This is a genomic window from Streptomyces atratus (genome assembly GCF_900119365.1).
Classification (GTDB): Bacteria; Actinomycetota; Actinomycetes; order Streptomycetales; family Streptomycetaceae; genus Streptomyces; species Streptomyces atratus_B.
The window spans coordinates 1-55,608 of record NZ_FPJO01000010.1; the positions used below are offsets into that span (position 1 = coordinate 1).

General features: G+C 69.5%; 53 protein-coding genes, 9 pseudogenes and 1 riboswitch (1 of these 63 only partly in view). Of the genes and pseudogenes, 33 read left to right on the forward strand and 29 right to left on the reverse strand.

Translation table 11 applies throughout. From position 1 onward, the window contains the following. Positions 1–460: 460 nt before the first annotated feature. Together BT364_RS18375 and BT364_RS18380 are read left to right on the forward strand one after the other, a co-directional pair. Positions 461–688, forward strand: coding sequence for an antitoxin (locus tag BT364_RS18375; protein WP_072486274.1), 228 nt, complete (start codon positions 461–463; stop codon positions 686–688). Then, entirely contained in the window at positions 685–1,056 is a 372-nt protein-coding gene (locus BT364_RS18380) for a fic family toxin-antitoxin system, toxin component (RefSeq protein ID WP_072486275.1), read from the forward strand. Before BT364_RS18375 ends, BT364_RS18380 begins: the two co-directional genes overlap by 4 nt. A gap of 31 nt (positions 1,057–1,087) precedes the next feature. On the opposite strand, the gene BT364_RS18385 is transcribed toward BT364_RS18380, so the two are convergent. The 4 genes from BT364_RS18385 to bioB all read right to left on the reverse strand — a co-directional run bounded on the left by BT364_RS18385 (position 1,088) and on the right by bioB (position 5,027). After that, on the reverse strand, positions 1,088–1,765 hold the full coding sequence (locus BT364_RS18385; RefSeq protein ID WP_072486276.1) for a class I SAM-dependent methyltransferase: 678 nt from the start codon (positions 1,763–1,765) through the stop codon (positions 1,088–1,090). 77 nt (positions 1,766–1,842) lie between these two features. After that, positions 1,843–2,532, reverse strand: coding sequence for a dethiobiotin synthase (gene bioD, locus BT364_RS18390; protein WP_072486277.1), 690 nt, complete (start codon positions 2,530–2,532; stop codon positions 1,843–1,845). Position 2,533: 1 nt separating this feature from the next. After that, positions 2,534–3,838 carry an adenosylmethionine--8-amino-7-oxononanoate transaminase gene (locus BT364_RS18395; RefSeq protein ID WP_072486278.1) on the reverse strand — a complete coding sequence of 435 codons (1,305 nt, stop codon included), beginning with the start codon at positions 3,836–3,838 and terminating at the stop codon, positions 2,534–2,536. After that, positions 3,831–5,027 (reverse strand): biotin synthase BioB, encoded by a 1,197-nt coding sequence (gene bioB, locus BT364_RS18400; RefSeq protein ID WP_072486279.1) that lies wholly within the window; start codon positions 5,025–5,027, stop codon positions 3,831–3,833. Before bioB ends, BT364_RS18395 begins: the two co-directional genes overlap by 8 nt. A 142-nt stretch (positions 5,028–5,169) precedes the next feature. Here bioB and BT364_RS18405 point away from each other — a divergent pair, with 142 nt between their 5' ends. Further along, complete coding sequence (locus tag BT364_RS18405) at positions 5,170–6,312, forward strand: 8-amino-7-oxononanoate synthase (protein WP_072486280.1); 1,143 nt, start codon at positions 5,170–5,172, stop codon at positions 6,310–6,312. Here BT364_RS18405 and BT364_RS18410 read toward each other — a convergent pair. Both BT364_RS18410 and BT364_RS18415 read right to left on the reverse strand, forming a co-directional pair. Beyond that, positions 6,305–6,511, reverse strand: coding sequence for a DUF397 domain-containing protein (locus BT364_RS18410; protein WP_072486281.1), 207 nt, complete (start codon positions 6,509–6,511; stop codon positions 6,305–6,307). The two genes, BT364_RS18405 and BT364_RS18410, sit on opposite strands and share 8 nt — an antisense overlap. A 26-nt stretch (positions 6,512–6,537) precedes the next feature. Beyond that, a complete protein-coding gene (locus BT364_RS18415) occupies positions 6,538–7,398 on the reverse strand; it encodes a helix-turn-helix domain-containing protein (RefSeq protein WP_072486282.1) in 861 nt (286 codons plus the stop codon). A 204-nt stretch (positions 7,399–7,602) separates the two neighbouring features. Here BT364_RS18415 and BT364_RS18420 point away from each other — a divergent pair, with 204 nt between their 5' ends. Next, positions 7,603–8,034: an ATP-binding protein gene (locus tag BT364_RS18420; RefSeq protein WP_072486283.1), complete on the forward strand. Its 432-nt coding sequence runs from the start codon at positions 7,603–7,605 to the stop codon at positions 8,032–8,034. 143 nt (positions 8,035–8,177) lie between these two features. On the opposite strand, the gene BT364_RS18425 is transcribed toward BT364_RS18420, so the two are convergent. The 5 genes and pseudogenes from BT364_RS18425 to BT364_RS43080 all read right to left on the reverse strand — a co-directional run. Further along, the gene (locus BT364_RS18425; RefSeq protein ID WP_072486284.1) at positions 8,178–8,651 is read right to left on the reverse strand and encodes a C40 family peptidase; all 474 of its coding nucleotides are present in this window, start codon (positions 8,649–8,651) and stop codon (positions 8,178–8,180) included. A 3-nt stretch (positions 8,652–8,654) separates the two neighbouring features. Next, positions 8,655–8,819: riboswitch (cyclic di-AMP (ydaO/yuaA leader) on the reverse strand. 414 nt (positions 8,820–9,233) lie between these two features. Next, complete coding sequence (locus tag BT364_RS18430) at positions 9,234–9,542, reverse strand: hypothetical protein (RefSeq protein ID WP_072486285.1); 309 nt, start codon at positions 9,540–9,542, stop codon at positions 9,234–9,236. Between the two features lie 7 nt (positions 9,543–9,549). After that, positions 9,550–10,185, reverse strand: coding sequence for an ATP-dependent Clp protease proteolytic subunit (locus BT364_RS18435; RefSeq protein ID WP_072486471.1), 636 nt, complete (start codon positions 10,183–10,185; stop codon positions 9,550–9,552). 244 nt (positions 10,186–10,429) lie between these two features. Then, positions 10,430–10,708: a hypothetical protein gene (locus tag BT364_RS40965; protein WP_143166507.1), complete on the reverse strand. Its 279-nt coding sequence runs from the start codon at positions 10,706–10,708 to the stop codon at positions 10,430–10,432. A gap of 361 nt (positions 10,709–11,069) precedes the next feature. Then, positions 11,070–11,194, reverse strand: a pseudogene (locus BT364_RS43080) (universal stress protein); the annotation flags it as partial. 196 nt (positions 11,195–11,390) lie between these two features. On the opposite strand from BT364_RS43080, the pseudogene BT364_RS18440 reads away from it, so the two are divergent. Then, positions 11,391–11,723: pseudogene (locus BT364_RS18440) on the forward strand (GNAT family N-acetyltransferase); the annotation flags it as partial. 305 nt (positions 11,724–12,028) lie between these two features. Here the strand turns inward: BT364_RS18440 and BT364_RS41585 are convergent. Further along, entirely contained in the window at positions 12,029–12,490 is a 462-nt protein-coding gene (locus tag BT364_RS41585) for a universal stress protein (protein ID WP_072486286.1), read from the reverse strand. Positions 12,491–12,809: 319 nt separating this feature from the next. Between BT364_RS41585 and BT364_RS18450 the strand changes: the two genes are divergently transcribed. The 7 genes from BT364_RS18450 (at position 12,810) to BT364_RS18475 (ending at position 19,603) form a co-directional block, all read left to right on the forward strand. Continuing rightward, positions 12,810–13,271: a cyclic nucleotide-binding domain-containing protein gene (locus BT364_RS18450; protein ID WP_072486287.1), complete on the forward strand. Its 462-nt coding sequence runs from the start codon at positions 12,810–12,812 to the stop codon at positions 13,269–13,271. Between the two features lie 428 nt (positions 13,272–13,699). Continuing rightward, positions 13,700–14,344 carry a CBS domain-containing protein gene (locus BT364_RS18455; protein WP_072486288.1) on the forward strand — a complete coding sequence of 215 codons (645 nt, stop codon included), beginning with the start codon at positions 13,700–13,702 and terminating at the stop codon, positions 14,342–14,344. A gap of 109 nt (positions 14,345–14,453) precedes the next feature. Beyond that, entirely contained in the window at positions 14,454–14,639 is a 186-nt protein-coding gene (locus BT364_RS40975; protein WP_143166509.1) for a DUF2797 domain-containing protein, read from the forward strand. Positions 14,640–14,717: 78 nt separating this feature from the next. After that, entirely contained in the window at positions 14,718–15,179 is a 462-nt protein-coding gene (locus BT364_RS44585; RefSeq protein ID WP_107408256.1) for a transposase, read from the forward strand. Between the two features lie 314 nt (positions 15,180–15,493). Continuing rightward, positions 15,494–17,434, forward strand: coding sequence for a multicopper oxidase family protein (locus BT364_RS18465; protein WP_218172442.1), 1,941 nt, complete (start codon positions 15,494–15,496; stop codon positions 17,432–17,434). Between the two features lie 334 nt (positions 17,435–17,768). After that, positions 17,769–19,046 (forward strand): acyltransferase family protein, encoded by a 1,278-nt coding sequence (locus BT364_RS18470; RefSeq protein WP_072486289.1) that lies wholly within the window; start codon positions 17,769–17,771, stop codon positions 19,044–19,046. A gap of 308 nt (positions 19,047–19,354) precedes the next feature. Next, positions 19,355–19,603: a BON domain-containing protein gene (locus BT364_RS18475; protein ID WP_072486290.1), complete on the forward strand. Its 249-nt coding sequence runs from the start codon at positions 19,355–19,357 to the stop codon at positions 19,601–19,603. 246 nt (positions 19,604–19,849) lie between these two features. On the opposite strand, the gene BT364_RS18480 is transcribed toward BT364_RS18475, so the two are convergent. Continuing rightward, positions 19,850–20,353 carry a hydrogenase maturation protease gene (locus BT364_RS18480; protein WP_072486291.1) on the reverse strand — a complete coding sequence of 168 codons (504 nt, stop codon included), beginning with the start codon at positions 20,351–20,353 and terminating at the stop codon, positions 19,850–19,852. A 177-nt stretch (positions 20,354–20,530) separates the two neighbouring features. Between BT364_RS18480 and BT364_RS18485 the strand changes: the two genes are divergently transcribed. From BT364_RS18485 to BT364_RS18505, 5 genes are read left to right on the forward strand one after another with little or no spacing between them, the layout of a single operon-like run. Beyond that, positions 20,531–21,691, forward strand: a complete 1,161-nt coding sequence (locus BT364_RS18485) for a 4Fe-4S dicluster domain-containing protein (protein ID WP_072486292.1) — start codon at positions 20,531–20,533, stop codon at positions 21,689–21,691. After that, positions 21,688–22,146, forward strand: coding sequence for a Crp/Fnr family transcriptional regulator (locus tag BT364_RS18490; protein ID WP_072486293.1), 459 nt, complete (start codon positions 21,688–21,690; stop codon positions 22,144–22,146). Before BT364_RS18485 ends, BT364_RS18490 begins: the two co-directional genes overlap by 4 nt. Beyond that, complete coding sequence (locus BT364_RS18495) at positions 22,146–22,982, forward strand: FAD/NAD(P)-binding protein (protein WP_072486294.1); 837 nt, start codon at positions 22,146–22,148, stop codon at positions 22,980–22,982. Before BT364_RS18490 ends, BT364_RS18495 begins: the two co-directional genes overlap by 1 nt. Before the next feature lies 1 nt (position 22,983). Continuing rightward, positions 22,984–23,766, forward strand: coding sequence for an NADH-quinone oxidoreductase subunit B family protein (locus BT364_RS18500; RefSeq protein ID WP_072486295.1), 783 nt, complete (start codon positions 22,984–22,986; stop codon positions 23,764–23,766). Beyond that, positions 23,763–25,130, forward strand: a complete 1,368-nt coding sequence (locus BT364_RS18505; protein ID WP_072486296.1) for a Ni/Fe hydrogenase subunit alpha — start codon at positions 23,763–23,765, stop codon at positions 25,128–25,130. Before BT364_RS18500 ends, BT364_RS18505 begins: the two co-directional genes overlap by 4 nt. Before the next feature lie 151 nt (positions 25,131–25,281). On the opposite strand, the gene BT364_RS18510 is transcribed toward BT364_RS18505, so the two are convergent. After that, a complete protein-coding gene (locus BT364_RS18510) occupies positions 25,282–25,563 on the reverse strand; it encodes a dsRBD fold-containing protein (protein WP_072486297.1) in 282 nt (93 codons plus the stop codon). Between the two features lie 433 nt (positions 25,564–25,996). On the opposite strand from BT364_RS18510, the pseudogene BT364_RS18515 reads away from it, so the two are divergent. From BT364_RS18515 to BT364_RS44590, 3 genes and pseudogenes are all read left to right on the forward strand, one after another. Next, positions 25,997–26,392 (forward strand): annotated as a pseudogene (locus BT364_RS18515) (helix-turn-helix domain-containing protein); the annotation flags it as partial. A 207-nt stretch (positions 26,393–26,599) separates the two neighbouring features. After that, complete coding sequence (locus BT364_RS18520; RefSeq protein WP_072486298.1) at positions 26,600–28,330, forward strand: sensor histidine kinase; 1,731 nt, start codon at positions 26,600–26,602, stop codon at positions 28,328–28,330. Positions 28,331–28,593: 263 nt separating this feature from the next. Beyond that, positions 28,594–29,199 (forward strand): Rv1733c family protein, encoded by a 606-nt coding sequence (locus BT364_RS44590; RefSeq protein WP_442759021.1) that lies wholly within the window; start codon positions 28,594–28,596, stop codon positions 29,197–29,199. A gap of 120 nt (positions 29,200–29,319) precedes the next feature. Here BT364_RS44590 and BT364_RS44595 read toward each other — a convergent pair. After that, positions 29,320–29,889 (reverse strand): annotated as a pseudogene (locus tag BT364_RS44595) (MBL fold metallo-hydrolase); the annotation flags it as partial. Between the two features lie 173 nt (positions 29,890–30,062). Here BT364_RS44595 and BT364_RS18530 point away from each other — a divergent pair. From BT364_RS18530 to ppsA, 4 genes and pseudogenes are all read left to right on the forward strand, one after another. After that, the gene (locus BT364_RS18530; RefSeq protein ID WP_072486299.1) at positions 30,063–31,136 is read left to right on the forward strand and encodes an alcohol dehydrogenase catalytic domain-containing protein; all 1,074 of its coding nucleotides are present in this window, start codon (positions 30,063–30,065) and stop codon (positions 31,134–31,136) included. Beyond that, a pseudogene (locus BT364_RS18535) lies at positions 31,133–33,333 on the forward strand (glycoside hydrolase family 65 protein). The gene BT364_RS18530 and the pseudogene BT364_RS18535 overlap by 4 nt, the downstream one beginning before the upstream one ends. 151 nt (positions 33,334–33,484) lie before the next feature. Beyond that, a complete protein-coding gene (locus BT364_RS18540) occupies positions 33,485–34,960 on the forward strand; it encodes an AAA family ATPase (protein ID WP_072486300.1) in 1,476 nt (491 codons plus the stop codon). A 317-nt stretch (positions 34,961–35,277) separates the two neighbouring features. Then, on the forward strand, positions 35,278–37,719 hold the full coding sequence (ppsA, locus tag BT364_RS18545) for a phosphoenolpyruvate synthase (RefSeq protein WP_256260031.1): 2,442 nt from the start codon (positions 35,278–35,280) through the stop codon (positions 37,717–37,719). 158 nt (positions 37,720–37,877) lie between these two features. Here the strand turns inward: ppsA and BT364_RS41600 are convergent. The 4 genes and pseudogenes from BT364_RS41600 to BT364_RS18560 all read right to left on the reverse strand — a co-directional run. Further along, positions 37,878–38,122, reverse strand: a pseudogene (locus BT364_RS41600) (IS3-like element ISRhosp1 family transposase); the annotation flags it as partial. Positions 38,123–38,479: 357 nt separating this feature from the next. Beyond that, positions 38,480–39,610 carry a CapA family protein gene (locus tag BT364_RS18555; protein ID WP_072486302.1) on the reverse strand — a complete coding sequence of 377 codons (1,131 nt, stop codon included), beginning with the start codon at positions 39,608–39,610 and terminating at the stop codon, positions 38,480–38,482. A gap of 150 nt (positions 39,611–39,760) precedes the next feature. Then, a complete protein-coding gene (locus BT364_RS40980) occupies positions 39,761–40,309 on the reverse strand; it encodes a hypothetical protein (protein WP_143166510.1) in 549 nt (182 codons plus the stop codon). Then, entirely contained in the window at positions 40,260–40,724 is a 465-nt protein-coding gene (locus BT364_RS18560; protein ID WP_072486474.1) for a universal stress protein, read from the reverse strand. Before BT364_RS18560 ends, BT364_RS40980 begins: the two co-directional genes overlap by 50 nt. A 555-nt stretch (positions 40,725–41,279) precedes the next feature. Here BT364_RS18560 and BT364_RS18565 point away from each other — a divergent pair. Next, the gene (locus BT364_RS18565) at positions 41,280–41,528 is read left to right on the forward strand and encodes a hypothetical protein (protein WP_072486303.1); all 249 of its coding nucleotides are present in this window, start codon (positions 41,280–41,282) and stop codon (positions 41,526–41,528) included. Positions 41,529–41,618: 90 nt separating this feature from the next. Here BT364_RS18565 and vph read toward each other — a convergent pair whose 3' ends face one another. Then, positions 41,619–42,494 (reverse strand): viomycin phosphotransferase, encoded by an 876-nt coding sequence (gene vph, locus BT364_RS18570; protein WP_371268613.1) that lies wholly within the window; start codon positions 42,492–42,494, stop codon positions 41,619–41,621. Between the two features lie 104 nt (positions 42,495–42,598). Here vph and BT364_RS44250 point away from each other — a divergent pair, with 104 nt between their 5' ends. Continuing rightward, positions 42,599–43,207 (forward strand): Rieske 2Fe-2S domain-containing protein, encoded by a 609-nt coding sequence (locus tag BT364_RS44250; RefSeq protein ID WP_371268618.1) that lies wholly within the window; start codon positions 42,599–42,601, stop codon positions 43,205–43,207. A gap of 100 nt (positions 43,208–43,307) precedes the next feature. Here the strand turns inward: BT364_RS44250 and BT364_RS39210 are convergent. Then, positions 43,308–44,000: pseudogene (locus tag BT364_RS39210) on the reverse strand (transposase); the annotation flags it as partial. Here BT364_RS39210 and BT364_RS42275 point away from each other — a divergent pair. From BT364_RS42275 to BT364_RS18615, 7 genes and pseudogenes are all read left to right on the forward strand, one after another. Next, the gene (locus tag BT364_RS42275) at positions 43,915–44,157 is read left to right on the forward strand and encodes a hypothetical protein (RefSeq protein WP_072486307.1); all 243 of its coding nucleotides are present in this window, start codon (positions 43,915–43,917) and stop codon (positions 44,155–44,157) included. The pseudogene BT364_RS39210 and the gene BT364_RS42275 overlap by 86 nt on opposite strands. 397 nt (positions 44,158–44,554) lie before the next feature. Beyond that, positions 44,555–44,839, forward strand: a complete 285-nt coding sequence (locus tag BT364_RS18595) for a type II toxin-antitoxin system Phd/YefM family antitoxin (protein WP_072486308.1) — start codon at positions 44,555–44,557, stop codon at positions 44,837–44,839. Between the two features lie 279 nt (positions 44,840–45,118). Then, the gene (locus tag BT364_RS18600; protein ID WP_072486309.1) at positions 45,119–45,421 is read left to right on the forward strand and encodes an urease subunit gamma; all 303 of its coding nucleotides are present in this window, start codon (positions 45,119–45,121) and stop codon (positions 45,419–45,421) included. A 15-nt stretch (positions 45,422–45,436) separates the two neighbouring features. After that, positions 45,437–45,748, forward strand: coding sequence for an urease subunit beta (locus tag BT364_RS18605; protein ID WP_072486310.1), 312 nt, complete (start codon positions 45,437–45,439; stop codon positions 45,746–45,748). Then, positions 45,741–46,376, forward strand: a pseudogene (locus tag BT364_RS40200) (amidohydrolase family protein); the annotation flags it as partial. The gene BT364_RS18605 and the pseudogene BT364_RS40200, both read left to right, overlap by 8 nt. Beyond that, the gene (gene ureG, locus BT364_RS40205; RefSeq protein ID WP_107408257.1) at positions 46,283–46,990 is read left to right on the forward strand and encodes an urease accessory protein UreG; all 708 of its coding nucleotides are present in this window, start codon (positions 46,283–46,285) and stop codon (positions 46,988–46,990) included. The pseudogene BT364_RS40200 and the gene ureG, both read left to right, overlap by 94 nt. Then, on the forward strand, positions 46,987–47,766 hold the full coding sequence (locus BT364_RS18615; RefSeq protein ID WP_072486311.1) for an urease accessory protein UreD: 780 nt from the start codon (positions 46,987–46,989) through the stop codon (positions 47,764–47,766). The genes ureG and BT364_RS18615 overlap by 4 nt, the downstream gene beginning before the upstream one ends. 18 nt (positions 47,767–47,784) lie before the next feature. Here BT364_RS18615 and BT364_RS18620 read toward each other — a convergent pair whose 3' ends face one another. The 8 genes and pseudogenes from BT364_RS18620 to gcvPA all read right to left on the reverse strand — a co-directional run. After that, on the reverse strand, positions 47,785–48,834 hold the full coding sequence (locus BT364_RS18620; RefSeq protein ID WP_072486312.1) for an NAD-dependent epimerase/dehydratase family protein: 1,050 nt from the start codon (positions 48,832–48,834) through the stop codon (positions 47,785–47,787). A 43-nt stretch (positions 48,835–48,877) separates the two neighbouring features. Continuing rightward, entirely contained in the window at positions 48,878–49,618 is a 741-nt protein-coding gene (locus BT364_RS18625; RefSeq protein ID WP_072486313.1) for a lysophospholipid acyltransferase family protein, read from the reverse strand. A gap of 69 nt (positions 49,619–49,687) precedes the next feature. Beyond that, a pseudogene (locus BT364_RS18630) lies at positions 49,688–50,346 on the reverse strand (DUF4032 domain-containing protein). Positions 50,347–50,450: 104 nt separating this feature from the next. Then, positions 50,451–51,092: a GntR family transcriptional regulator gene (locus BT364_RS18635; RefSeq protein ID WP_072486314.1), complete on the reverse strand. Its 642-nt coding sequence runs from the start codon at positions 51,090–51,092 to the stop codon at positions 50,451–50,453. Between the two features lie 49 nt (positions 51,093–51,141). Beyond that, positions 51,142–51,888, reverse strand: a complete 747-nt coding sequence (locus BT364_RS18640) for an SDR family NAD(P)-dependent oxidoreductase (protein ID WP_072486315.1) — start codon at positions 51,886–51,888, stop codon at positions 51,142–51,144. Between the two features lie 38 nt (positions 51,889–51,926). Next, positions 51,927–53,072 carry an ATP-NAD kinase family protein gene (locus tag BT364_RS18645; protein ID WP_072486316.1) on the reverse strand — a complete coding sequence of 382 codons (1,146 nt, stop codon included), beginning with the start codon at positions 53,070–53,072 and terminating at the stop codon, positions 51,927–51,929. Continuing rightward, positions 53,069–54,667 (reverse strand): aminomethyl-transferring glycine dehydrogenase subunit GcvPB, encoded by a 1,599-nt coding sequence (gcvPB, locus tag BT364_RS18650; protein ID WP_072486317.1) that lies wholly within the window; start codon positions 54,665–54,667, stop codon positions 53,069–53,071. Before gcvPB ends, BT364_RS18645 begins: the two co-directional genes overlap by 4 nt. Next, positions 54,664–55,608, reverse strand: partial view of an aminomethyl-transferring glycine dehydrogenase subunit GcvPA gene (gcvPA, locus tag BT364_RS18655; protein ID WP_072486318.1) — the 3' portion only. The gene runs 447 nt beyond the window's last position; only the last 945 of its 1,392 coding nucleotides appear in the window; its start codon lies beyond the right edge, outside the window; the stop codon is at positions 54,664–54,666. Before gcvPA ends, gcvPB begins: the two co-directional genes overlap by 4 nt.

Sequence of the window (55,608 nt, forward strand, 5' to 3'; positions counted from 1 at the left end):
TCATGCGGGAGTGACTCCTGGGGGTGTGGTGGTGCCGTCCGGTGTCGGCGGCGGCGGGGCGGGGCGGGGGCCCCTGTGTGGTGCGGGACGGGGGTGAGCGGGTCCGGTGGTGTGTCCGGGCCGGTCGTGGTTCCCCGTGATGACAGCCATGGTTAGCGGCGGCCGTGGCGGGGGTCAATGATGTGACGTACTACCCCAATACGGAGTAATGTCCGAAATGAGACGCTCTGGACTGGTTCTGCACCGTTCGGGCGGGGGTCGTGTCTACTACCCGCCCTAGGATGTGACGTGGCCCCTATGGGTGGCATCACACCCACGGGGTCATTTCGGCGCCCTTCCGAGCCCTTTGCGGGGCCGCCGCCGGGGGTCCGCGTGCGGCGATCCGCGGGCCGGGACCTGTGTACTGGGCACCGGTGGCCTTCTCTTGCCGGTGCTAGCACGCGCGCGCTAGCGTGTTGCTGTGCCCAAGACACAGCTGAACGTGAGAGTGGACGAGTCCACCGCCGAGGCCGCGCGGCAGCGCGCGCTGCAAAGGGGGATGAGCGTGAACCGGTACATAGAAGAGCTCGTGCGGCAGGATGCGGGCGAGGTCGGACACACCTTCGTCGAGGCCGCGGCCGACTTCATGAAGCAGTACGAGGCGGTGTTCGCCGAAGAGTTCGGCCCGGAGTGCAAAGGCACGCGTTGAACCTGCAGATCGACCTTTCCTGGCTGCTCATGGTGGCCGAGCACAAGACCCCCGGCGATCCGCAGGTCGTCGACTGGGGCGCGCTCGTGGCCGCGGTGGCCCGTCATGAGGCCGAGATCTTCGGCAGCCCCGTCTACAGCGACCCCCACTCCCGGGCCGCTGCCCTCCTGCAGTTGCTGCTCCACGTCCCCGCGCTCGAACACTCCAACGCGATGTTCTCCTCGGCCGTCGCGTACGGATATCTCGTCGCCTCCGGGCTCAAGGTCATCACCTCGCCCGAGCAGGTGCGTGACCTCGCCAGGATGGTGAAGGAAGGCAAGGCGGACGTGCGGGCCATCGCCGACGAACTCCGCCAGTGGAGCCTGTGACGGCCCCGGCGCGCGACGGCGGGCCGATGCCTCAGTCCAGCACGGCCGGGCGGCGCGCCACCCCCAGCACGCAGGCCGAGGTGGGCAGCCGGATTCCCCACTCCGGCATCCGTACCCTGCGGTAGGTCTCCACCACCAACCCGGCCCGCTCGATGGCGGCCAGGGTGTCGCGCGACGTATGACACCCGCCCGTCACCAGCGGCCAGACCGTACGGTCCAGCGCCCGCTGCGTCGCCGCCATGGCCCGGTCGTCGGCCCGTACATGCTCGAAGAAGCGCAGCTCACCGCCGGGCCGAAGCACCCGCACGAGCTCCGCGAGCGAACGCTCCACATTCCGTACGGTGCACAGCACCAGTGAGGCGACGGCCCCGTCGAACGCCTCGCTCTTCACCGGCAGCGCCTCTGCCGCGCCCGGCACCACATCCACCGGGATTCCCGCCCGCAGCGCCGACCGCACCGCCAACTGCCGAAGGCTGCGTTCGGGTTCGATGGCCACCACCTCCGACACCGCGGGCGGGTAGTGCGCGAAATTCAGGCCATTGCCCGCACCGATCTCGATGACCCGGCCGGACAGGCCGGCCAGCAGCTCCGAGCGCACCGCGCCCAGCCCCGCCTTGGTCTCCGCGGCCACGCTCATCCGGGCGTAGAACCGGGCGAAGACGGGGTGGTGCACGGCATCCTCGGGGATTCTCGTGCTGCGCAGACGCATGACGGACCTCCTCGACCGGGCGCTCGGGCAGAAAGCACGCTACTTGGATTCTCCCCCGTCCCGAGCGGCTCAGACGCTCAGCCGGCGGGCCGATTCCCGCCCAGCTCCTCCGCTAGCCAACTCCGGGAACGCGCACGGAAGTCGGCGGGCTCCAAGGCCCCCGCACCGGCCGGCACCGCCCCCAGCAGCGGGGCGCCCGCCACCACGGGAAGGTCCGCCAGATTGCAGCGCACCGCGAGGTCCGGTTCGCCGGGCATGCTGCCCACCACCACACCGAGGCACTCCAGCCCCCGGTTCCGCAGCGCCTCAGAGGTCAGCGCGGTGGTGTTGAGCGTGCCCAGACCGGCGGGCGTCACCACCAGCACCGGGGCGGCCAGCAGCCGGGCGGCGTCGGCAAGGGTCGAGCCCTCGTCGTCGAACCTGACGAGCAGCCCGCCCGCACCCTCGACCAGCACCAGATCGTGCTCGGTCGCCAGCTTCTGGGCCGCTTCGGCGATCTCGTACGGCCGCACCGGCGGGAGACCGGACCTGCGGGCCGCGGTGGCGGGTGCCAACGGTTCGGGGAACCGCGCCAGTTCGACCGCGGTGACATGGCCGCCCGCCAGCCGTGCCACTTCGGCGGCATCACCCGGTTCGCCGGGGGCCAGCCCCGTCTGCGCGGGCTTCAGCACCGCGACACGGCGGTCCGGGCACGCCGCCGCCACCGCCGCCGTCACGACGGTCTTGCCGATCTCCGTGCCCGTCCCCGTCACTACCAGAACCGTCATCTCATCCCTCTCGCGCAGCCGCGCACACGGCGCGGCAGATCCGTGCCACGTCCTCGTCACCCGTCACATAGGGCGGCATCGTGTAGACGAGATCGCGGAACGGCCGCAGCCACACCCCTTCCCGTACCGCGGCCCGGGTCGCGGCCGCCATGTCCACCTCGTGATCGAGCTGTACGACGCCGATCGCACCCAGTACCCGTACATCCCGCACCCCGGGCAGCTCCGACGCCGGGGCGAGCCCTTCCCGCAGTCCGGTGCCGATCCGCTTCACCTCCTGCTCCCAGTCCTGGCCGAGCAGCAGATCGACGGAGGCGCACGCCACCGCGGCGGCGAGCGGATTGCCCATGAACGTCGGCCCGTGCGCGAGCACCGGCACCTCGCCGCGCGAGATGCCCTCCGCCACCCGGGAGGTGCACAGCGTCGCCGCCATCGTCAGGTAGCCGCCGGTCAGTGCCTTGCCCACGCACATGACATCGGGCGAGACCCCGGCGTGCCCGGCGGCGAACAGCTTCCCCGTACGGCCGAAACCTGTGGCGATCTCGTCGAAGACCAGCAGCACGTCGTGCTCGTCGCACGCCTCGCGCAGCACCCGCAGGTATGCGGGGGAGTGGAACCGCATCCCGCCCGCGCCCTGTACCACCGGCTCCACGATCACCGCGGCCAGCCGGTCGGCGTGCTCCGCGATCAGTTCCCGCAGGTGCCGGACATACGCGGCATCCGGTTCGGCGTCGAAACCGGCCGGGGGCTCGTCCGCGAAGACCTGGCGGGGCAGGACACCCGACCAGAGCTCATGCATGCCGCCCTCGGGGTCGCACACCGACATCGGCTGCCAGGTGTCGCCGTGGTAGCCGCCGCGCCAGGTCAGCAGCCGCTGCTTGGCGGGCCGCCCGGCCGAGCGCCAGTACTGCAGACACATCTTCACGGCGACCTCGACGGAGACCGACCCCGAGTCGGAGAGGAAGACATGCCGCAGCGGCTCGGGGGTGATCTCGACCAGCCGGGCGGCCAGCCGCACGGCGGGCTCATGGGTGAGCCCGCCGAACATCACATGGCTCATCCGGCCCAGCTGACCACGGGCCGCCTCGTTGAGCACCGGATGGTTGTAGCCGTGCACCGCCGACCACCAGGACGACATGCCGTCGACCAACTCCAGCTGCCCATGGGCCGGTTCCGCCAGCCTCAGCCGCACCCCGGACGCGGACTCCACGATCAGCGGCTCCTGACGCCCCGGCATCGGGCCGTACGGATGCCAGACGTGGGCCCGGTCCAGGGACCGCAGCTCGGCGGGGGAGAGGGCCTCAGGCATTGGGGGCGAGATCCGTTCCCGCGCCGCGACGGCGGACCGCCACCAGATCCGTACGGGCCGCCGGGACCCCGGAGGCGGTCGCCTCCTCGGACGCCTCGGAAGCCGTCGCCTCCCCGGCTTCCCCATGCGCGTCACCACAGGGGGCGCATCCGCCGTCGTGCGAACCGCATCCGCCGCCCGGCTGCGCCCGGTGCGCGGGCAGCGTCGCCGTTCCCGCCCCCTCCACCTCGAAACCGGCGTCCGCGATCATGTCCAGGTCCGCCTGGCCCGCCTGCCCCTCACTGGTGAGGTAGTCGCCCAGGAAGATTGAGTTGACCAGGTGCAGGGCCAGCGGCTGCAGCGAGCGCAGATGGACCTCGCGCCCGCCCGCGAGCCGCACCTCCACGTCCGGGCAGACGAACCGGACCATCGCCAGAATGCGCAGACAGCGCTGCGGGGTGAGGTTCCACTCCTTGGCCAGCGGGGTTCCCTCGAACGGGATCAGGAAGTTCACCGGCACCGAGTCCGGGTCCAGTTCGCGCAGCGAGAAGACGACATCGACCAGGTCGGCTTCACTCTCGCCCATCCCGGCGATCAGCCCCGAACACGCCGAGAGCCCGGCGGCCTGCGCCTGCTGCACGGTCTCCACCCGGTCCGCATAGGTGTGGGTGGTGGTGATGTCCCCGTACGTCCCCTCGGACGTGTTGAGGTTGTGGTTGTACGCGTCGGCACCCGCCGAGCGCAGCCGGTCGGCCTGCCCGTCGGAGAGCAGACCGAGGCAGGCGCACACCTCGACGCCCTCGTGTCGCTCCTTGATCGCCTCGATGGTCTCCGACACCCGGTCGACGTCGCGGTCCGTCGGACCGCGGCCGCTCGCCACCAGACAGACCCGCTTGGCACCGCCCGCCACCCCGGCGGCGGCGGCCTTCGACGCCTCGTCCGGTTTCAGCCAGGTGTACTTGAGGATCCCGGCCTTGGAACCGAGCCGCTGCGAGCAGTACGAGCAGTCCTCGGGGCAGAGACCGGACTTGAGATTGACCAGATAGTTCAGTTTCACGCGCCGTCCGAACCACTGACGGCGCACCTTTCCGGCCGCGGCCACCACTTCGAGCAGATCGTCGTCGGAGGTCGCCAGTACGGCGAGGGCTTCTTCGCGGGTCGGCAGCTCGCGCCGCAGCCCCTTGTCCACCAGCGTGTTCAGGAGGTCCATGGCGAAGATCCTGGCCTACGGCACCGCCCACAGCCAAGGAGGAACCGGACAACAGAGCCCGGCAAGGGTGTGTGTATTGCCACACCATGACCTGCTGCGCCCACGGTTAGGGTCTGTGAGCTGCCTACAAAAGGGACCGCTCATGTCCTTGGACCCGTTCGACTGGATCGACGAGGAGGCGCGCCGCCGCGCCGACGCCGGACTCGTCCGTACTCTGCGCCCCCGGCCCGCCGCCCCCGTACTTCTGGACCTCGCGAGCAACGACTATCTGGGGCTGACCCGGCACCCCGACATCACCGCCGCCGCGGCCGGGGCCGCACGCGAATGGGGTGCGGGCGCTACCGGATCGCGACTTGTCACCGGCTCCACCGCGCTGCATGCCGAACTTGAGAACGAGCTGGCCGAATTCTGCGGTTTCGAAGCGGCGCTGGTGCTGTCGTCCGGCTACGCGGCCAACCTTGCGGCGGTCACGGCGCTCACCGGCCGTGGCTCGCTGATCGTCTCCGACGCGGGCAACCACGCCTCGATCGTGGACGGTTGCCGGCTCTCGCACGCCTCGACCGCCGTCGTCCCGCATGCCGATCCCGACGCCGTACGCAAGGCTCTGCGGTCGCACGAGGGGCGGGCGCTGGCCGTCACCGACTCGGTCTTCTCGGTCGACGGCGACGCGGCACCGCTGCCCCGGCTGGCCGAGGTGTGCCGTACGGAGGGCGCCGCGCTGCTCGTCGACGACGCGCACGGCCTGGGCGTGCTGGGGGAGGGCGGCCGGGGCGCGCTCGCCGCCGCCGGTCTCGCGGGCGGAGGGGGAATCGTCACCACGCTCACCCTCTCCAAGTCCCTGGGCAGCCAGGGCGGAGCGGTCCTCGGACCGGCCCGGGTCATCGAACACCTCGTCAACACGGCCCGTACGTTCATCTTCGACACGGGTCTGGCGCCGGCCGCGGTGGGTGCCGCACTGGCGAGCCTGCGGCTGCTGCGCCGCGAGCCGGAGCGGGCCGGCCGGGCCCGCGCGGTCGCCGCCGCGCTGTACGAGCGGCTGACCGCGGCCGGTCTGACCGCCGTGCGGCCCGACGCGGCCGTGGTCTCGGTGCGTGCCCCCTCGGCCGACGCCGCGGTGCGCTGGGCGGCCGACTGCCGCACGGCCGGAATCGCGGTCGGGTGCTTCCGGCCCCCGTCGGTGCCCGACGGGGTGTCCCGGCTGAGGCTGACGGCGCGAGCCGATCTGACCGAGGAACAGATCGCCACCGCGGTGTCGGTCGTGCGGCGGACCGCTCCCGTCAGCTGACCGGAACCCGGTGCAGACCGGCGACGAATGAGGTCCAGGCCGCCGCGGAGAACCACAGCGGTGGCCTGGACACATCCTTGGAGTCCCGTACGGCCAGCCGCCCGTCACCGAACGGTGCGGCCTCCACACAGTTGTTCATGCCCGTGCTGCGGCTGCTGCGCCGCCACCGTAAGCCGTGCTGTGCGAGGCAATCCGACATGAGGCCTCCCTCGGGCGCTCCGGGGTTCACTGACCGTCGCGGTCGATCGTGGCGATGAGGTCCAACGAGTGCTCCGGCGACAGCGCGTGTGCCTGCATCGTGCGGAAGGCCGAGCTGTACGCCTCAAGGTCTTCTTTCCGCTCCAGATAGAGGCTACTCGTCAAATGGTCGAGAACGACCACATCTAGATCAGAAGTGCTCGGAAATGAGAAGATAACGAAAGGTCCGGTGAGGCCGGCATGGCCGCCCACCGAGAATGGCAGCAACTGAAGTTGCACATGGGGAAGTTGAGCCACCCGGGTCAGATGGCGCAGTTGCTCCCGCATCACCCGGCGCCCGCCGACCTCGCGCCGCAGCACCGCCTCGTCGAGCACCGCGCTCAGCCGCAGCGGCGGATCGGTCCGCAGCACCCCCTGCCGGGCCAGCCGCACCTCCACCAGCGAGTCCAACTGGCCGGCGGGCAGCCCGTCCAGCGATGCCCGGGTCACCGCACGCGCGTAGTCGGCCGTCTGCAGTAGCCCCGGCACCACCGAGGTCTCCAGCGTGCGCGCCGTCCGCGCCTGGGACTCCAGACTGATGAAGTCGCGGTACTGGGGCGGGATCAGACCGCGATAGGCGTGCCACCATCCGGTGCCGCCACCGCCCGCCGAGCCCGCCAACGTGGCCAGGAGGTCCCGCAACTGGGTGTCGTCCACGCCGTACGTGTCCAGCAGCCGGGTCACGTCGGCCGGCCGCACCCCGCTCACCCCGGTCTCGATCCGGCTCACCTTCGACTGGTGCCAGCCGAGTATCCGCGCCGCGTCCCGACTGGTCAGTCCCGACGCGTGGCGCAGACTCCGGAGCTCCTCCCCGAGCTTGCGGCGTCGAACCGCAGGGCCGTGCTGCATCCGCGGCCTCCCTCCCTCTTTAGCCGAGCGGACAGTGTGCCGCCCGCATACGGTCTCGTGTGGCAGGGTTCACCGCATTGAGCGACAGATATATGCATATCTTGGTGGATCGCCGTCCCAGGGGGCAGCATCAATGGCAATCTGGCGCGAAGCACAACCCGGACCGATCGCGGGTCTGTCCGGGTGGGAAAGGGACGGCTCGCCATGGCAGACCATCAGGAAGCAAGCGTCACTCTGCCGAGCGAGCCGGTCGCGGTCTCGGCGGCCCGCAGGTACGTGGACCGGGTGCTCGGCGAATGGGGCATGGTCGCCGACACCGACTTCGCCGACAGCATTCGGCTCATCGTCTCGGAGCTCGCGACCAACGCCGTCCAGCACACCTTCGGGCAGTCGCCCACCTTCACCGTGGACCTCCGGCTGGAGCGGGAGGAGCAGCTGCGTCTGGGAGTGACCGACAGCCACCCCCGCTGGCCCAGGCGGCTGCCAGCCGCCGTTCAGCAGGACAACGGGCGCGGCATGGTGATCATCCGCACCCTGACCAAGGAGTGCGGGGGACGGCTCATCGTCACGCCCACCGCCGACGGCGGCAAGACGGTGTGGATCGCGCTTCCGTGGAGCGTCCCCGTGCAGAGCTGACCGGCGCGTTCCGGCTGACCGCCCGCCCGCGCGGTCACCCGGCTTCCGCGTCGGCCCCGCCCCCCCCGAACCCGCCGAGCCCAGGTCCCGCCCGGCGGAGCACGGCCGGGGGCGCGGCCCTGATCCGCCGGGTACGACCCGCCTCAGCGGACCCGGCCGTAGTAGACGCTCTTGGTCCAGATCTTCTCCAGCCGGACCACCGCGCCGGTCCTCGGCGAATGCCAGATCTTGCCCTTGCCGGCGTAGATGCCCACGTGGTAGATGCTGCGGCCGGAATGGAAGAAGACCAGGTCGCCGCGTTGCCTGTGCGAGGCCGAGATGTGGCGGGTCCTGTTGTACTGCTGCTGGGCCGTGCGGGGGAGCTTCTTGCCCGCCTTCTTGAACGAGTAGAGCGTCAGCCCCGAGCAGTCGAAGCGGTTGGGGCCGGTGGCCCCCCACCTGTACGGCGATCCCTTCTTCGATGCCGCGATGTTGAGCGCCTTCATCGACAGAGTCGCCGCCTGGGCGTCCGTCGCGGCGCCCGGGGCGAACATGGTGGTGCCGACAGCGGCGAGAGTCAGAACCGAGGCCGTACCGGCCCGGACGAGCAGAGACGGGACATGAACCTGCGCAGTCATGCGCAACCCTTCGTCAGCCGCCTGTGAAGGATGACCTGTCGGGTTCGGGCTGGCGAAGTTGCCCGGCCGCTTGCGGCGGCTTCACCCCGAGGGTCGACCGATGTTCAGGCCGACCCGTTGTGCTCGGGTCCTCCACTCCTGCCGATCCACTTCTGTCGACCAGTCATCCGCGCGGCGGCAGGACTCGGCGTCCGCCCGGACCGCCCCGCCGCGGTGGCGGGGGCTTGTCGTCCCAGGGATCTTGACTCACAGACTGCCGGATTTCCGAGCTGAAACAGGGATTTGTGAGGCTCCTCACGACTGATCCATTCGGGTGGACATGGTGCTTTCCGAGGCTCCGGCGGTGAATCCGACCGGTGTCGTACCAGGGGTGGAAGGGGGGATTCCGATCACAGTCCACTCAGAGAACGCAAGTTGAGCAGTCCCTCGTGAGAGGGGCTTCCTACGCCGAACGAGCGAGGATTTTCGATCGGACCGCCGGGCGTGTCGGGTACGGGAGTTGGGTGACGGCCACCGGCCGTCGGACGCCGGGGCAGGGGAAGTTGGCCCGGCCCCGCCGTACGCGCGGAGCGCGGAAGCCGATCAACTCGTGGGAGCGGGGGGTACGGTGACGCGCCCGGCCCGCCGTTCCCCGTCCAGTATGCGCAGTGCCCGGGCGAGCGTCGTGGCGTGGATCTGCGCCTCCCCGCGCTCGTGCATCGATGCGAGCGCGTCCCGCAGCGCGCCCGCGTGCGATACCAGCGCCTGTGCGGCGCGCAGGGCGCCGTAGGTGTCGCTGCCGCGGGCCGGGTTGATCCGGCCGAGCTGGTCGAGGACTTCGAGGTAGCGGTCGATGAACTCCCCCTCGGCGCACGTCAGTGCGGGAAGGGGCGGGAACTCCGGTGGTCGCATAGGGGGTTCACCTCGCGCCGTGCGGGCGGAGCGAGGACTTCCGGTTCTCCAGGACATGGTCCACCAGCCCGTACGCCTTGGCGCCCGCCGCGTCGAGAATGAGGTCGCGCTCGATGTCGTCGGTGATCTGCCCGGCGTCGCGGCCCGTGTGACGGGCCAACAGCGTGATGAGCATCGTGCGGACCCGTTCGAGTTCCTTGGCCTCGATCTCCAGGTCGGACGGCTGACCCTGCATCGGTTCGGTGAGCTCGGGCTGTCGTACGACGACCCTCGCGCCGGGCAGTGCGTGCCGTCGGCCGGGGGCGCCGGCGGCGAGCAGCGCGGAGGCGCAGGAACCGGCCTGGCCGAGGCAGTAGGTCTCCACTTCGCAGGTGAGGTACTGCATCGTGTCGTAGATCGCGGACATGGCCCCGAACGAGCCGCCCGGGGAGTTGATGTAGAGCGAGACGGGGCGGTCCGGGGCGTCGTGCTCCAGGTACATCAACTGCGCGATCAGATCGCCGGCCGCGGCGTCGTCGACCGGGGTGCCGAGGAAGATGATCCGTTCGGACAGCAGCTTGGAGTACGGGTCGAGGGTGCGGGTCCCGTTGGTCGTGCGCTCGGTGAACTCGGGCAGTACATGACGGGCGGTGGGACGGAACAGCATGGCGATGCCTCTCCTCCGGGGTCTGCACGGGTCTGCGCGGTCTCTTTACGGGGCCGCACCGACTTTGTAAAAAATGTACAGGACGTACAGAAGGTTATGATGGGAGCAGATCCTGGTGATCCACTGAAAGTCCCAGGTCAGAGGCTGTTTTGGCTGTTCGCTGAGAGTGGATATCTCACATTCTCTCTAGGTGTCTTGATCAACAGGCGCCTCGACCGGGTGCCCCGCAGCACTGCATGGCTCAGCGGCACGTACTGGTACGCGGCGGAACGCGCAGCGGTCGCTTCGTGCAGCTGCCTGTGACACGACTCGACGCGGCCTGCTCGTCGAGGAATCCGAGCAGCGGGCGCTGCCGCACCCACACCGCGCGCACCGAGGCACCCCGCGAGGCGGCGGCTGCCAGGGCATGGTCCAGGGCGGCGCGGGCCGACGGGCTTGGCGACGAGATCGCTGTCGAAGTGGTCGAGCGAGCGATGCGCTGGCCGGCCGCGTGGTCGAGCGTGTCGCACAGAATCCTCATGTCCGGGAGACCTTCAATCGCGCGCAGGCCGAGAGGATTTGTGAGGCCCGGGGAGAGACGGCCGCCGGGTGCCTCGGTTCCGTGCTTTCGGTCGTGCGGTGCATGCTCCTCCGGGGTCGGCGAGTCGGCCCCCGCTTCCTTGTGCGCCGCCGTGCGTGCCGTTCATCGTGTTCCGAGCCATCGTCGACCTCCATCGCTCCGGTTGGATGCCGCACCTGCTCCGCCTGAGCCCCACTGGATGACTACGCGTTGTTCATCGCCGGGACCGTCGCTGGGTCCTCTGCGAGGGGCTCCGCGGATTCCACGGCTATCGCCCCGAGTGCCGGTGCGGGCATGGAAACCTCCATGTCGGGCACCGCGTTCAGTCGTGGGCGACGACGGCGACGGGTGCCGGGGAGTGGTGGATCACCGCGTGGGCGATCGGGCCGATGCGGGTTCCCAGGGGGACCTGCGGATACAGCGGCCGACGACCACGAGATCCGCGTCGGCGAGCAATGCTCAGTACCTGTGGATCACTCCTGACGGAAGGAGGCGTACCTTCCCGATGGATCGATCGATAGGTCATCGAGCAAGGCCGACGTTGCCGCGTCGGCCGGGAAGGCACGCTCGTGCTCACGGTAGTCAACGAGAACGGCGCCAGGCCAAGTGGCAGTTCGCTGTTGGATGAGGTTGTTCGGGCGTCATCTCCTGGCTGAACTGGGTGATCCGGCTCCGTGACCAGTCCTGCCTGACCGGCACAGTCCAGGCGACGGTCAGCCCCTCTGGCCACGGCCCCATCGCCGAGGTCGCGTGGGTGGTGGGCACCCCGTGGCAAGGAAGCGGCATCGCCACCGAGGCAGCCCGAGGACTCGTCGATTGGCTCAGCCGGCAGCCGGTGCACAGCGTCATCGCCCACATCCACCCTGAACATCGGGCATCCGCTGCCGCCGGCCTCGCACCCACCGACGAATGGCGCGACGGCGAGATCCGATGGCACCGGATTATCAGGCGATCTTCAACGATCCACAGGTATTGACTATTACTCGCGTCGGCGGCGCAGTGGACCAACTGCTCTCCGGGAGAGCCCACAAGTGCCTGCTCGACGACGTCCACCGACGGGCACTTCTGCCGCCAGGGCATCAGCAGTCAGGCAAGCGCGCGGTCGATTTTCGCGTCCGTCTCCTGGCGGACCCCTGATCGAGCAGGGGATCCTGGGCCACTACCAAGGGAAGTGACCAACCGTGCGCGATCCACGGCACGCAGTCACGCCGTGCGGCTTCGTCGAAGGCGAAAGCCAGCAGCGCGTCGCAGGGCTGATGGACGTCGACATCGACGACCAGGTCACGATAGGGGCCGGTACGGGGGCGGTGGCTCGTCGTCCTGCCGCTTGGTCGCCCGCACGAGGATGACCGGCCGCTCGATGCTACTGATCGTGGCCATGTCAAACGAGCGGATGAAGAACACCGTGATGCGGCTGAGCCCACGCGAGCCGAGCACCAGTAGGTCCGCCTCGCTCGCCTCGGCGGACAGGGCCGCTGGGGGTCGTGCGGAGAGCCGCCCGGTGGTCATGTCGAGCCCGGGATGGCGCTCCCGCAGGTCGTTTGCGACCTCGGTGAGCATGCGGTCGGACCCACGTTCCTGCGTCTCGAAGCTGCTCACCGGCATGGCGACGGATACGGGCCGGTCCTCGGCGTAGATGAGGCGCAGCGGCAGGCTGCGCAACGCGGCCTCATCTGCTGCCCATGACGCTGCCCAGCGGCTTTCGGGCGAGCCATCCACGCCGACGGTCAGATGACGGGTCATGGTGCGGACCTTGGGGGTTGTCGTCCAAGAACGACTGCACGAGCCAGGCCAGCACGGGATCCAGCGGGCCAGGGTCAGGCGCGCGGCTTCCGGCCCTGAAGACGCACAGGCGCCGGATACGGACGATCCGGATGCGGAGCCTCTTCGGCTGATGTCCCAGGCCCGTGGCCGGCCTGCGCTACGGAACAAGGCCGCAAGGGGCACACCACCGGGACCTCTCGGCCCAAGTGCGCAACCTGCCGCTGACGCAGCCTGGGGGTGTGGACACGGTCGGCACCGTGCGGAGCAACCGCGGCGGCCGGAACCTGGGAGGACACCGATGAACAGCACCTTTCTCCACGGACTGCCGGCGGAGGGCCAGGACCATTTGATGGCCTGCTCGCACGAGGTCTCGTTCCCCGCAGGGACACGGATCTTCAACGAGGGCGACCCCGCCGACCGGTTCTGGATCATCCGCACCGGCGCCGTCACGCTCGATGTCCAGGCACACGGCCGCCGCGCCGCCACGGTGGAGACGCTGGGCCACGGCGATCTGCTCGGCTGGTCCTGGCTGGTCCCCCCGTATGCCTGGCGACTGGGGGCTGAGGCCTACAGCCTGGTACGGGCCCACGAGTTCGACGCGAAGGCCGTACGCGGGCTGTGCGAAGTGGATCCCGCATTCGGCCTCGCACTGACCCGCCGCGTCCTGGAAGTGGTCACACACCGGCTACAAGCCACCCGGATCCGGCTCGTCGATCTCTACACACCCCATGGCAGCGGAGTGACGCAGGTCCCACAGTGAATCTCCTGCGGCATCCGGACGGAGGGACGCACAGCCGAGTGGAAGAGCCGGATCTCTCTTTGAGGAGGTCAGGACGACGATGGCCCGCGTCGTGCCGACAGTGTTGCGTATTCGCGGCTGAAGCCCGCAGCTCGATGACGCTGAGGAAGCAGTCAGGGGGGCGACCTGATCATCCCCACGCAAGGGCCTGGCGCTCAGCGTTGCTGGCATCCAACGCAACGCGCACTCGGCCGCACTCCTGGCCGTGGGACCGCCGGCCCTCCCCGCCGGGCCGAACGTCACTGGTCGGCGGAGCGGCGCGGTGCTGTCATGGGTAGGGGAGACGGCGTGGACGAGTCGGCAGGCCCCAGAGGCCGGTACGGCCGCGCGTCGTCCGCCCGGGCGGTCCGATCTCGGCTGCCCGTCGCAAAGCGGAGGAGGTCGGTGCCATGCTGCACCGCCGTACGGTCGGCGACGTGATGACCGAGGAGGTCCTCACCCTCCGCCCCAACACACCGCTCCAGGAGGTCACCGCCCTGCTGGACGCGAATGACATCGTCGCGGCCCCGGTCGTCGACGACGACGGCGCCCCCATCGGCGTCGTGTCCGCGTCCGACGTGCTGCGGCACGAGACCGGCATGCCCGATCCGCAGGGGCAGGACGGGAACGACGAGCGCGCCTGGGGCAAGGCCCGGGCCCGGACCGCGGGCGCGCTCATGAGCAGCCCCGTCTTCACCGCCCGCGCCGACTGGACGATCCCCCGGGCCGCGCGGGAACTCCGCAGGCGGCACGTCAAGCAGCTGCCCGTGGTCGGCGACGACGGGCTCCTCACCGGCATCGTCAGCCGCAGCGACCTGCTCGACGCCTTCATCCGCTCCGACGTAGAGATCCGCGGCGAGGTCGAGCAGGACGTCCTGGGACGCATCCTCGGCCTGGACGAAGGCACCGTCGCGGTCGAGGTCCACGACGGGGTTGTCGCCCTGCGGGGCCACGTCCCGGAACCACGTCTCGTCCCGGTGGTCGTGGGCCTGTGCCAGGGCGTCGACGGCGTCGTCGCCGTGGACGCACACCTCGCCGCCGCCCGGGAGGGCTAGCCAGCCCTGCCGTTAAAACTCCCGCCCTCGGGAGGCTGGTGGGTCTTGCACGGTCGCGTGTCGCCTAACAGCTTCGAAAACAGATAACGTCGAGTGATGACAGCGGGACGTGTTCGACGTGTCCGCGGCCGTGGTGAGTGCCCACGCAGCAGTCGTATTTGGCGTTGTGAACGTCGCACTGGCTGCACACCTGAGTGACAGGCAGGCGTGGCAGCGCATGCCTGAATTCATCAAGGCGTTCGCCGACGCCAGTTTCCTTCATAAGGGAAGTTTGTCGGCGTGCTTTGAACCGTGACCCCCTATCGGTCGATGAAAAGTGACCCCTTCCGTGATCAAGTGATCAGTCTGGCTCCATGGGAGTCAGGTGGAAGAGGTGATCGGTGTGGAGGACTGGGCTGAGATCCGGCGGCTCCACCGTGCGGAGGGTATGTCGAACAAGGGGATCGCGCGGCATCTGGGGATCGCCCGGAGAACTGTGCGGCGGGCCGTGGCCAGCGACGATCCGCCGAAGTACCGGCGGGCGCCGAAGGGCTCGATCGTGGACGCGATCGTCCTCGTCTGGGAGAACCTAAATGTCCACAAAGCCGAAGGACTTCGGAAGTTCGCCGCCACCCGGGACTGGCTGGCCATCTACTACCTGCCGCCCTATGCACCCGACCTCAGCCCCGTCGAAGGTACCTGGTCCCTGCTGCGGCGCGGTTGGCTCTCCAATGTCGCCTTCACCACGCCGGAACACCTCATGCAACGAATCCGAAGTGGCCTGCGGCACATCCAATACCGCAGCAACCTCATAGACGGCTGCCTCACCGAAACTGGACTGACGGTCAACCCCTGACCGTCGCAGAAGACATCACGATTTCAACCGCAGTAATTGCCTGTCAGCGATTCCGAAGCAATGGGGTGATAGGAGGTGCGCTGCCTCACTCGTGACGCGATTCCGGCATCCAGAGCCGCTTAAATACACACAGAAGAAATCAAAAAGGCTCACCAAGGCCTGTATCCCGGGGTCTGGTACACGCAGGTCCGGGGCCCGGTACCCCGTATGTGTTCACGCGCTGATCGCCAGATACGTCCGTGGAACACCACCGGCAGCGCGCGGATCTGCAAGCTGCGACACCTGATGGTGCCCGCAATTGATGGAGGACCTACGTGGTCACGAGACGGCGTGTCGTGCAGGCGGCGGTCGGCGGAATGTGTGCGCTCCTTCCAGCGGCCTCCGAGACTCCGCGCCTCCTCGAGCCCAGCGGCAAGGGCATTCTGGATCCGGAAGAAGTGGACAAGTACGTCACGCCGCTCGTCGTCCCGCCCGTCATGCCGCAGGCCCGGGGCAGCCTCGCTGATCACATCGACCACTACGCGATCGGCGTGCGACAGTTCCAGCAGCAGGTGCTGCCCTCCGGCCTGCCGGCGACGACCGTGTGGGGGTACGGATCGACTCTGCATACGCGCAGCTTCCACTACCCCGCGTTCACCATCGAGGCCCGTGCTGGAACACCTGTGCGGGTGAGGTGGAAGAACCAGCTGATTGATCGCAAAGGCCGATACTTGCCGCACCTGCTGCCGGTCGATCCCACACTGCACTGGGCAAACCCTCCGGGCGGAGCTTCGGCCCGGGACTCACGTCCCGGATTCCGCTCGACACCCGGACCGTACTCGGGCCCGGTGCCGATCGTGACGCACCTGCATGGCGGGCGGAACTCGGAGGAGAGCGATGGCTACACCGAAGCCTGGTACCTTCCCGGCGCGCTTGACCTTCCTGCGGGATACGCTGAAGTCGGCTCGTTCTACGAGGAGTTCAAGGGAAAGTTCGAAGACCGGTTCGGCGACGCCTGGGGCCAGGGGGACGCCGTGTTCCAGTACGCCAACGCGGAGAGGGCCTCGACCTTCTGGTTCCACGATCACGCCCTGGGCGTCACGCGGCTGAACGTCTACGCCGGACTGGCAGGGTTCTACCTTCTGCGAGGCGGACCTGCGGACCTTCCAGTCGGGGTATTGCCCGGTCCCGCGCCCCGGGCCGGTGATCCGCCCGGCCGGAAGTACTACGAGATCCCTCTCGCCATCCAGGACCGCTCGTTCCACGTCGACGGCAGCCTGTTCTACCCGGCCGGACGCACTGCCTTCGACGGATTCAGGGGCCCCTACATCCCGGACAGCGACATCCCCCCGATCTGGAACCCCGAGTTCTTCGGCAACACGATGGTGACCAACGGGAGAACCTGGCCGGTCCTTCAAGTCGAACCGCGCCGCTACCGGTTCCGGCTTCTCAACGGATGCAACTCGCGGTACCTGATCCTCAAGATCGTCACCCGCCCACTCGCCCACCGCCCCGCGGCCGCCGCCCTCCCCTTCTGCCAGATCGGCAGCGAGGGAGGCTTCCTCCCCACGCCCGTACGGCGCGACCAGGTGCTCATCGCTCCCGCCGAGCGCGCCGACGTGATCGTCGACTTCGCATCCGTACCGGTCGGGACCGAGTTGTATCTCATCAACGAGGGCCCCGACAGAGCATTCCAGGGCGGGAAGGCAGGTACGGACTACTCCCCGGCAGACCCTGCTACCACCGGGCAAATCATGAAGTTCGTCATCGAAACACTCACCACACCGGACACGACCGTGCCACCCTCCCAGCTGTCGCTTCCGCCGTTCGAACCGTTGGGAAAGGCGAGCCGTATCCGACGACTTTCCCTCAGTGAGCAGAAGTCCGCTTCGCTGCCGCACGTCGGCCCCCGGCAAATGCTGCTCGGCACCCTGGACCGGAACGGGGCTCCCGTGCCGATGCGCTGGGACGACCCCGTTACGGAGAGTCCGGCCCTGGGCGCGACCGAGATCTGGGAGATTCACAACCTCACGAAGGACGCACACCCGATCCATATCCACGAAGTCCAGTTCCAAGTCCTCGACCGGCAACAGGCCGGCCGTGCCGCCCGGCCCCCCGAGCCGTGGGAGAACGGGTTCAAGGACACAGCAGTCGCCTACCCGAGTGCCGTGACGAGGCTGAAAGCGACGTTCGACCGGGCAGGCCGGTTCGTCTGGCACTGTCACATGCTCGAACACGAGGACAACGAAATAATGCGCCCTTACACCGTCGGATGACGGAGGTTCTGCCCCTCTCCTGTGTCTCGGAGTGCTCCCCTCAAGTGAGATCAGCCAGAGCCGGAATCGTGGGCAGGTGGGCTGTCGGGTGCATCCTGCGCACAGCGGTAGCCCCGCACCGCGGCAACGCCCCGCCGATGCCCGGCCGCAGCCGGAGTCCGGGGCCGGGAACGACAGGGCAGCACCGGGCACCTTCGCGAGGCCCGCGCCGACGATGGGCTGTCCCGCAGCCGCGGAACCGTGGACGGCTGATCACTCGCTGGCACCTCACTCACACGGAGACCAGTCAGCCGTACACCGACGACTGGCATGGCGATCTCATGGGAGGAGTCGGATGGAACGGAACCGTTGCGCGGACCTGCTGCGTGTGTGTGCGATCGGTGGGGTGGTACTGGGCCACTGGCTGCTGGTCAGCATCATGTACCGGAGGGGGCATCTGTCTGGCCTTGACGCTCTTCAGCACGTCGGCTGGGGCCGCTGGTTGACCTTGCTGCTGCAGGTCATGCCGGTGTTCTTCGTGGTCGGCGGGTATGTCAACGCCGTCTCCTGGACGGCTCACCAGCAGCGGGGGGAAGGCTGGACCAACTGGATGCGCGGCCGGATGCTGCGGCTGCTGTGGCCGACGACGGTGTACGTCGTGGCGGGCGCGCTCGCCGTCGCCGTGGCCCGGATCGCCGACGTGGACAAGGCTGCTCTGGCCCGCGCCGGGTGGCTTGCCGCCCTGCATCTGTGGTTCCTGCCCGTCTACCTGCTGCTGATCGCGCTTACCCCGCTCCTGCTCGCCGCGCACCGGCGGTGGGGACTGGCGGTACCTGCGGTGATGGCCGTCGCAGCCGTGGGGGTGGACGCCCTGGTGCTCGGCCCTCACCTGCCACTGATCGGCTTCGCGAACTATCTGCTGGTGTGGGGGACGATGCACCAGTGGGGGTTCGCGTGGCAGGACGGCACGCTCACGCGTCCCCGGTGGCGCTGCGGGATGCTGGCCGCCGGAGGAGCCGTGCTCCTCACCGCTCTGGTGGTCTGGGGTCCCTTCCCCATCGACATGATCGGGACGGGGGCGCGGGTGGGCAACACAACCCCGCCGTCGATTGCCCTGCTGGCGTTCGCCGCTACCCAGACGGGACTGCTGCTCGCGGTCGAACCGGCCGTTGAGCGCCTGCTCGCCCGCCCGTGGCGATGGCGGCTGGTCTCCCGCCTCAACCGCACGGTCATGACGGTCTACTTGTGGCACATGACGCCGGTCATCATCGTGGCCGTCACGCTCTACCCCACCGGCGTCATGCCCCAGCCGAGCATCGGATCGGCTCAGTGGTGGGCCCTGCGCCCGGCGTGGATCACCCTCCTGACAGCTCTGCTGGTACTCCTCACCGTGGGTGTGATGCGGGCCCAGCGGCCGCTGCGTCTGCTGCCCGCGGGACTGGGAGCGGCCGGGTGGTGGTCGCCGGTGCTGGTGCTGTGCGCTCTGGGAGCCATCGTGCCGGCGTTGGTCAGGCTGGCCGTCTGCGGATTCGCCCCAGGCGGGCACGTGCCTGTGTTGTTGCTGGCAACCTACGCCTGCGGCTTCTTGGCAGTTTTGTGTTCGGGCCGCCCACCGGCAGGGCGAAGGGGCTGAGTACCGGCGACGATCAGCACGGCGGCCGCGAGGACCTGCTCCGCACCCCGGTGCGACTTCCGCGAGCGCGCGGGCAGCCGAGAAGGCCGCGTCTCGGGCAGCGCACCGGGGTGCGGCGGCACACGGCGCATGACGGCGGTCGCAGTGACGGCCGCATGGCCACAAGAGCAGTGCCGATCAGACGTGGTGGCATGGGACGGGGGAAGTGAGGGTGACGAAGCGGCCAACGTGGCGGCGGATGCGACGGTGCCCAGGATGCAGCCGCGGGGCCGGCTGCGGGGCGGGGCCGACCCCGTAGAATCGGTGTCGTGCACAGGAGTGCGCTGCTCAACGCGCCGATCCGAGACGATGCCGGGATTCGTGAGGAGATTGAGTCGAGGATCCTCGCTGAGCACTTCCCGTCTGCGCGGAACGCCATCGAGGTCACCGTGCGCAACGGGGTGGTGAACGTGAGTGGCCGGATTGCGGAAGCCGATGTCCCTCGGCTCCTTGCGGCAGTCGAGGCCATCGATGACGTGACGGAAGTGGTCGATCACCTGAACACCGTCACTGGGTGAGGCCGGAGTCTCGACTCCTGTCGACGTCACCCTGCCCGACGGGGTCTGTGCAAGATCTGCCAAAGCGGTGCGCTGCTCGCCGCGAACGTAGGGAACCCTGAGAGTGAACTGTTTTCGACAAGGTGAATGAGAGCCGCCAAGGCAACAGGAATGGGCGCGGGAGTCATGGTTTCGGCCATCCACGCTGATCACGTGCGAATCTCCGCGAAAGGGTGGGCACAGATGGAGCACGCAGCCAGTTCGCGCCTACCTGCTGCCGGTAGAACCCGCATGCAGCGAGATTTCTGTCGCGATCCATTCGGTAAGCGGCTCCACGATGGCTGCGACGGGTGCTGACAGGCCGGTGCCCAGGCTGCTGTCGGCTCCCTCGACGGCGTAGACGACCAGTTGACCGGGCAGGCGGTCCAGCTGGCGGGCGAGTTCGACGGCATTGCCGAGCCCGAGCCCGTGGGAACTCGTCGCAGTGCCTGTCTGCGACAGCTGCCCATCATCCACTTTCAGGCGATGCAGCCGACCGGGACGCTCTGGGTGTGCGTGTGCGGCGTCCACCACGATGGCGAGGTCGGCGTCTTCCCACAAGGTGATCAGACGGGCGGGGTCGCCGTCGCATACCAGAAGGGCGGTTCCACTCGGCAGTGGCCGTTCCTCGGCCCATTCTGCCAGCTGGGCCACGACGGCCCAGCCCACACCGTCGTCGTGGCGGAACTCGTTCCCGACGCCGATGACGGCGATCCGCGTAGTGAGGTTCACTCGTTTACCCCTTCCCGCCGCACAGGCCCGCCAGTTGTACCGGGTCCGCTCGGGGTCCGTACGGGGTGACGTAGACAGCCACCTGGACCACGCAGGGGCCGGGCGGCCCATGCCGGACAGCAGGTCCGTGCACATACTGGCCGGGCAAGCATCATCGGCGGCGTCGGAAGGTTGGCGATGGCGGACGACGGCGGCATGGCCGCGGTGATCGGCAAGGACGGTCTGGAGGCGCTGATCACGGTCCTGGCCGGGCGTGGCCGTACGGTTGTGGGACCGACCGTACGCGACGGGGCGATCGTCCTGTCCGAGATCTCCAGCGGTGCGGAACTCCCCTACGGCTGGGGAGTCGAGCTGGAGGCAGGCATCTATCGGCTTCGTGCCCGCGAGGACGGTGCCGTGTTCGCGCACAGCGCGGGCCCTCAGTCCTGGAAGACGTTTCTGCACCCGCCGCGGGAACGGCAGTGGACAGCCGATCGCGGTGCCGACGGCGAACTGATGGTGACCGAGGACCGGACGTCACCGCCATCGTACGCGTTCCTCGGTGTGCGCCCCTGCGACCTGCGGGCCATTGCGATCCAGGACCGGGTTCTGACCGGCGGGATGTACAGCGACCCGGCGTATCGCGGGCGTCGTGAGCGGGCCTTCCTGGTGGCGGCGGAGTGCACCGAGCCGGGTGCGACCTGCTTCTGCGTGTCCATGGGCACCGGGCCGGCCGTGGGGCCCGGCTACGACCTGGCGCTGACCGAGGTGCTCGATTCCGACGGCCACCGCTTCTTGGTGCGGATCGGGAGCGAGGAGGGAGAGTCGGTCCTGGCCGAGCTGCCCCGCCGTCCCGCCGACGCCGCGACTCGGACCGCGGCGAGTGAGCGTGTCGCCGACGCGGCGGATCGCATGGGTCGCAGCATGCCCCTGGTGGACCTGCGGGTGCTGATGCGCGAGACACTCACGGCCGAGCGCTGGGACGACGTCGCGGCTCGCTGCCTGACCTGCGGAAACTGCACCATGGTCTGCCCAACGTGCTTCTGCACCACCACCGAGGACGTCACGGACCTCACCGGTGACCACGCCGAGCGGTGGCGGCGCTGGGAGTCCTGCTTCGACCTGGACTTCTCCCACCTGCAGGCAGGTCCGGTCCGCAACTCCTCGCGCAGTCGCTACCGTCAGTGGGCCACCCACAAACTCGGGACCTGGTATGACCAGTTCGACAGTTCCGGGTGCGTCGGCTGCGGGCGCTGCATCGTGTGGTGCCCGGTCGGTATCGACATCACCGAGGAGGCCCATGCGCTGAACCTGGAACGGGAGGCCCCTCAGCAGGAGCCGGGGCAGGGCCCGTCATGACCGTTGTTCGCCACGGGTTTCTCGGTGCTCTCTCGCCCGGCCACCGCAAGCGGCTGGCCACGTTCGGCCACGACGTCTCCTTCCCCGGTGGCACCCGCATTTTCGACGAGGACGGTGTCGCCGACCGGTTCTGGATCATCCGTTCCGGGCTCGTCGCGCTGGACGTGCACGTTCCGGGCCGACGCGAGGCAGTCCTGGAGACCCTTGGTGAAGGCGATCTGCTGGGCTGGTCCTGGTTGTTCGAGCCGTACCGCTGGCACCTCGGCGCGCAGGCCCGCAGCACCGTGTCGGCGTTCGAGTTCGACGCGGAGCGGGTCCGAGCCGCGTGTGAGGAGGATCCGTCGTTCGGCCTGGCGTTGACCAACTGTGTTGCGCAAGTGATCGCACGGCGACTGAAGTCCACCCGTATCCGCCTGCTCGACCTGTACGGGCCTTCCGACGCCGGTGAGTCGTGATGACGGCAGCCGCACCATTGACTGCCCGGCCGGGAGCTGCCCCTGTTCCGTACCGGGTGGCGGAACGCGAGGCGGAGACGCCCGACACCGCCACGATCGTCCTGGAACCGGTCCGCTCGGCCCTGCAGCCCTTCGCTCCTGGGCAGTTCGCGATGGTGTACGCCTTCGGCGTCGGCGACATCCCGTTGTCGGTCTCCGGGATCGACGGACGCCGGCTGACGCACACCGTCCGCACGGTCGGAGCGGTCTCCGGGGCGCTGAACGGGCTGCGGCGTGGCGACACGGTCGGAGTGCGCGGTCCGTTCGGCACCGACTGGGAACTACCCGCCGCAGCCGGGAAGGACCTGCTCGTCGTGGCTGGAGGTATCGGTCTGGCACCGCTGCGCCCGCTCGTACGCGACGCGCTCGCCGCACCAGAGCGTTACGGACGGCTCAACGTTCTCATCGGAGCGCGCACACCCCACGAACTGCTGTACACCGGGGACGTTCGAGGCTGGCAGTCGGCTGCCAGGATCTTGACCACGGTGGACCGCGCGGACCCGCCGTGGCAGGGCGAGGTCGGCGTCGTCACGACCCTGCTCGACCGGGCCGCCTTCAGCCCCGGGGCGTCGGCCGCGTTCATCTGCGGCCCCGAGCCGATGATTCGGGCCGCCGCCGGCGAACTGGTACACCGCGGCGTCGATCCGGAGCAGATCCGGGTCTCGCTGGAACGCAACGTGCACTGTGCCACCGGCCACTGCGGACACTGCCAGCTCGGCCCCCTCCTGCTCTGCCGCGACGGCCCCGTCATCAGCTGGACCAAGGCCCAACCCCTTCTCATGGTCAGGGAGTTGTGACATGCCGCCGAGCGACCGCCCGAAACTCGCCGTCTGGAAGTTCGCCTCCTGCGACGGATGCCAGCTCACGCTGTTGGACTGCGAGGACGAACTCCTCGGCATCGCCGAGAGGGTGGAGATCTCACACTTCCTGGAGGCTTCCAGTGCCGACGCACCGGGCCCGTACGACCTGTCGCTGGTCGAGGGATCGGTGACCACCCAGCAGGACATCGACCGGATCCGGCACATCCGGACCGTCTCCAAGCGGTTGGTGACCATCGGGGCGTGCGCAACCGCAGGTGGAATCCAGGCGCTGCGCAACTACGCGGACGTCGCCGACTTCCAAGCTGCCGTCTATGCCAGACCGGACTACATCGAGACACTGGCCACCTCCACACCCATCAGCGCCCATGTCCCGGTGGACTTCGAGCTGCGCGGCTGTCCCATCGACCGCGGCCAACTGGTGGAGGTCATCACCGCCTACCTGGCCGAACGCAAACCCGACGTACCCGCGCACAGCGTCTGCTTCGAGTGCAAGCAGCGCGGCACGGTATGCGTGACGGTGGCCCACGGCACGCCCTGCCTGGGTCCGGTCACCCACGCCGGATGCGGTGCGCTCTGCCCCGCGTACGGGCGCGGCTGCTACGGCTGCTTCGGCCCGTCCAACTCGACCAACTTCCCCTCGTTCATCCCCCTCCTGCGCCGTGACGGCATGAACACCCTCGACGTGGTGCGGGTGCTGCGCACCTTCAATACCGCCGCTCCCGAGTTCGACGCGGCCTCCCGGAAGGAACTGGAAGGGTGACCCCCCGCGGCTCAAAGGTGTTGAAAGTCGGATCGCTCGCCCGCGTCGAGGGAGAGGGCGCACTGTACTTGCGCGTGGATGGCGGCGAGGTTGCAGAGGCCCGGCTGGCGATCTACGAACCGCCGCGCTTCTTCGAGGCGTTCCTGCGCGGACGTTCCTACACCGAGCCGCCCGACATCACCTCCCGGGTGTGCGGGATCTGCCCGGTCGCGTACCAGATGAGCGCCTGCCGAGCGATCGAGGACGCCTGCGGCGTTGTCGTGGGCGGGCAGTTGGCGGCGCTGCGCCGACTGCTCTACTGCGGTGAATGGATCGAGAGCCAGACACTGCACATCTACCTCCTCCACGCGCCCGACTTCTTCGGCTGCGACAGCGCCATCGACCTCGCACGCACCCGGCGCGCCGACATCGAACGCGGCCTTCGGCTCAAACAAGCCGGCAACGCGATCGTTGAACTGCTGGGCGGCCGGGCGATTCATCCGATCAATGTCCGCCTCGGTGGCTTCCATCGCGTCCCGGCCACGGCCGAACTGCGCCCGTTGGCCGAGCGGTTGCGCCGGGCCCGGGAGGATGCGGCCCAAACCGTACGATGGGTGGCCGGCTTCGAGTTCCCCGACGCAGGGTGCGACAACGACCTGTTCGCCCTGTCCGAGCCCGGCACCTACGCCATCGAATCCGGCACCCCGACCGTCATGGCCGCGCCACACACCGCCGGCCTTTCCCCCGAATCCGACCGTGCGCTGCCCACCCGCACCTTCGGGGCCCACGACTTCGGCGCCCACGTCACCGAGAGCCAGGTACCCCACTCCACCGCCCTCCACTCCCTGCTGGACAACCGCCGCCATCTCACCGGCTCACTCGCCCGGTACGCCATCAGCGGCCGCTGGCTGTCCCCGATTGCCCTCCAGGCCGCCCACGACGCCGGACTCGGCGACCCCCGGCAGGGCACCGTCTGTCGAAACCCCTTCCGCAGCATCATCGTCCGAGCCGTTGAGGTGCTCTACGCGGTCGACGAGGCACTGCGGATCATCGACGCCTACGAACCCCCGCCGCACCCCTACGTCGACGTGCCCTCACAAGCCGGCACCGGGCACGGGGCGACTGAAGCGCCGCGCGGTCTCCTGTACCACCGCTACACCCTCGACTCCGAAGGGAACGTCACCGACGCCATCCTTGTCCCGCCGACCGCGCAGAACCTGGGTGCGATCGAGGAGGACCTCCGCCGCCTCGTGCAGGAACGCCTGGGAGACGGAGACCTCACCGACGCGGAGCTGACCGCTCTGTGCGAACGGGCGGTCCGTAATTACGACCCGTGCATCTCATGTTCGGCCCACTTTCTCAACCTCGGCGTCGAGCGAACCTGAAGGCCGACGAAGGAGGTGTGTGTGAATCGATGAGCCACCTCACCGATCACGCGTCGGCCGCCGCGCCGACGTAGTTCGTTGCGGCTGTACTGCAACAGCAATGGCGGATCTCTTCCTGCCCACCAGCAGGGGTGGTGCTCTTGACGCTCGTTCAACCGGGCGCGGCCGAGTCACCCGACGCGGAGTCGATTCCTCCGGCGCGGAGCAACTGGTTACCGAGGCCGACCAGGGCCCGGCCGACGGCGAACTCGTCGCCGATCTCGGGAACGGGTGTGTCGTGAGGGTTACGCTGAGCGGAGGTCCGACTCTGCAGGGTGGTATCGCCGGTGTCGAGGACGGCGTGAACCTTGGTGAGGTCACCTTCCTCGAAGATGTCCAGACGTACGCTCCACTGCTTGCTGTGTGGCTTCTCGGTGCTGGTGTGCCGGCCCATGGCCAAGACGTCCTTCCGTTGAATCGGCAGGCTGCTGGGAACACGGTCGCCATTAACCGCTGTCGGCCGACTGCACGACGGTGAAGCGCTCCCGGCTCCCAGATCCGGCGCGACAACGATCCTTCTCGAATTGCTCTGACCTCCATACTGCGCCGTGTGAGCTGTTCCGGACTTGGGCCTACTGGCCCACAGAGTGTGCTGGACAGGTCCGTCCGGCACATCCTTGCGGGCCTGTCCCGCGAGCACGCCTTGCGGAGCCCGTCCCAAGACAGGGGACTCACGCGGCCTCCCGTGCCTGCTACGGACGGCGTGTCATCGGGAGTGCGGTCTTTTGTCGGCGTGCTTTGAACCGTGACCCCCTATCGGTCGATGAAAAGTGACCCCTTCCGTGATCAAGTGATCAGTCTGGCTCCATGGGAGTCAGGTGGAAGAGGTGATCGGTGGGGAGGACTGGGCTGAGATCCGGCGGCTCCACCGTGCGGAGGGTATGTCGATCAAGGGGATCGCGCGGCATCTGGGGATCGCCCGGAACACTGTGCGGCGGGCCGTGGCCAGCGACGATCCGCCGAAGTACCGGCGGGCGCCGAAGGGCTCGATCGTGGACGCGGTGGAGCCGGCGATCCGCGAGTTGCTGGCGGAGTACCCGCGGATGCCCGCCACGGTGATCGCCGAGCGGATCGGATGGGAACGGTCGTTGTCAGTGCTGAAGCGGCGGGTTCGGGAACTGCGGCCGGTCTACCTTCCGGCGGACCCGGTCTCGCGGACGGCGTATCAGCCCGGCGAGCTGGCCCGGTGCGATCTGTGGTTCCCGCCAGTGACGGTCAGGGTGGCACCGGACATTTCGCTGCGACGTTCTTCGCGCCTCCGGGCCCGGGGCGGTTTTCGCGGTGTGCGAACCAGCGCGGTGGCGAGGTCCGGAGCGACATCCGCGGCGCCTGTCCGGGCCGGTCGCCGTCCCCGGATGCTTCTCGGCGTGGGGCTACTACCGTGAAGGTGTGACCCCGGCGCGCCGCGCGCGGGTCACGACGGAGGCACCGTGGGCGACAACGGCGACAAGGGATCTGGTGACTGCGGAGAGGCGCACCGTCGGCTGGGTGCGCTGCCGGGCGATCTTCAGGAGCGGCTGGACGCGGTGAGGAGGGGGCCGGCGGAGGCGGCTCTGCTGCTGGATGCCGTGATGTCGGTGGGCAGAGGGCTCGATCTGCCCCAGGTGCTGCGGCGGATCGTCGAGGCCGCGGTTGTCGTGGCCGATGCCGAGTACGGGGCGCTGGGAGTGGTCGGTGAGGGGACCCGGCTCACGCAGTTCCTGCCGGTGGGCGTCACGGGGGAGCAGTGCGAGGCCATCGGCCCCCTGCCCGAGGGGCACGGCATCCTCGGTGAGCTGATTTGTCACCCCGAGCCGTTGCGGCTGGTGGAACTCTCCGAACATCCGTCGTCCTACGGTTTTCCGCCGAACCATCCCCCGATGCACTCGTTCCTGGGGGTTCCCGTCCGGGTTCGCGACAAGGTGTTCGGCAATCTGTACCTGACGGAGAAGCGGGGCGGCCGGGGCTTCGACGCCGAGGACGAAACCGTCCTGTCGACGCTCGCGGTGGCGGCGGGAGTGGCCATCGAGAACGCCCGTCTGTACGCGGAGACGCGGGACCGTCAACGCTGGCAGGAAGCCAACAGCGAGATCGTCGCGGCTCTGCTGAGCGGGGCGGACGAAGCACACGTCCTGCGGATGATCGTTGATCACTCCTCACGCATCCTCGCCGCGGATCTCGGTGTGCTGGCACTGCCTGCGGCCGTGCAGGGGAAGTACCTCCGGGTGGCACAGGCGTCCGGGCTGGATGCCGGGACACATCGCGGTCTGGTCCTGCCGCGGGCGGGTTCGTTCGCCGGTGCCGCCCTGGACGCGGGCGAGCCGATCACCAGCCTCGATGTCGAACACGATCCGAGGATCACCGGGGGCCCGCCACGGTGGACGGGGCTCGGCCCCGCTGTCGCGGTTCCGATGGTCACGGGGGAGCGGACCCGTGGGGTGCTGCTGCTGGCCCGGGTACGGGGGCGTCCCGCCTTCACCGATGCGGAGACCGCGCCGCTGCTGGTGTTCGCCGGACAGGCGGCTCTGGCGTTGGAGCTCACCGAACGGCGCGAGTCCGCCGAGCAGATCGCCCTGCTGGAGGAACGCGACCGTATTGCCAGGGATCTGCACGACCTGGCCATTCAACGGCTGTTCGCCACCGGGATGACGCTGCAGAGCGTGGTGCGGCTCGTGGAACAGCCACAGGCGAGCGAGCGGCTGCTGCGCGCGGTGGACGATCTGGACGAGACGATCAAGATCATCCGGTCCACCATCTTCGGACTCCGCGCCAGTGACTCGGGCCGGGTCGGCCAGGGGCTGCGTGCCCGGACGGCGGCCACGGTCGAACGGGCCGCCCGGACCCTGGGCTTCCAGCCGTCGCTGCGGATGGGAGGGCTGATCGACACGGACGTGCCGACCGGGACCGCCGAACAGGTGATCGCGGTGCTCGGCGAGGCGCTGAGCAACGTCGCCCGCCATGCACGGGCGACGGCGGTGGACATCTCGCTGGTGGTGGGAGAGGGCGAGGTGAACCTGGTCGTGTCCGACAACGGTGTGGGCATGCCCGGGCACATCGGTTCCCGCAGCGGGCTCGACAACCTCGCACGGCGTGCGGGAAAACTCGGCGGTCACATGGATGTGGGGGAGTCCGCACAGGGCGGCACCAGGCTGAGCTGGCGGGTGCCGTTGCGACTCTCCTGATGCCGTGCGGGGTGCCTCGAGGAGCCGTACGGCCAGATCCGGTGGTGCCCGGCACCGGGCGCGGAGGTATCCGTGGCGTGCGCGGCTCCATCGTGTGCCGCCCGGGGCGCACGATGCTTGGGCCGACCGGCCTGGTTCCGCGACCCGCTCAGCCCATGCTGCGGGCCGCACGGGATGGCCAGGATGGTGGTATCCGCTCCTGCTGCGGGCTTCGCGATGCGCTACGGGCAAGCGGCGGTGCAGCAGGGGAATGAGGCCGGATCATGACTGAAGAAGAGCCCCCTGGAGCAGGCCGAGAACCCGGCGGGTCCAGTACCCGTGGGCTGCCGGTCCGTGCCTCGGATCGGATCCAGCGCTGGGGCAGGGTGCTCCTGGTTGTGGTCTTCCTGCTGGCGGCACCCTTCGCATCGGTTGCCACAGGCCGTGCGGTGCACAATGCCGAGATCCGCCGTGCTGCCACACTCTCCGACACGACGAGAGTCGAGGCTCGGCTCGTCTCCGATGCCGGCGGCCCCGCGGCGGATGCCAGAGCGCAGTCACTGGTGCGCGCCTCCGTCCGGTGGACACAGCCCGACGGTCACGTGCGCACGGCGGTGGTCAGTGTCTGGGCGGGCAGCCGGGCCGGAACCGCGGTCCCGATCTGGACCACTGCTCAAGGTGCGGCCACCAGCAGGGCACCCGCGACACCCGGCGAAGCCGTTGCGTCCGCATGGATGACGGCAACAGTGACGTTCGCGCTGGCGACGGGACTGCTCGCCGCAGTGTGGAAGGCCTTCACGAAGTTGGTGGACACCATCAGGTGCAGGGGGTGGGAGAAGGAGTGGGACGAGGTGGAAGCCGAGCTGTCCGAACAGTTCCGAAATCGCTAGCGGACCGGCATACGTGACTCCGAGGAGAGACCAGTCCACGTCGGCGCCCGAGAACGGCTCCGGAGGCAGCAGCAGCGGATGGCCGGGGCGGCCGAGGTCGCCGCTCGCGGCGAGGGTGTGGCCGTCTTCGAGGGTCAGGTGGGCCCAGGCGGAGCCGAGGATGTGCCCACCGTGATGCAGGACGAGCCGGGCGCCGGCCATGATCTCGATCTCGCTGCCGACCTCGACGGGGTCGAAGAAACTGACGGTGGTGTCGACATCGGACTCGTCGTAGAGCGGTTTCGCGGGCCGGTGCTTGGACCAGCCGTGTTCGTTGGCGTGCTGGGCCGCCTCCATCTGCAGGCGCGCGCTGTCACGGAGCACGATCTCCGCGAGCCTGGAGGTGTGGGCGGTGGTCAGGATCGGTCCTCGGAAGTCGTGCCGGACCAGTCGGGGCAGATAGCCGCAGTGGTCCAGGTGGGCATGGGTGATGACCACGGCGTGGATGGACGATGCGTCGCACGGCAGCTTCGCCCAGTTGCGGCGGCGCAGGTCCGCGAAACCCTGGAAGAGGCCGCAGTCGAGGAGGATCCGGGCGTGATCGCTCTCGATGAGGAACTTGCTGCCGGTGACGGTCCGGACGCCGCCGAGGAAGCGCAGCAGCGCGGGTCTCGTCCTGGGCGCGGCCAGGTGTGCTTCTGCCTCGGACATCGCCGCCCCCTTCTTCGGTGGGCGGCAGCGTCTTCACCATCACATTCCCGAATCCGGGGCGGGAGGGGCCCGAAAGGCCCCCGGGGGGACCGACCGGCCCATGTGGAGCGGGCCCGCGCCGGGTCAGCCTGAGGGAGAACCTCACCGGGGGACACAGGAAGAGGTGCGTCATCGTGAAGGCACTTGTTTTTCAGGGCCCGGGACAGATTGCGTGGCAGGACGTTCCGGACCCTGTGGTCAAGGGCGCCGACGACGTGGTGATCCGCGTCGATGTCGTCACCATCTGCGGGACCGACCTGCACGTCATCAAGGGCGACGTGCCCGAGGTGACCCCTGGTCGGGTGCTGGGGCACGAAGCTGTCGGCACGGTGGTCGAGGCCGGGGCCGGCGTCCGTACGGTCCGGCCCGGTGACCGTGTCCTGATCTCGTGCATATCCGCGTGCGGCCGGTGCCGCTTCTGCCGTGAGGGCCACTACGGGCAGTGCCGCGGTGGCGGCGGCTGGGTGCTCGGCCACACCGTCGACGGCACCCAGGCCGAATACGTACGGGTGCCGTTCGCCGACCTGTCCGTGCACCCTTTGCCGGCCTCGGTCGACAGCCATGACGGCGTGCTGCTCGCCGATATTTTTCCGACCGCCTACGAGGTCGGGGTGCTGAATGGCGGCGTACGGCCCGGCGACACCGTCGTCGTGGTCGGCGCAGGCCCCATCGGACTCGCCGCCATCATCGGCGCCGGCCTCTACAGTCCCGGGAGGATCATCGCCGTCGACCTTGCCGAGTCCCGGCTGGCCGCCGCACGCTCCCTGGGCGCGGATGCGACGGCGGGCGCGGCCGAAGAGCCCGGACAACTCGTCGACGACCTCACCGAGGGTCTCGGCGCCGACGTCGTCATCGAAGCCGTCGGCGTCCCCGAAGCCTTCGAGATGTGCACCCGCATGGTCCGGCCCGGAGGCCGTGTCGCGAACATCGGCGTCCACGGCAGGCCGGCGACGCTCCACCTCGAAGATCTGTGGAGCAAGGACATCACCATCACCACGGGGCTGGTCGACACGTACTCCACGCCCATGCTGCTGGGCATGCTGGCCGCCGACCGGCTGCCGTCGTCATCACTGATCACCCACCGCTTCGAGCTCGGGCAGATGGAAGAGGCCTATGACGTGTTCTCCCGTGCCGCGGACACCGGTGCGCTCAAGGTGGTGCTGGGAGGACCGCAGCACAACGAGATCATCGCCCCGGCTCAGCCATGAGCACGGAATGGACTTGGGACTTCAACGGATACGACCCCAAGAAGGAGCGTACTGTCGAGGCTCTGTGCACGCTCGGCAACGGCAGGTCCGCCACCCGCGGGGCCGCGCCTGAGTCAACCGCAGGCACCGCTCACTACCCAGGGACTTACGCTGCCGGGTGTTCCAACCGGCTTTCCTCGAACGTCGCAGGAGAAAAAGTCTGCAACGAGGACATGGTCAACCTGCCCGACTGGTCGCGCATGCGTTACCGCTGCTTGCCGGACGACGGGCCGGCAGGGGAGTGGCTCACGCCTGACGACCCGAGCGTGCGGTGTTGCAGTGCCTCGCTCGACCTGCGAGGCGGCATCCTCACACGCCACTTGTTCTTCCAGGACGGTCACGGCCGCCGACTCGGCGTCACCCACACCAGACTCGTTCACATGGGCGACCCGTATCTCGCCATCCAGAGGACCGCTTTCCACGGGTACGGCTGGAGCGGGGTGATCGAGGTCGAGTCATGATTGACGGCGACGTCATCAACGGCGGCGTCGAGCGCTACCGCGGCCTGGACAGCCGCCACCTCACCGGGCACCGCGCCGGGGTGGAAACGGACGGGTGGCCTGGCTGTCCTGCCGGACCCGTTCGTCCCGGATCCGGATCGCAATCGCCGTCAGGACATCATCGCGGCCACTCGTCGCCGTGGGGGCGAGCTGCACGGAGACCCAAACGGCCCAGAGACTCAGGCTGCCGCTCTCCCGCGTGCACTGCGCGGCCGTCGTGAAGCGCGCCGCCCTGCACACTTCGCTGGATCGACCTCCGGGGGACCCCCTCTCACCAGCCGTCGAGCACGTGTCACATGCGCCGACGTTCGCTGCATTGCTCACATCCCACCGTGCCGTTCGGGAACGTCTGTGGAGCCAGGGCGAACTGAAGATGCCCGGCGAAGCGGGTCGCATCCTCCGGCTTCATCTCCTCCACGTCCTGCAGACCCTCTCCCCGCACACGGCCGAACTGGACGTCGGAGTGCCCGCCAAGGGCCTGCACGGCGAGGCCTACAGAGGGCCTGTCTTCTGGGATGAGCTGTTCGTGCTGCCGTACATCACCCTGCACTTTCCGGAGGTGGCGAGGGACCTTCTCATGTACCGGCACCGCCGGCTGCCGGCGGCACGCTCCGCAGCCCTGAAGGCGGGCTTTCGAGGAGCGATGTTCCCCTGGCAGAGCGGTAGTTCGGGTGTGGAGGAGAGCCGATCGCGACCGCTACCGCATCCGCGGTGTGGTCGGCCCCGACAAGTACCACGACGCCTACCCCGAGGCCGCTGCTCCCGGGATCGACGACAACGCCTGCACCAACGTGACCGCGGCCTGGGTGCTCGCATGCGCACTTGAGGTGTTCGACTGGCTGCCTGCGGCCCGTCGGCGGGAGCTGGCTGAACGACTCGGCCTGGACGACGGGACGCTGAACCGCTGGGAGGACATCTCCCGCCGTGTGTATGTGCCGTTCCACGGCGGTGTGATCAGCCAGTTCGAGGGCTATGGCGAACTGGCCGAACTGGACTGGGACGCCTACCGCTCCCGCTACGGCGGCATCCGCCGCCCCGACCGGATCCTGGAGTCCGAGGGAGACACGGTCAACCGCTACCAGGCATCCAAGCAGGCCGACACACTCATGCTCGGCTATCTCTTCCGCCCCGCCGAGCTGCGGGCCCTCTTCGACCGTCTCGGATACCGCCTCAATGACGAGGTATGGCGCAGGACCGTCAGCTACTACCTGACGCACACCAGTCACGGCTCGACCCTCAGCAGCCTGGTGCACGGCTGGGTGCTCGCTCGCGAGAGAGGCCCGGATGCCTGGCGATACTGCGAGGAAGCCCTGCTCAGCGACGTGGCGAACACTCAGGGTGGCACCACCGGCGAAGGCATCCACCTCGGTGCCGTGGCTGGCACCCTCGATCTCGTCGAACGGAGCCTCGCGGGTCTGGAGGCAGGCCCGGACGGCCTCCGCATCGACCCAACCCCGCTCCGCGAGATGCCACGCTGCACGTTCACATTTTGTTACCACGGACACCGGGACATCCGTGTCCGCCTCCTTCCGGTCCGGTTGGGGATTCGTGTTCCGCGCTCCCGGCTCACTCCCCCTCTGCGCGTATGTCTGCCCGGTGAGCGGCTGGTGACCGTGGCCGCGGGCGAGCAACGTCGGTTCCGTCTGCCCGTGCGCTGACCTCTTGCGGATTCCGTGTGGCCCGCTGCGACAACGAGGGCCGGCACAGCGCGCGCCCGACGGCCACGAGCCCGAGAATGAAATTAGCCCTCAGCTGGTTCCGGAGGTGCATGGTGTGAACGCCGTACATGGACAGCGACGGACCTCGGTCGTGGGTTCCGAGCGGTGGGTCAAGCCCGATCGCCTCTTCGACAGGGATGACGAATGGGTAGCCCTGATGTCCTTTTCGAGCGATCCGCATCCGGGAACGGGCCTGGGCGTCGTCATGGGGCGCCCTCACCAGGGCAAGACGCTCCTGCTGGAATCTGTGGCACGAGCCACAGGAGGGTTCTATTTCTGTGGCCAACAAGCCACCGAAGCCGAGTCCTTGCGCAGGGTGGGCGAGGAGTACGCGCGATACCGTCGGGTCGCACAGCCCAGCCACTGGCGTGATTGGAAGGAAGGCCTCGACGCCATGCTGGCGTTGGGTGACACCAGGCCACTGCCCGTCATCATCGACTCGTTCCCCGACCTCGTGGCGGCGAGCCCAGCCTTGCCGTCCGTCATCCACGGTGCCCTCCGGCACCTCGACAGACCGCCGCTGGAAAACCGTGCGCGGCTGCTGCTCGGTGGTGAGACCGCACCGGTCATGACCCGGCTGTTCGCCTCATCCTCGCCATTGCTCGCCCTTGCCGCCCTGAAGCTCGACATCCAGCCCATGGACTTCCGCGGGGCAGCGCGATTGTGGGGCATCGACGACCCGAGGCTCGCCTTTCTCGTCTACACGGTCGTCGGCGGTACACCCGCCTACCGACACGACTACGTCGGCGACGACGTTCCCGTCGATCGTGACGACTTCGATGCCTGGGTCTGCCGCACCGTCCTGAATCCCCGCACGCCGCTGTTCCACGAGGCCCGCCATCTCCTCGACGAGGAGACCGGGCCCTGGAGCTGCGGGGCTTGCCACTCCGTACTCACCGCCCTGGCCAGAGGTTGCACGACCCACGGCGAGATCGCCACCTTCCTGGGACAGCAGCTCGCCGACGCCTCACGCGCCCTGGCCGTCCTCCGCGACCACGGTCTGCTCCAATCGCAGACGGACGGACTGCAGCCGGGGATCACACATCACCACATCACGGACCCGCTCCTCGCGTTCGAACACGCCGTGGCACGCCCGCGCAGGGCCGCTCTGGAACAGAGTGACGCCGAGACGGTGTGGGAGGACGCGCGAACCGATTTCAACACTCTCGTCGCGGGGCCCCGGTTTGCTCAGGTCTGCCGGGACTGGGCGGCCCGCTTCGCCAACCCGGCCACCTTCGGTGCCGAACGTGGCACGGCGTCGTACGGCTCCCTCAGCAACCCATCGACAACTGCCGGGCTCGATGCCGAGGTCGTGGTCCGCCGACGGAACGGCCACATGAGAGGCCCTCTTCTCTCGGTGGGGCTCGCACGATGGCATACGGGCATGGACATCCACCATCTGCAACGCCTGAGGCGGATACTGGACGCGCTCGACTCCCGTGAAGATCTCAGCCGCGTCCGCCTGGCCCTCTACGGTGCTTCGGGATTCAGCCCCGAACTCCACGCGGCGCACGCTCGCGGTGAGGTTCTGCTCGTTGATCTCGAAGACCTGTACCGAAGTGTTTAGGTACGCCTCTTCGCGAAGTCGTCGTGGTCTGAAAGCCACCAGATCCGAGCCGACCCCCGGCCATGGGCCGTTCGGTCCCTCTCAGCTATGGCCCACTCGGCACTGCGACGATGACGTTTCCAGGGCGATCGTGGAAGTCGGATGCTTTTCCGGGCTCCGCCTCCCGAAGAGGTGACAGCGATGCAGCGCATCCGGACCCAGATCGGGCCGAGAAAGCCCCGCAAGCCCGCGCAGCTGGATTGGCGAACCCCGTCCGGTCGGCCGATGCCCTACTGAAGCCCGCGGACATCGCACATACGGCGGAGGACATTATGGCAATGACTCGACGCGTCGTACCCTTCGCGGAGTTCGGCCGACAGGATGTCGGCCGTGTCGGTGGCAAGAATGCCTCGCTGGGGGAGATGACCGCGCACCTGGCCGCTGCGGGGGTGCGGGTGCCTCCTGGCTTTGCGACGACGGCGGACGCGTACGCGGAGTTGCTCGACAGCCACGGGCTGCGTGCAGGGATCGCCGCGCAGATTGAACGTCTGCACACAGGGGCCGTGCTGGACGAGGTGGGGGCGGCGATCCGGTCGATGATCATGGCCGAGCCGCTACCGGCCGGGTTGCGGGCCGAACTTGTCTCCACGTACGAGCAACTCGCGCGCGACCAGGGCCGTGACGATCCTGAGGTCGCCGTGCGAAGCAGCGCCACCGCTGAGGACCTGCCCCAGGCGAGTTTCGCAGGCCAGCAGGAGACCTACCTGAACGTGCGCGGGCCCGCCCAGCTGCTCCAGTCCTGCCACCGCTGCTATGCCTCCCTTTTCACCGACCGTGCGATCGACTACCGGGAGCGGATGGGATTCGACCACCTCTCGGTCGCTCTCTCCGTCGGCGTCCAGATCATGGTCCGCTCCGACCTCGCGGGCGCCGGCGTGATCTTCACCCTCGACCCTGAGAGCGGCTTCCCCGAGGTCATCGTGGTCAGCGCGGCGTGGGGCCTGGGCGAGACTGTCGTCAGTGGCCAGGTCGACCCCGACGAGTACACCGTTTTCAAGCCGAGCCTGAAGGACCCGGCACTGGATCCTGTGATCGATGTACGGATCGGAGCGAAGCGAAAGAAGGCGGTCTATGGACAGCACGGACTGACCCGGACCGCCGACACGACCTGCGAGGAGCGCTCGCGACGTGTCCTGGCAGATGCGGAAGTCCGACTGCTGGCCGAATGGGCGATGACTGTAGAAGAACACTACGGATGCCCCATGGACCTGGAATGGGCCAAGGACGGCCTGACTGGAGAACTGGCGATCGTCCAGGCCCGCCCCGAAACAGTGCAGTCCCGCCGCCGTACGACGACGCTACGCCGATGCCGCCTGACCGCCACCCCGCGGCAGAGCCTCATTGAGGGCATAGCGGTCGGCGAGGCCATCGGCTCAGGCCCGGTCGTTGTCCTCGACTCGCCTGTGGATCTCGACCGCTTCCCGACCGGCGGGGTGCTTGTCACGGGCATCACTGACCCCGACTGGGAACCCGTCATGAAGCAGGCTTCCGCGATCGTTACCGACCATGGGGGCCGGACCTCGCACGCTGCCATCGTCAGCCGCGAACTCGGCGTCCCCGCCGTCGTCGGCACCGGCAGGGCCACCGAGGTACTGCGCGACGGCCGGAACGCGACCGTCTCCTGCGCCGAGGGGACCCGTGGCCGGGTCTACGCGGGACTGCTGGCCTACGAGGAGCGCGAGACCGATCTCACCGAGCTTCCTGCCACCCGGACCCGTGTGATGCTCAACCTCGCCGACCCGTCCGCCGCCTTCCGATGGTGGCGCCTGCCCGCCGACGGTGTCGGACTCGCGCGCCTGGAGTTCATCGTCGCCCACCAGGTCAAGGCTCACCCCATGGCACTGCTGCACCCAGAGCGAGTGGATCGGCACGACCGCTGCGCCATCGAACAGCTCACCGAGGGCCACCTAGACCGCGGCCAGTACTTCATCGACCGGCTGGCCCACGGAGTGGCACGCATCGCCGCGTCCCGCTGGCCCGACCCGGTCGTCGTACGGACCAGCGACTTCAAAACCAACGAGTACGCGCGGCTGCTGGGCGGCCGGTCCTTCGAACCGGTCGAGGCGAATCCCATGATCGGCTGGCGCGGCGCGAGCCGCTACTACAGCGACGGCTACCGCGAAGGATTCGCCCTGGAATGCCGGGCACTGCGCCGGGTTCGCGACGAGATGGGACTGACGAACGTCGTCGTCATGATCCCCTTCTGCCGCACCCTCGAAGAGGCCGACCGGGTTCTGGACGTCATGGCGGAGCAGGGCCTGCGCCGGGGCGAGCACGGCCTCAAGGTGTACGTCATGGCGGAGATCCCCTCCAACGTCATCCTGGCCGAGGACTTCGCCGAGCGCTTTGACGGTTTCTCCGTCGGAAGCAACGACCTGACCCAGCTCACCCTGGGCGTCGACCGCGACTCCGAAGCCCTCGCCCATGTCTTCGATGAGACCGACCCCGCAGTCACGCAGAGCATCCAGTTGCTTGTCCCGCGCGCCCACCTCGTCGGCCGCACAGTAGGCCTCTGCGGGCAGCGGCCCAGCGACGACCCCGCCTTCACCGAATTCCTGGTGAAGGCCGGCATCGACTCGATATCAGTGGCACCGGACAGCTTTGCCGCAGTGAAGCAGCACGTGGCTGCTGCCGAACTGGACCCGCAAAGGGGGGACCGAACGGTCCCATCCGGGACCCGGCAGCCCCAAGCGGGCATGTCGCCCGGCGACGGCAAATGAAAACAGACACCACACAGAGGCGCCGTTGAGGCGCCGGAAACGGAGGACACCGTGTCCGGAAGCCAGATGGAGCGCAGGCGCAGTATTTTCCCGGACCTCATCGACTGGTTCGGAAGCGACTTTCCCCGCTTCCCGACGTGGCGGCCCATGCCTCACGTGAAGTCCCAGCGGCGGGGGCTCACTTCACCTCCCGAGCGAAACAGGCGGCTGCCCGGCGCAGGATCTCGCGCTCCAGCTGCCACTCCTGCTCGGCCTTGAGCAGCCGGGCGTTCTCCACCCGCAGCCGAGCCAGCACCTCGGCCGCGCTCACGCTGCCGTCGCGGCCCTCGGGCGCGGCCTGAATCCTGTCCTTGCGCACCCACGTCCGCAGCGATTCCGCGGTGATGCCGAGATCTGCGGCCACCGCCCGTATCTGCTTGTTCGTCAGCTCGGCGAACCATCGCTCCACCAGGTTGAGCCAGGACGATCCGATGGGTGCGAAGTGCAGGTGGAAGCGTGGGTGTGCCAGCAGCCAGGTACAGCTCGCCGCCGACGACGTTGACGTTCTCTGGCTTCGTGTCGGCGGTCGTAGTGGGCTCTGGCGCCGAGTGGGGAGAGGGCGGAGAAGGCCAAGAGGTAGCCAGCCGCGGCGAGACGCTGGTTCTTGACCCGGCGGGCCATGGCAGAGAGGCTTGTGCGTGCCGGGCGCACGGTGCTCTGCCACAGGCCATGGGCACGTCGCATGCGTCGCGCACGTGCTGAGTGGTCTCGCTTGAGGTCCTCATGCGTGCTGCCCGGCGTGCAGGGGCCGCAGCGTGAGCGTGCCGTCGGGCCCGCCGTCGACGCGGGTGCCGAACTCCCGGCTGTGTCGGTCGAGGACGGCGCGCAGCCACTCGGTGTCCTCGGGTGAGGCGTGTTCCAGTCGCATCCTGCGTGCCTGCAAGGGCACCATCCGCGCGTCAATCAGGCGGCCGGTGTCCGCCTCCACCGAGACCAGGTACAGCACCCGCAGGTCGTCCCGGTAGCTCTCGTAGCCGCCGATGCCTTCATAGTCGTCGACGAGGTCGCCGCAGCCGTACAGGATGAACTTGTCCCGGTACACCTCCAGCGGGCGCGGGTGGTGCGAGGAATGTCCGTGCACGACGTCCACGCCTGCGTCGAGGAGCGCGTGGGCGAAGCGGACCTCGGAGCGGGAGACGTCGTAGCCCCAGTTGGGGCCCCAGTGGACCGAGGCGACTGTGATGTCTCCCTGTTGTCTGACCTGCCGAAGACGGTCGGCGAACGCGAACGCGGCGGCCGCCGAAGGCTCCGCGAGCACGTTGACACCGGCCCGCTGCCCGGTGGCAGCCCAGTTCTTCGGGATCCCGCTGGACGGCATCCCGAAGGAGAAGACCAGCACCCGCCCGCCGGCGCCCAGGGGTACGATCGCCGGCTGTCTCGCGCGCACCTCGTCCCGGCCTGCCCCCGCCGTCCGCAGTCCCGCATCCGCCAGGGCGTCGAGCGTCTCGTGGAGGCCGCGTGGGCCGAAGTCGAGCGCATGGTTGTTGGCCAGCGCGCAGACGTCCGGCCGGGCCGCGGCCAGGCACGGCAGGTTGGCCGGGCTCATCCGGTAGTGGACGTCCTTGTCGGGCGCGAAGTCCCCGTCACTGGTGACGGCGGTCTCCAGATTGACCACCCGTACGTCCGGCGCGGCGTCATCCAGGACCTGCAGGGCCACGCCCCACGGCCAGCGGAAGCCGACCGGCCGGGGGATCGGCCCGTTCGCCACCTCCGCCAGGTCGACGTAGGCACGGGCGTCGCGGATGTATGCCTCCCGCAGCGCCGGGTCACCGGGGTGCGGGAGGATCTGATCGACGCCCCGTCCGAGCATCACGTCCCCGCCGAGGAACAGGGTGACCACACCCTCATACACCCTCCCACGCTAAAGCCGTCGCGGGCGATGCGCGAAGGATCCGCGCGACGGGGGCGCCACGCGGCTGTGCGTGCGCGGTGCGCAGGAGCCCTGCGGCCGGCGAACCGGCTCCTGATGGAGGGCGTGGTGAGCGCGGGCAGCATGGTTGCCTCAGGTGCCGCGGCAGGTCGTCGAGGCGGCGGTCGCACTGGAGGACGCCGAGTACAGGACGCTCGGAGTGATCGGCGAGGACCACGAGCCGACGGAGTTCGTACCGGCATGTTCGAACCCGTCGAGCACATCGGCGGGAAGGTCGCCTGATCGCAGGGTCTTGACCTCACGCTCACCACGCTCCTGTCCTGCAAGTCCACGAACATCGGGATGGAGTCGGTCATCAAGCCCGGCGAAGGCACTGACCCGCTCGCGCCTGGCTGCCATGGAGCGGAACTGTTGGAAATGCCCGGGATGAGCGCCGCCTCTGTTCTGCTGGTTGCCCGGCAGGGTGATGTCGACCTCGCCTCCGACTGGGCGGCGGGCATGTTGCCTCCGGTTACGGCGAATGTGCACCTCAACCGCGCCAAAGTTCTGCGCGGTCGGCGGTACCAGGTCGGCGTCAGCGACGGTCCCCCCAGCAACAAGGGTGCAGCGATGATGGAGCAGGCGGCGCTGTTCAGGGTCCGTGGCCGGATCCCCGGACCACGACGACAGGGCACGGGGCATGCTGCACGCAGTGCTGGCCGACCGACCCCAGAAGTGCCTCGTTGAATCCACCGTGCCCCCGGTTGCCTACAACCAGCAGGCGTGCTCCTGCAGCGGCATCGAGCAGGACGGCAGCCGGGTGCCCGTGGGCCGAGATGGGGCGGAGGTCGACCGGCCGTGCCGGGCCCGGGCCGAGGGCCTCGTCGATCGCCTGATCCAGGATCTTGCGCGCCTGCTTCTGGTAGTCAGCCGGATCCTTGTCCGTGGGCGGCGCCAAGCCATACCAGGCTGTCGGAAAGTCCCAGGCAATAGTCGCGTCGACCACGCCACCCATCAGCTTCGCCTGGCCGACCGCCCACCGCAGGGCTGCCTTCGACGGTTCGGAGCCGTCGACGCCCACCACAATCCGCGGAACTGATGTTGCTTCGTCGCTCATCACGCACCTGCCCGGTCGCGCTTGGTGTCCCGTTCTCACCATCCCTGCGGCAGCCTCGTGCCGCCACCGCAACAGGGCGTCGATGATGTATGCGGACGGCGGTCGACCGTGCCCCGCAGCTCTCACACTGGCCCAGCAGCGCCTGTCCACACGACACCAGGCCATGCTCGGGTCACCGACCTCGAAGACCTGAGCGTCGATGACCCGCGGTTCAACGACACGATCGCGAAGCTGAAGTTCGAGGTCGCCTCCCACGGGCGCGAGGAAGAACACGAACTGTTCCCGAAACTCGCAGCCGTCCTCCCGCCCAAGACGCTGGACGAACTCGGCCGGCTGGTGCGCCGGGCCAGGAAGACCGCTCCCACCCGTCCCCATCCCTCGCTCCTGAACTGTTGGGGAGAGGCTGCCGGTTGCGGCGCGCCGCTGCCGCCAGAGCAGCCAACTCTCACCTCCGGATGCAGTGAGGGTGCCGTGCCATCGAGCCTGCACCGTGCCGGTCGGTGCACGCAGTCAGCTAAGGATACGGGTACGTACCCGTATCTTTAGGGTACGACGATGTCTGATGCCAATGTCCGTATCCCCGAGGCGGCCAGGGACCGGCTCGCCGCGATCGCGGCTGCTGAGGGGTTGTCGCTGCGTGCGTATCTGGCGCGGCTGGCCGAGACCATGCTCACTCCGGCTGAGCGGGCTGAGCGGGCTGAGAAGGCCAGGGCCGCACTGAAGGCGTGGAATGGCTACGCGCCCACTGGTCCGAGCCTGGACAGTGAGCTGGACCGGCGCCTGGCCCGGGTGACGGCCCGGTGAGCGATGCCGTGCACATCGTCCTGGACGACACGGCGATGGCCGGCGGGAATGCGCCTAGTCCCGCCGGCCCCCGGAGGGTCGGACCTACCGTTAGCCGGTGAGGCCGTCCGCCAGCTCCTCCTCGTCACCGTCGCGCTGTGCGTAGAGGGCCTGTTGGAGGGCGAAGGTGCCGCGGATCGCGCTGATCCGCCCGGCCGTCGAATCGTCGGCCCAGCCGCCGAGCGCCAGCACCCGGCCCAGCAGCTCCTCCCCGTAGCTGGCCCCGACGGCCGCCAGGTCCTCGGCGGGGTCGCCCAAGGTGACCTCGTCCCAGTCGATGACACCGCTCAGGCGCGGCACACCGTCCGAGATCTCCCACAGGACGTTCTCACCGCCGAGGTCGCCGTGGACCACGGCGGAAGTGAGCGGGGGAAGGCCGTCGAGCGCGGCGAGTTCGCGCGCGGCACGCTCCCGGCCGCCGTCGGACATCAGCGGGAACAGTTCGGCGCGCACTCCCGCAGCGAACTCCTGCCACTGGCCCTCGGGGGCCGCTGGAAGCGCGGCGCGCACCCTCTCGTCCTTGCCCGCGGCGGTGAGCCCGGAGAGGAGCTCGGCGTATTGCTCGGCCGCCGCCTCGGCGACCTCGGGGCGCTCGAGCGCGTCGTCCTCCAACGGCGCTCCGGGAATCCGGCTCAGCACCAGGTAGGGCGGTTCGTCCGTGCCCTGGATGCCGCCCTGGGCGAGCGGGCGCGGGGTGCGGAAGCCGAGGTCGAGCCCGGCGAGGGCGCGCAGTACGGCTGCCCGCGCGGGCAGCCGCGCCGCGGCAGCCTCGGTGCGGGCGAAGCACACCACGCGCTCCGAGCCGACCACTACGTGGTGGAACTGCCCCTGATGGACGGAGAGTTCATCCTCCTTGTCGTCGGGCAGCAGGCGGATCAACAGGTCGCGGTGCGTCTCAATGATTTCCATGGTGGGTGAACTCTCCACTTCTCAGGCCTTCGCGAGCTCTCGATGTATGTGCGTTGACGTGCTGAATCAGCTAAAGCAGGGATATGACGATGGACCCGGTTGCATACGAGATGCTGCGGCACATGTGGTTCCCGGTCGCCCGGGTCGCCGACCTCGGGAACGGCGTCACGAGCGGCAACATTCTCGGTGAGGAACTCGTGGTGTACGGCGACGGACGTTCCGTCACTGTGGCCGAGGGCTTCTGCCCGCACCGCGGTGTGGCACTGCGGCTGGGACAGTTGAGCGAGGGCGCCCTGGAATGCCCGTACCACGGCTGGCTCTTCGAGGCGGGAAGCGGGCGGTGCACGCGCGTTCCCTCGTTGCCGTCGGGCCGGGACAGGCCGCACGCGGCGCTGCGCACCTACCCAGCCGAGATTGCCTACGGCCTGGTGTGGAGCTGCCTCGACGCCCCCTGCCTTCCCTTGCCGCGGCTGCCCGAGTACGTCGACGAGACCTGGCAGCTCGGCGCGGGCGAGCCGTACACCCTGAACTGCGGCATGCGGCAGCTGACCGAGAACTTCCGGGACAAGGCCCACTTCCCCTTCGTGCACGCGGACACGATGGGGGATGTGGCTAAGCCTCAATACCGTTCAGTTAGTGGATGTGGATGGTGGTGTGTGGGGTGTGTTCGGGTTGGGGCCAGTGTGTGTGGTGGGAGCTTTTCGCGGCCCATTTCAGGACCTTGCGTTTGACGACTCGGGGGTGTGAGCGTTTTCGGCGTGGTGGGTTGAGGTGTTGGGTGAGCCATCGGATGGCGTGAGACCAGATCGCGTCGGCCGTGTCAGCGCCCGGAGGGGGAAATGCGCTCTGCGCGACTGAACGGCGGGCGATGCGGAGGGCCTTGACGAAGGAGACTCTGTCGGGGTCCTGGCCGGTGTGCGCGGCGGTGTCAGCCATCAGAGTACGGATGGCGTAGTGGCAGCACAGGTGTCCCCAGATTTCTTGCTGGACAAGGTCGGGGGCTTTCGAGCGCAGTACCGCGCGGGGCCCGCGTTGATGGGTCTTCAGTTCGTCGAAGGTGGTCTCGATCTCCCACCGCCTGGCGTAGGCGGCTGCGAGGTCCTCGGCGCCGGCCTCGGCCGGGTCGAGGATCGTGGTCAGCAGCCGGTATTCGTCGGGGTTGTCCCGGCCGTCATCGACCGTGTAGTCGATCACTCGGACCGTGAGGGGCTCCGTCGTGGCCCGGTTCGTGCCCGACATCGGGACGATCCGGGCCAGCCAGGACCCATCGGCCAGGGTTTCCAGATACCGGGGCCGCAGGTTCACTGCACGAGCCGGTGACAGCGTCGAAGACCACATGGGTGCCGCATTCAGCCAACGCCACCAGGCGGGCCTGCGGAAACGCGGACCGCTCCCCCGGCAGGAAGCCGGCCGCCCGAAGACCTCTGCGTTGGCTGCCGTGTCCGCCACATCCAGGCACGTCCCGTCGATCGCCACCAGACGACGCCCGGCCAGCCACGACCCCGGCGTGTCCGGCCCCGCCAGCGGACGCGCAACCCGAGCGAAGAGATCCCGCACCGGCTCGAACCGCGCCGGCGGCTGGGCCTCGGCCGTGATGGTGGATGAGGTCTACGGACACGTCGATGTCCACGACCCGGTCTTCGACGCCGCCCTGCGCACGGTCTGGGGTGAGACGAAGTGACGGCGCCGTCGCCGCTGCCACAGCAGGATGCCCGCATGCGACGGGACCGGCTGGAGATGCTCACCGCGCTGATCAACGGGCCCGAGTTCGACCCGGCGCTGCGCGGCGGGGTGCTGAAGATCCCGCCGACGCACCCGGTATATCCGTGGAACTGCACGGTCGTCGACTGTGCGCGGCCCCGCTGGCGGCGCTACGCAATGTGCTCGGTGCATGCCGAGCAGTGGCAGGAGGCGGAGGCGCGCGGCATGAGCCGGGCGCAGTTCTTGCGGACCGCGCCTCGGTCTCACACATCTCTCACAATCGAGAGCGCACGGGAGCACGCGAGAGCCTCTGACCTGGAAAATCGCTGTCACCACGGACCACAGCGGACCAGGTGGACATTACATAGGCTAGGAGCATGGCCTACGAGATTCCGGTGACGCAAGCCCGGGCTGAGCTCGCCGATTTGATCAACCGCGTCGTCTACGGCGGCGAGCGCGTCGTCGTGACACGGCACGGCAAGCCGCTGGTGGCGCTCGTCTCGGCCGCTGACCTGGAGCGACTGGAGAAGGACGAGGCGGCCGCGGAGGAGCAGGTGATCAGCTCGGTCTCCTCGATCGGCTCCTCGGTGTCCGCTCCCGGCGAACGGCGCCGCTTCGGCATCGCGGCGGAGCACAGGGGGCACCACGAGCCGGGCAGCTGAGCGCCGCGCCGACGGCCCATGACGCGGGCATGCCGGGTACCTCCGTCCGCTGCGACGGGGGTACCCGGCATGCCCGGGCGGAGGCGCTGGAGAACGGCTTGCGTGGCCTGATGCCCATGCATCTTCCGGAGACCGGTTAACGCGCCGGAAAAACTTCGGCTCTAATGTGCACCACCTCGCCGCGAGTCGGCGGCTCGCTGTTCGACGACCGCGTCGAACACCGCTGTTGCCTTGCCGCGCCCAGGGCCGGTACTGGGCACAGGACTGTGAGGTGGACGCATGCGACTGACCCCGCACGAGCAGGAACGCCTGCTCGTCCACGTTGCCGCCGATGTGGCCCGGCAGCGCAGGGCGCGCGGGCTTCGGCTCAACCACCCCGAGGCGATCGCGCTGATCACCGTGCATCTGCTGGAGGGCGCCCGCGACGGCCGTACGGTCTCCGAGCTGATGGCGTCGGGCCGCGAGGTGCTCACCCGGGACGACGTGATGGACGGGGTGCCCGAGATGATCCACGACGTCCAGGTCGAAGCCACCTTCCCGGACGGCACCAAGCTCGTCACCGTCCACGAGCCGATCGTCTGACGGGAGGCGCCACCGATGATCCCCGGAGAGATCCTGTACGCGGGCGGGCCCGTGCCCTTCGACGAGGGCCGCCCCGTGACCCGCCCCACCGTGCTCAACGCCGCCGACCGGCCCGTCCAGGTCGGCTCGCACTACCACTTCGCCGAGGCCAACCCCGGCCTGGACTTCGACCGTTCGGCCGCCCGCGGCCTGCGGCTGAACATCGTCGCCGGAACCGCCGTGCGCTTCGAACCCGGCGTACCGGTCGGCATCGAACTCGTACCGCTCGCCGGGCGGCGCATCGTCCCCGGGCTGCGCGGCGGGACCGGAGGTGCCCTCGATGGCTGAACTCGACCGCGCCGTATACGCCGACCTGTTCGGCCCCACGACCGGCGACCGCATCCGGCTCGCCGACACCGATCTGCTCGTCGAGATCGAGGAGGACCGCTCGGGCGGACCCGGACTCGCCGGTGACGAGGCGGTGTTCGGTGGCGGCAAGGTCATCCGTGAATCGATGGGGCAGGCTCGCACCACCCGCGCCGAAGGGGCCCCGGACACCGTCGCCACCGGCGCCGTGATCATCGACCACTGGGGCGTGGGCAAGGCGGACATCGGCATCCGCGACGGCCGGATCACCGGGATCGGCAAGGCCGGCAACCCCGACACCATGGACGGCGTCCACCCCGATCTGGTCATCGGCCCCGAGACCGAGATCATTGCGGGCAATGGCAAGTTCGTCACCGCGGGGGCGATCGACGCCCATGTCCACTTCATCTCGCCGACCCTGATCGACCAGGCGCTCTCCTCCGGCATCACCACCCTGGTCGGCGGCGGCACCGGACCCGCCGAAGGCACCAAGGCCACCACCGTCACCCCCGGCCCATGGCACCTCGCCCGGATGTTCGGGGCCCTGGACGCCTACCCCGTCAACATCGGTCTGCTCGGCAAGGGCAACACCATGTCGCGCGAGGCCATGCACACCGCCGCGCCCTGCGCATCGGACTCGGCGGACCGGTCGGCTCCGGCAAGACCGCGACCGTCGCCGCCCTCTGCCGGGCCCTGCGCGAGCAGCTCTCCATCGCGGTGGTCACCAACGACGTCTACACCCGCGAGGACGCCGCCTTCCTCCTGCGCCACGCCGTCCTGCCGCCCGAGCGCATCCAGGCCGTGGAGACCGGCGCCTGCCCGCACACCGCGATCCGCGACGACATCTCCGCCAACCTCGAAGCCGTCGAGGACCTGGAGGACACCGTCGGGCCGCTCGATCTGATCCTGGTCGAATCCGGCGGCGACAACCTCACCGCCACCTTCTCCAGGGGGCTGGCCGACGCCCAGATCTTCGTCATCGATGTGGCGGGCGGCGACGACGTCCCGCGCAAGGGCGGCCCCGGCGTCACCACCTCCGACCTGCTCGTCATCAACAAGACCGACCTCGCCCCGTACGTCGGCTCCGATCTCGGCCGGATGGCCCACGACGCCGCGCAGCAGCGTGGACCGCTCCCCGTGGCCTTCACCTCGCTCACCTCCGAGGAGGGCGTGGGGCCCGTCGCGGACTGGGTGCGTGCGCGGCTCGCCGCCTGGACCGCATGAGCGTCCGGGCCACCGCCAGGATCACCGCGGCACTCGACGGCCGGGGCGTCACCTCGCTCCCCGTGCTGCGGGGCGACGGACCGCTCGCCCTGCGCCGGACCCGGGCGACCACCGGGTCCGGCACCCGGGGCACCGTCGTCGGCGCCATGAGCGCACCGCTCGGCGGCGACCGGCTCGCCATCGAGACCCGGGTCGGCGACCGCGCCCGGCTCACCGTCGACTGCGCCGCGGCGACCGTGGCCCTGCCCGGGTTGGGCGGTGAACCCGCCACGTACGGGATCGAGTTGAGTGCGGGGGAGCGGGCCGAGCTGCGCTGGCTGCCCGAACAGCTCGTCTCGGCGCACGGCAGCGTGCTGCACATGACCACCCGGGTGCAACTCGCCGCCACCGCACGGCTGGTGCTGCGGGAGGAACAGATCCTCGGCCGCCACGGCGAAGGCACCGGCACCCTCGTCAGCCACCTCACCGTGCACCTCACCGTGCACCGCGCCGGACGCCCGCTGATCGACCAGCAGCTGGCGTACGGGCCGGGAGCCCCCGGCGGCTGGGGCGGTGCGGCGGTCCTGGGCGGCCACCGGGCCGTCGGTCAACTCCTCGTCGTGGAACCGGCATTCGACGAGAAGCGCCCCGACGCACGCCTGCTGGGGGAGACCGCCGTCCTCACCCCGCTCGCCGGACCGGCCGTGCTGGTCACGGCCGTCGCCCCCGACGCACGCCTGCTGCGCGGTGTCCTGGACCAGGCCCTGGACGAATTGCTCGGCGCCCAGGAGGAGTGAACACCGCCCGGCCGTGCCTCACGCCTTACGGTCGTACGCCTCCAGCCAGGCGTCCTCCGCCGCGTAGTCGAAGAGCTCCTTCCCGTACGCCCGCAGCATGGCGGGGAAGGCCGCCGTCCAGTCCCTCCCCTCCAACTGCGCCGCGATCCACTCGACCGTCCCGGGAAGCGACTGCGCGTAGTCCGTGACCGGCCGGTACCCGAGCTCGCGCTCGGCGGCCGTCATGTCGTACACGATGGGGTGGGCGCCGCCCCATGGCGTGTCACCGACGCCGTCCTCCCCGGGCGCGCCCGCCATCAGCACGGTCTGCGTCGTGCGGCCGAGCGCCGCGTCGACGGCCTCGCCGATCTCCGCGACCGTCGGCGCCTGCGGATCCCCGGCGTTGAGCACCCGCGAACCGGGCCGCAGGGCGGCCAGCCGGATCAGCTCGGCCAGATTGGAGACATGGACCGGGTGGAAACGGGACTCCCCGCCGAACGCGAGCACCCGCCGGGCGCGGCCGTCCAGGAGCCGCTTCACGAAGAACAACTCACGCGGCGAGCGGCAGTACTTCCCGTGAATCGCACCGGCCCGCAGCAGTGTCACCGGCAGCGCGTCCCCGGCCGCCAGCAGATCCTGCTCAAGCCGTATCTTCCGTGTCCCGTACGTCGTGTCGCCGGCCGGCAGGGTGCGCTGCGACTCCGGGATCGGCAGCGGGTAGTGCGGAGCACCGTCGGGTTCGCCCTGCGTGTCGAAGCTGCGGCCCCGGTCGTCCTCGTACACCGCACCGCTGGAGATGACCACCGCCGAACCGATCCGGTCCGTGAGAGCGGTCAGCTGACGGGCGTGACCCGCGTCGTACGCCACCATGTCGACCAGTACGTCACAGCCGTCGCCCAGCGCCGCAGCGAGCGCCCCGTCGGCGTCCCGGTCCAGGCCCGTCGTGCGCACCGCCCCGTCCCACCGGTCGTCCCGGCCGCCGCCGCGGGAGGCGGCCGTCACCTCCCAGCCGTCCTCGACGAGCGCCTGCACGGCCGCCCGCCCGATCTGTCCCGTCGCCCCCAGTACCCATGCGTTTCCCTTGCTCATGCGGTCCACGCTAGGGCCGGGCGGTCACCCGGGACGGCGGCGTTCACCGAGCGCGGATCCGCCGTGAGCGTCGCAGTTTCGGGAACTTCTTCGGCTGACCGCTCTGTTCGGCCTGCGCGGCCTTCACCTTGACCGCGTACTCGTCGACGTACTCCTGACCCGAGAGCCCCAGGATCGCGTACATGATCTCGTCGGTGACGGCCCGGATCGCGGCCTTCTGGTTCTCCATACCGGCGTAACGGGAGAAGTCCAGTGGCTCACCGAAGCGGATGGTGACGCGCCTGATGCTCGGGACGACCTGTCCCGGCGGCTGGATCTCGAATGTGCCGACCATCGCGCACGGCACCACGGGCACCTGCGCCTTGATCGCCATGACGGCCACGCCCACCTTGCCCTTGTAGAGCCGACCGTCGTGCGAACGGGTGCCCTCCGGGTAGATGCCCAGCAACTCGCCCTTGCTCAGCACCCCGAGCCCCTCCCGGATCGCCGCCTGCCCGGCCTCTTTGCCGGAACGGTCCACCGGGATCTGCCCGATGCTGCGGAAGAAGGCGGCGGTCAGCCGCCCCTTCACCCCCGGACCGGTGAAGTACTCGGCCTTGGCGAGGAACGTGATCCGCCGTTTGAGGATCGCGGGCATCAGGAAGTGGTCGGAGAAGGACAGATGGTTTCCGGCGACGATCGCCGCGCCGTCCTCCGGGATGTGCTCCAGGCCCTCGATCCGGGGGCGGAAGAGCAAGCGCAGAAGCGGCCCGATGAAGACGTATTTGAGTACGTGATAGAACACGGGGCGGCTCCTGGGGCCTCTCGTCTGGATCATGTCCGGCTGGCCGGCGCGCATCTCCGGGAGGGCAGCCTATGTGCAGGTGTCGTCCGCCGCAGCCGTCTTCCTGACGTAGTCCTCGACCGCCGCGTCGAGTCCGATGTCGTGCTGGGCCCGTTCGGACAGGTACCAGCGGTGTTCGAGGAGTTCGTGGTAGAGCTCGGCCGCGTCCATCCGGGCGGGCACGTGGTCGCGCGCGGCGCGCACCGTGGGCCGGAAGATCTCGCGGACCCAGCGGTGGGCCAGTACCTCGGTGCGGGCGCCGTGCCGGTCGCCGGGGGCGTGGTCGTCCTGGGTGGCCATCCAGCTCTCCAGGTCGCCCAGGAGCCGCCGTGCCTGGTCGACCGGTAGGGGAGCGAACCGCCCAGATGGCGGGTGATCAGCACGGGTTCGAGGGGCGATCCGTCGGCCTCGGTCCGGCCGGTGACCACGGCGAGCGGGTCGACGGCCGGTATCCCGAGACGGTCGAGCGTACGCAGGAGCTCGTACTCGCGCAGCGCCGGCCGCTCGGCGAGCTCCTTCACGGCCACGGTCTCCTCGCCCGCTCGCGCGTAGCGCACGACGTGCCGCGAGATGCCGCGGGGCAGCGGCACGAGGTACTCCTCGGGCCACTCCTCCAGGGGAATGTGCCAGGGCAGTTCGAGCAGGAGGGCCGGGTGTTCGGGGTTGGTGGCGCTGATCTGCAGAGTCATGCGGTCACAGTCCCTGGGTCGGGCGGCGGGTCCACCGTGAACGGAACCCGAGGGGGCGGTGCGGGGCAAGACCGGTGCCGGGCCCGCACCGCCGCCACGCGGCCTCAGTCCTTCAGATGCTCCAGGATCCGGTGCATCCCGCTGTTCCAGTTCTCCTTGAGCGCCGCGACGGCCGCGTCCAGGTCGCCGCGCTGCAGGCACTCGGCGATCCGTTCGTGCTCCTGCGCCGAACGCTCCAGGATGTCCTGGTCGCCCAGGGCCACCCGCTCGTAGCGGTGCATCGTCACCTTCAGGGAGGTGATCAGCTTCATCAGGCGGTCGTTGGTGCAGCCGGACAGCAGCAGGTCGTGCCAGGCGTCGTCGTAACGCTCTATGACGTCGTGCGGCGCCTGTGGGGCCGAGAACGCGCGCGCCTCCGCCAGCAGACGGGGGGCCGTCGCCGCCAGGTGCTCGGGATCGCTGGACTCCAGGGCGAGCGCCTCCAGCGTCGCGACGATCGCGGACAGGTCGCGGAACTCCTGCGCGCTGAGCGGCGTGAAGCGGAAGCCCTTGCCGCGTTCGCTGGTGATGACGCCCTCGCGCTCCAGCGTGATCAGTGCCTCGCGCAGCGGCGTACGGCTGACGCCGAGTTCGGTGGCGAGCTGCCCCTCGTTGATCGGCTCACTGGTCGCGATCGTGCCGCGCCCGAGGCGCTTGATCAGTTCCTCCTTGACCTGTTCGCGCAACGGGCGGTTTTCGATTGGCATGTGAGGCTGCCCTCCCCTTCGGTCCGGTCGATTATCCGCTACCGGCGGGTCACGCGGTACCGGCGCCGTCGACCGGGATGACCGCTCCGCTCAGGAACGCCGAGGCGTCGGAGGCCAGGAACGCCACGGTCTGGGCGATGTCACGGGGCTGCCCGATCCGGCCGAGCGGCCGGTCGGCGGCGTCGGCGTAGAACGCGTCGGAGCTCTCGCCGAGCTGGCGGGCCTCCTCGGCGAGCATCCCGGTCGCCGTGTCACCGGGGCAGACGCAGTTGACGCGGATGTTGTCGGGGCCGTGGTCGATGGCCATGGCGCGGGTCATGTTGACCACGGCGCCCTTCGACGCGCAGTACGAGACGGCCCGGCCGCCGCCGCGGATGCCCCACCCGGAGCCGGTGTTGACGATGGAGCCGCCGCCCCGGGCCGCCATCCCGGGGATCACGAGACGGCTCATCAGCATCACCGACCGGATGTTCACGGCCATCACCAGGTCCCAGTCGTCCTCGGTGATCTCGCAGACCGTGGAGCGGCGGATGATGCCCGCGTTGTTGAAGAGGACGTCCACACCGCCGAACCGCTTCTGCGCCGTGTGCACGACGGCCTCGCAGTCCTCGCGCCGTGACACGTCGCAGCGTACGAAGGTTCCGCCGGTGTCCTTCGCGGTACGTTCGCCGCCGTCCGTGTCGATGTCGGCGATCACCACGCGGGCGCCGAGCTCGGCGAGGACCTGGGCGGTGGCACGGCCGATGCCGGCTCCGCCGCCGGTCACGATCGCACGCTTGCCGTCGAGGGAGATCATCTTGGGCTCCTTGTGTCCGGTGTCGGGGGTACGTGGGGTCACATGGCCAGGCGGTACAACGAGGTGCGCCGCCTGCCGGTGATGACGGGGAGATGGCCGGACAGCTCCGCGTCGAGTGCGTCGTCGCCGGTGTCCAGGAGAAGGGGGCGGCCGCCGAGCGCCGCCAGTTTCGTTTCGGTGCACAGCACGAGCAGGCGCTCGCGGCCGCCCGCCGCGCGCAGGACGCGCGGCGAGATCTGCTGGTTGCCGCGGCCCAGGAGGAAGCCCTGGCCGCCGATGGGGGAGAGGGCGATCCAGGCGGGGCCCAGGGCGAGGAGGGCGTCCTCGCCCGCGTCGCGGGCCACGACCCGGGGCGGGTGGCCCGGCCGCAGGGCGAGCACGTCGACCCCGGTGAGCGACACGTCCGCGCCGAGCGCTGCCGCCACCGCCCGGGTGGTGCTCCCGGGGCCGAGCACGAGCAGCCCGGCTCCGACCCGCTCGGCGGCCTCGGCCGCGATCCCGCCGACCGCCTCCGGCAACGCGGCGCTGCTGCCGGTCTTGCGCTGCTGCACGCGGACCGGCACGTCCGGGACGGGCAGCCACCCGAACAGCCGGGAGGTGACGCGCCCTTCGCCCAGGGCGTCCTCGTCGCGGTCCATCACCTCGGCGTCCCGCACCCGGACCCTGCCCGTGCGGGCGAGCCACGCCGCCGCGACCTCACCCGCGGCGCGCGGGCTGACGGCGAAGACGGCCGAGTGCATCTTCACGCCGGTCGGCACCCCGAGGACCGGGCAGGGCACGTCGCCGAGGGCGCCGAGCACGTCCCGCGCGGTGCCGTCGCCGCCGGCGAAGAGCAGGAGGCCGACGCCCTCGGCGACCACGGCCCGCACCGCGGCGGCCGTGTCCGCGGCCGAGGTGTCCCGGCCGGTCCCGGCGGCGTACACGATCCGTTCCGTGAGTCCCGCGGCGGCGGCGGACTCGGCGCCCAGGGGGCCGGCGGCGGTGACGACGAGGAGCTCGTCCCGGGCCGGCTCGCCCGCACGCGCCGCCAGTTCGCCCAGGGCCGCGGCCGCACGCGCCCCCGCCAGCGGGCGTGCGCCCAGCGACAGCGCCGTGCGGGCCCGGTCCGGGCCGTCGGTGCCGCCCAGGCCCACCCTGCCGCCGAGCCCGGCGACCGGGTTGACCACCAGGCCGACCCTCGTCACCGGCGGCCCGCCTCGCCCAGCACCTTGCGGCGGTAGGCGCGCCAGGAGACCGCCCAGACCGCGGGGTCGTCCAGGGCCTGAGGGCGTACCCGGTGGATGGTCGAACGGTGCGGCGCCGTGCGCACGGTCTCCGGGTCCTCGTACGCCTCGCGGGCGATCTCCGCGAGGATCGCCGCGTACTCGTCGAGGTCGGCGCGCGTGTAGGACTCGGTCGGCTCCAGCGTCATGGGTTCCGGCACCACATAGGGGTGGTGGCTGGTCCAGTAGTGGGTACCGAAGTCCGCGGCGCGCAGGCCGATGTCCTCGGAGTGCAGGCCGGTGTCCTCGTGGAGCTTCTGCCAGCTGTACCGGACCTGCTCGACGCGCGGGCGCCCGGCCGCGTACGGCACGGAGACGCCCGGGATCTGCCGGACCTTGTGGAGCAGGTAGTTGTTGTTGAGGACGGCCGTCTCGGCGGCGGCCCGCAGACCCTCCGCACCGAGCGACATGATCCAGGCGTAGGCGCGGACCAGGTTCGGCACGACGCCGTAGAACGGCCGCATCTTGCCGACCGACTCGGGCCGGTCGTCGTCCAGCCGGTAGGTGCCCGACTCCGGATCGAACTCCACGGTCGGGCGCGGGAGATACGGGGCGAGCTCCTCGGTGACGGCACAGGCGCCCGCCGCCGGGCCGCCGCACGCGTGCGGCGTCGAGAACGTCTTGTGCAGGTTGAAGTGGCACAGGTCGAAGCCCGCGTCCCGGGCCCGGGTGATGCCGAGGATGCCGTTCGCGTTGGCCTGGTCGTACGAGCACAGGCCGCCCGCCTCGTGCACGATCCGGACGAACTCCTCGATGCGCGGGTTGTAGATCCCGGTGTCCTCGGGGTTGGTGATGAGGAGCGCCGCCGTGCGCGGGCCGACCGCCGCCCTGAGCGCCTCGATGTCCGGGTAGCCGTCAGGGTCCGGGTGGAGGGTGATGACCTTGAACCCCGCCGTCTTCGCGCAGGCCGCGTTGGACGGGTGTGAGAAGATGGTCGTGATGATCTCGTCGCGCTGCTCCAGTTCGCCGCGCGCCGCGAAGTGGGCGCGGATCATCGCCACGTTGGTGTAGATCGCGGCGGAGCCCGCACCCGGCTGGAGCGAGACCCGGTCCATGCCGGAGATCTCCTTCAGGAGCTGCTCCAGGCTGTGGATGATCCCGAGGACGCCCTGGACCGTGTCCTCGTCCTGGAGCGGGTGCAGCGAAGCGATCCGCGGGTCGCGGACGAACTGGTCGTTGACCTTGGGGCTGTACTTCATGGTGCAGGTCCCCTGGCCGACGTCGATGTTGAGGTCGGCGCCCAGAGTCTCCTGGGAGAGACGCAAGTAGTGGCGCAGGACCTGCTGTTGGGACATCTCAGGCAGGGCGGGCGGTTCGGCGCGGCGCAGGGCGGCGGGGATCGCGGGCCTTTCGAGGGACGGGTCCGCGGACGGTACGAGAACGCCGCGCTCGCCCGGCGAACCGAGCTCGAAGATCAGCTTCTCGTCCCAGGAGGCCTGCTGGAACCGGCGCAGGCGCGGCTTGCCGACGATGCGCGCTTCCTCGGGGGCGACGGACACGGGCGCGTGGGCGGTCACTTGACGATCTCCTCAAGGGTCGCGGCGAGCCGGTCGATGTCGGCCTTGGTGTGGACTTCGGTGACGCAGTACGCGGCCTCGTGCTCGCCGGTCGGCACGCCACCGAAGATGCCCCGCTCCTTCAGGCCGGCGCGGATCTCGTCGGCGGTCCCGCCACCCGTGTACCGGACGGTGAAGTCGGCGAAGTGCAGGGCGTCGCCGTACGGGACCTCGACGCCGGGCACCTCCGCGAGGCGCCTGCGGGCGTACGCGGTGAGCGTGAGGACGGTGTCGCCGATCTCCCGCATGCCCTGCGGTCCCATCAGCGCGAGGTACACCCCGGCCCCGATGCCGTGCAGCGCGGCGGCCGTACCGACCCACTCCTTGCCCTCCTCGCGCAGTGCGAACGAGGTCCGTTCGTAGGCGACGTCGCCGAAGCCGTACTCGCCCTCGATGCTCGTCGGCACCAGGCCGAACAGGCGCGACGGGTACTCGGCGACCAGCCGTTCCTCGTCGCGGGTGGCGATGAAGCCCGCGTTGCCGCCGCCGAAGCTCTGGTGGAGGCCGAGCGGCTGGATGTCGCCGCAGGTGATGTCGGCGCCGTACGCGGAGGGCGGAGCGAGCACGCCGAGGGTGAGCGGATTGCAGCCCACGACATACAACGAGCCGGCATCGTGGGCGAGTTCGGCGAGGCGGGGGAGCGCCTCGTCGACGATGCCGAGCGCGGAGGGCGAGTCCGCGTACACCGCGGCCGTGTCCCCGGCGGCGAGCGCCTCGCGCACCGCGTCGAGGTCGGCGCAGCCGGTGTCCGGATCGACCGGGATCACCGTCACGTCGTGGTCGGGGCGTACGTAGTCGCGTACCCGGGAGAGCTTGTCGGCGTCGATCGCGGTGGCGACGAGCACGCGGCGGCGGCCGGTGATCCGGCCGGCCATGCGCAGGGCGGTGCCGGCGGCCTGGAA

What these genes read in the sequence shown, in the direction of transcription:
- BT364_RS18385 (WP_072486276.1), bottom strand. Translation starts at nt 1,765, where the DNA reads ATGCGTCTGCGCAGCACGAGAATCCCCGAGGATGCCGTGCACCACCCC.
- bioD (WP_072486277.1), bottom strand. Translation starts at nt 2,532, where the DNA reads ATGACGGTTCTGGTAGTGACGGGGACGGGCACGGAGATCGGCAAGACC.
- BT364_RS18395 (WP_072486278.1), bottom strand. Translation starts at nt 3,838, where the DNA reads ATGCCTGAGGCCCTCTCCCCCGCCGAGCTGCGGTCCCTGGACCGGGCC.
- bioB (WP_072486279.1), bottom strand. Translation starts at nt 5,027, where the DNA reads ATGGACCTCCTGAACACGCTGGTGGACAAGGGGCTGCGGCGCGAGCTG.
- BT364_RS18405 (WP_072486280.1), top strand. Translation starts at nt 5,170, where the DNA reads ATGTCCTTGGACCCGTTCGACTGGATCGACGAGGAGGCGCGCCGCCGC.
- BT364_RS18410 (WP_072486281.1), bottom strand. Translation starts at nt 6,511, where the DNA reads ATGTCGGATTGCCTCGCACAGCACGGCTTACGGTGGCGGCGCAGCAGC.
- BT364_RS18415 (WP_072486282.1), bottom strand. Translation starts at nt 7,398, where the DNA reads ATGCAGCACGGCCCTGCGGTTCGACGCCGCAAGCTCGGGGAGGAGCTC.
- BT364_RS18420 (WP_072486283.1), top strand. Translation starts at nt 7,603, where the DNA reads ATGGCAGACCATCAGGAAGCAAGCGTCACTCTGCCGAGCGAGCCGGTC.
- BT364_RS18425 (WP_072486284.1), bottom strand. Translation starts at nt 8,651, where the DNA reads ATGACTGCGCAGGTTCATGTCCCGTCTCTGCTCGTCCGGGCCGGTACG.
- BT364_RS18430 (WP_072486285.1), bottom strand. Translation starts at nt 9,542, where the DNA reads ATGCGACCACCGGAGTTCCCGCCCCTTCCCGCACTGACGTGCGCCGAG.
- BT364_RS40965 (WP_143166507.1), bottom strand. Translation starts at nt 10,708, where the DNA reads ATGAGGATTCTGTGCGACACGCTCGACCACGCGGCCGGCCAGCGCATC.
- BT364_RS41585 (WP_072486286.1), bottom strand. Translation starts at nt 12,490, where the DNA reads ATGACCCGTCATCTGACCGTCGGCGTGGATGGCTCGCCCGAAAGCCGC.
- BT364_RS18450 (WP_072486287.1), top strand. Translation starts at nt 12,810, where the DNA reads ATGAACAGCACCTTTCTCCACGGACTGCCGGCGGAGGGCCAGGACCAT.
- BT364_RS18455 (WP_072486288.1), top strand. Translation starts at nt 13,700, where the DNA reads ATGCTGCACCGCCGTACGGTCGGCGACGTGATGACCGAGGAGGTCCTC.
- BT364_RS18470 (WP_072486289.1), top strand. Translation starts at nt 17,769, where the DNA reads ATGGAACGGAACCGTTGCGCGGACCTGCTGCGTGTGTGTGCGATCGGT.
- BT364_RS18485 (WP_072486292.1), top strand. Translation starts at nt 20,531, where the DNA reads ATGGCGGACGACGGCGGCATGGCCGCGGTGATCGGCAAGGACGGTCTG.
- BT364_RS18490 (WP_072486293.1), top strand. Translation starts at nt 21,688, where the DNA reads ATGACCGTTGTTCGCCACGGGTTTCTCGGTGCTCTCTCGCCCGGCCAC.
- BT364_RS18495 (WP_072486294.1), top strand. Translation starts at nt 22,146, where the DNA reads ATGACGGCAGCCGCACCATTGACTGCCCGGCCGGGAGCTGCCCCTGTT.
- BT364_RS18500 (WP_072486295.1), top strand. Translation starts at nt 22,984, where the DNA reads ATGCCGCCGAGCGACCGCCCGAAACTCGCCGTCTGGAAGTTCGCCTCC.
- BT364_RS18510 (WP_072486297.1), bottom strand. Translation starts at nt 25,563, where the DNA reads ATGGGCCGGCACACCAGCACCGAGAAGCCACACAGCAAGCAGTGGAGC.
- BT364_RS44590 (WP_442759021.1), top strand. Translation starts at nt 28,594, where the DNA reads ATGACTGAAGAAGAGCCCCCTGGAGCAGGCCGAGAACCCGGCGGGTCC.
- ppsA (WP_256260031.1), top strand. Translation starts at nt 35,278, where the DNA reads ATGACTCGACGCGTCGTACCCTTCGCGGAGTTCGGCCGACAGGATGTC.
- BT364_RS40980 (WP_143166510.1), bottom strand. Translation starts at nt 40,309, where the DNA reads ATGCCCCGTGCCCTGTCGTCGTGGTCCGGGGATCCGGCCACGGACCCT.
- BT364_RS18560 (WP_072486474.1), bottom strand. Translation starts at nt 40,724, where the DNA reads ATGAGCGACGAAGCAACATCAGTTCCGCGGATTGTGGTGGGCGTCGAC.
- BT364_RS18565 (WP_072486303.1), top strand. Translation starts at nt 41,280, where the DNA reads ATGTCTGATGCCAATGTCCGTATCCCCGAGGCGGCCAGGGACCGGCTC.
- BT364_RS44250 (WP_371268618.1), top strand. Translation starts at nt 42,599, where the DNA reads ATGTGGTTCCCGGTCGCCCGGGTCGCCGACCTCGGGAACGGCGTCACG.
- BT364_RS18595 (WP_072486308.1), top strand. Translation starts at nt 44,555, where the DNA reads ATGGCCTACGAGATTCCGGTGACGCAAGCCCGGGCTGAGCTCGCCGAT.
- BT364_RS18600 (WP_072486309.1), top strand. Translation starts at nt 45,119, where the DNA reads ATGCGACTGACCCCGCACGAGCAGGAACGCCTGCTCGTCCACGTTGCC.
- BT364_RS18605 (WP_072486310.1), top strand. Translation starts at nt 45,437, where the DNA reads ATGATCCCCGGAGAGATCCTGTACGCGGGCGGGCCCGTGCCCTTCGAC.
- ureG (WP_107408257.1), top strand. Translation starts at nt 46,283, where the DNA reads ATGGCACCTCGCCCGGATGTTCGGGGCCCTGGACGCCTACCCCGTCAA.
- BT364_RS18615 (WP_072486311.1), top strand. Translation starts at nt 46,987, where the DNA reads ATGAGCGTCCGGGCCACCGCCAGGATCACCGCGGCACTCGACGGCCGG.
- BT364_RS18620 (WP_072486312.1), bottom strand. Translation starts at nt 48,834, where the DNA reads ATGAGCAAGGGAAACGCATGGGTACTGGGGGCGACGGGACAGATCGGG.
- BT364_RS18635 (WP_072486314.1), bottom strand. Translation starts at nt 51,092, where the DNA reads ATGCCAATCGAAAACCGCCCGTTGCGCGAACAGGTCAAGGAGGAACTG.
- BT364_RS18640 (WP_072486315.1), bottom strand. Translation starts at nt 51,888, where the DNA reads ATGATCTCCCTCGACGGCAAGCGTGCGATCGTGACCGGCGGCGGAGCC.